The sequence below is a fragment of the Burkholderia sp. Ax-1719 genome (assembly GCF_011753055.1).
Classification (GTDB): Bacteria; Pseudomonadota; Gammaproteobacteria; order Burkholderiales; family Burkholderiaceae; genus Paraburkholderia.
The window spans coordinates 1-57,671 of record NZ_VWWJ01000018.1 but is presented as its reverse complement, the minus strand read 5'-3'; the positions used below and the strand labels follow the sequence as shown (position 1 = coordinate 57,671).

Genomic DNA, 57,671 nt, shown 5'->3' with positions numbered 1-57,671 from the left:
TGCTGCCTGTTCGTCGCGCCATGCGGTGTCCATCGACTTGACGAATTCGGTGTCGACGAGTCCCGGCGACACCGACAGCACGCGAATCTTCGGCGCGAGCGCACGCGCCAGCGACTTGGTGAGATTGTCGAGTGCGGCCTTCGACGCGCAATAGATCACGTTGCTGCCCATCGCCGTTTGCGCGGCAATCGATGAGATGTTGATCACGACCGCGCCGCCCGCGAGCGTGCTGTTGTCCAGCAGCGGACGCAGCGCGCGCACCATCGCGAACGGGCCGCGCACGTTGGTGGCCAGCACATCGTCGATGAGCGCATCGCTCATGCCGTCAAGGTCATCGTGGGCGACGAAGCGCGTCGTACCTGCACAATTCACGAGGATGTCGCAACGGCCGTAGTGCGTCGCCACGTCGTCGGCGAGGTGCGCCAGCGCGGCGCTGTCCGTGACGGGCGCGGCGAAGGCGCGATGGCCCGCGCCATCCAGTTGCGCAACGAGCGACTGCGCGGCATCGGCCGAACTGCGGTAACCGGCGACAACCGCACAACCGGCCTGCGCGAGCGTGCGGCAGATCTGCTCGCCGAGGCCCCCGGTCGCGCCGGTGACGAGGGCGACGGGACGCTCGCCCGTGTTGGTGGTGAACTTCGTCATGTCTATCTCTGAGGCGATTGAATTACGCGGCGTGGGTTGCCGAGCGATGCCAGTGCGCGAGCGGCAGGCCCGGCACCGGCGAGCGGAAGCTCGCAAGCGTGGTGCCGCCCAGGCTCCCCAGATACACCGTGCGCAGATCGGGGCCGCCGAATGTGAGGCTCGCCATCATCGGCGCGAGCGTGCCGCGGCATGCGCCCATCAGTTCAGGCGTGGTCGTGCCGTTGCGGTAATGCTCTTCGTAATGCGCGAAGGCTTCAGGATTGCCGTCGTCGAGCAGCGTGAGGATTTCGCCCTCGGGCGTGAGCGCGATGAGCTTTTCGTTGAGGATCAGCGTGATCCAGAGATTGCCGTGCGCGTCGAATGCGAAGCCGTCAGGAAAGCCGCCCAGATCGTGCGGGCCGTAAATCTGGCGATCGGTGAGCGAACCGTCGTCCTGCACACGCAGGCGCGAGATGCGGCGCGCGTTGGTTTCCACCACGTAGAGCCATTCCTCGTTGGCGTCGAGGCGAATCTCGTTGGTGCCGACAAACCCATCGGCCACGATGCGGATGCCGTTCTCGTCGATCAGGCCCACGTAGCCATCGGCGGTCTTTTCGTTGATGGAGCGCGTCCACGGCACCTGGCGCGTGGTGACGGTGAACCAGATGCGTCCGCGCGTATCCGTCAGCACGAAATTGGTCTTGCCGAGCGGCGCGTCGTCGATGCGGTCGTAGAGTGTGCGCGATGCGCCGTCACGCGTCATCAGTTCGATGGCATCGGTGCCAAAGTTGGCGATCACGATATTGCCGTCGCGGTCAAACGCTAGACCGTTCGGCAGCGTGCCGCCCATCACCAGTTGTTGCGCATCGCTCGACGCGGGCGTGTTCGCTTCTGGAGTTTGTTGCGCGATCAACGTTTGCGTGCCATCGGCGGCGATACGCATGACGCCGCCGCGCGCGTCAGCGGTCCAGAGCGTGCCGTCGGCTTCGGCGAGAATGCATTCGGGGCGCAGCAGATCGTGACCGACCATGCGGATTTCGTTACGGTCGACCTGCCAGCCATGCAGCGGATTATTCGATGTCGTCATGGTGTCTATGAAAGAAAGATCGGGTAAGGCATTCAGCGATCAGCGGCAAACGGCTCGAGCAATTCGATCAGATTGCCGCTCACGTCGCGAATAAAGGCGGTGGGATTGCCCTCGACCTTCAATTCGAAGGCGATATCCGCGCCTGCTTCGCGCAATGCGGCCACCGCTTCGCCCACGCTGGGCACTTCGAAACACATATGTTTGTTGCCGTGCGTGCGCAGATCGAGATTCGGCACGCGTCGATCGTCGGGCAGGGCGGCTGCGCCCGGCACTTCGAAAATCTCGATGCGGTACTGATCGCGCCGTACGAAGGCGATGCGCGCGGGAATCTTGTCGATATGCAACTGCTCCTCCAGCGCGAAGCCGAGCATGCGGCCATACCAGGCCACGGCGGCGTCGAGATCCGGCACGCTGATGCCGAAATGATGGGGTCGCAATGAAGGAAGCAGCGGCGGCTTGATAGACGGCGCGGTCTGCATGAGGCTTGTCTCCGGCTTGTTTGTGACGCCCGGCGGCCGTTATCGGCGGCACGATGCATCGTTCGTATGGCCCTACTGTAGAGGCAATCATTTTTCGAAACCATCAATTCCTAGTGGAAACACGCATTGATGGCATCGGATGGTCACGGGATAGTGAGGCCTCATGAGACTGGGTCACTTCGACATGAATCTGCTGGTGGCGCTCGACGCGCTGCTCGACACGCGCAGCGTCACGCGCGCCAGCGAGCGGCTGCATATCGGCGCATCGGCAACGAGCAGCGCGCTGGGCCGTTTGCGCGAATATTTCAACGATCCGCTGCTGATGCAGGTGGGGCGGCGCATGGAGCTGACGCCGCTGGGGCGCAGTCTGGCGCAGCCGGTACGCGAGATCCTGCTGCGCGTGCAGTCCACCGTGGTGGCGCGGCTGGAGTTCGATCCCGCGCAGGCGCGGCGCAACTTCGTGATCCGTGCTTCCGACTATCTGACCACGGTGCTGCTGATCGACGTGGTGCAGCGTCTGCAGCGCGAGGCGCCGGGCATCACGCTGCACATCGCCAACATGGCCGACGACGTGCCCGACCGGCTCGATCGCGGCGAAGTCGACCTGGTGATTTACCCGAGTGTGTCGGTGAATCCCAACCATCCTTCGCAGGCGCTGTTCGAGGAAACGTATAGCTGCGTGGTGTGGGAGGGCAACCCGCTGGTGGGCGAAACGCTCACGCTGGAGCAGTACGGCGAACTGGGGCATGTGGCCGCGACCTTTGGCGATAGCCGCAGCGCGAGTGTCGAAGGTTTCATCATGGCGAGCCGCGGCATCTCGCGCAATATCGAAGTCACCACCACAAATTTCAGCACCTTGCCGCAACTCGTGATCGGCACCACGCGGATTGCGACCGTGCTGACACGGCTCGCAACGATTTACGCGCATTTTCTGCCGCTACGCGTATTGCCCGTGCCAATCGACCTGCCGCCGCTAGTCGAAGTGATGCAGTGGCACGCGATCAACGATGGCGATCCCGCGCATATGTGGATTCGCCGCGTCTTGCTGGAGCAGGCGCAGGCCAGCGGGGCGTCGCCTGGCGCGGCGCTCATTCAACGCGCTTGAAGCCGCTTGAACCCTCACTAACGCGCCGGGCGACGACGCGATCGACGGCGAAGATGCGTTGATTTGACGAGATCAAATCGACCTGTCAACGCAATCTGATTGTGTCGTAACGTCGCCGCCGGAATCATTCGTCTCACACAAACAGGACGCTCGCGAATCAGTTCGATCTGGCGGGCGTCCATTCAAACAGAACGGAGACGACCCCATGCATGTGCAAAGCCACAGCCGCGAAGCTGCGCCCAAACGCGCACCCCAGCGCCGCGAGGCCAACTTCTTTCACGCCCTGATCCTGCTGAGCACCGTGATTTGCGGCACGCTCGCGCCGACCGTGATCGGCCCGGTGCTGCCCGCCATGCAGCAGCATTTCGCCAATGTGCCCGGCATCGAAACGCTGGTGCCGGTCGTGGTGACCATGCCGATGTTCGTGCTGGGCGCGCTGGCGATGGTGATCGGCGCGGTCAGCGACAGGATCGGTCGCAAGCGCGTGCTGGTGGGCGCGCTGGTGCTCTACGCGCTGGCCGGCACCGCGCCGCTTTATCTCGACTCGATTCAGGCGATTCTCGCCAGCCGCGCGCTGGTGGGGCTCGCCGAAGCCGCCGCGATGACCGTGAGCACGTCGTTCATCGGCGATCTTTTTACTGGCGCGCGGCGCGACCGTTATGCTGCACTGCAGGTGACGGTGGCGTCCACATCGGCGTTCATCTTCAACCTGATGGGCGGCATGCTGGGCGCTTATGGCTGGCGCGCGCCGTTCGTCGCGTATGCGCTGCCATTGCTGCTCGCACCGCTCGTGCAGATTTTCATCTGGGACAGCAAGGATTCGGGCGCAGCGCTGCGCGAAGCTCAGGCGCATACCGCCGACGAAACCGTATTCCGCCCCTGGCTGCTGGCGATGATCTGTCTCGCGGCTTTCGGTGTGGGTCTCGTATTCATGGTGGTGCCGGTGCATCTGTCGTTCATGCTCGTGCAACTGGGTGTGCATTCGACCAGCGAAATCGGTTTTGCGTATGCGATGAATAGCGTCGGCATCATTGCGGGTACGCTGGGCTTTGGCTGGTTTATCGCGAGCCGCAGCACGGTGCTGCAACAGTTTGTGCTGGGCACGCTCGTATGCGGCGCGGGTTTCGTGTGCATGGGCGGCGCGCACGACCAGACCATGCTCACGATTGGCGGCGCGATCAACGGCGTGGGTTGCGGTGTCGTGCTGCCTGCGCTGGTGAGTTGGGGATTGCGCTCGCTGCCGTTCTCGCGGCGCGGCTTCGGCACGGGCGCGTTCACGGCGGCGCAGTTCGTCGGCTACTTCTGCAGCCCGATCATCGTCATGGGCATGGTGATGCATGAAGGTTCGCGTTTCGCGGTGGTGCAGAACTGGGGGCTTGCGCTGTTCGTGCTGGCTGCTGTCTGCGTGGGCGGCTCGTTGCTGCGCGTGCGTCGTCTGAAGCTCGGCTAAGTCGATCGGGAGACGCCAGATGAAATCCGCTTTCAAGCCCGCGCTGCCCGTCGCTCGCGGCGAGCGCCTGCGCGGCAAGACCGCGCTCGTGACAGGCATTGGCAATGGCATCGGCAAGGGTTGCGCGATGCTGTTCGCGGCGCAGGGCGCGCGCGTCGTGGGCTGCGATATCGATGCCGAGGCCGCAGGGCGCACCGTCGAAGAAGCACGCGAGCGCGGCTGGCAGATCGACAGTCTGCATCCTTGCGACCTGACCGCGCGAGGTGAGGCGTCGCGCTTCGTCGAATTCGCCGTCGAGCGGCATGGTGGTATCGACGTGCTCGTCAACGCGGCGGCATTCGGCGCGTTCGCATGGATCGACGAGATGGACTACGAGACCCAATGGCGTAGAACGCTCACGGGCGAACTCGACATCGTGTTTCTGCTGTGTCAGGCCGCGTGGCCTGCGCTGCAGGTGCGTGGCGGCTCGATCATCAACTTCGCATCGGCCAATGCGACGCATGCGCTCGAAGGCTCACCGGCGCTTGCTCATTGCGCGGGCAAGGGCGGCGTGCTCGCCATGACGCGCCAGCTGGCGATGGAGGGCGGCCCGCACGGCATCCGCGCGAATACGATTTCGCCGGGACTTGTCGAAACCGAAGCCACGCGTCGTCATCTGAACGTGCAGCCTGAATTGATGGAGCGCGTGCTGTCCAAAATGATGACGCGGCGCGTAGGCCAGCCCGAGGATATCGCGTGGTGCGCGCTCTTCCTCGCCTCGGACGAAGCCGCCTGGATCACCGGCGCGGACTTCCCCATCGACGGCGGCTCGACGGCCTGGTAGCACAGCCGGCGCGCTTCGCCGGCACACTCTTTTACCCCACGTATTTCGCAACGCGCCCGTAGAGAGGCGCGGTGGGGATCGCTTTGCCTTAAAAATACTGGAGACGACAATAATGACGATTTATCGGTTTGGAATCCTTAATACTCAGAAAAAAATGAATCTGCGAATTTCGTCGATTGCATTGGCGACGATGATCGCAAGCGGCGCGGTCTATGCGCAGAGTGCGCCTGTGGGCGCTTCGGACGCAGTCGCAAACTCAGCGAAAAAGGCCGATAAAACGGTCGAAAAACGCGCTGCTACGCTGACGCTCGCAGCCAACGACGGCACCATCAAGCAGGCTTCCACTGATCGCCCTGCCGTGCAGCAGGGCATTCCGTCGACCGATCAACTGGGCGTTTCGCACATCGGCAATGCCACGCCGGAACCGCCCGAAAGCCCGCGCCAGGGCCCGCTCTCCGGCATCGGTGAAAAGCTCAATAACTGGGGCTTTACGCCGACGTTCAATCTCGTGCAGATGTATCTCGCCAACCCGAGCGTCGGCCAGCAGACCGGCAATCACGAAGCGCTCACCTTCATCGCCGTCGGCGGCGATTTCGATCTGCAAAAGATCGCGGGCTTCCCGGGCGCGACGATCCACTTCCAGCAACTGTTCGTGCCGTTCACGCATAACCTGGGGTGGGGCACGCAGGTGGGCGACGTGCTGGGCGGGCAGCCCGGCCCCTACGTGCCGAAGGTTTCGCACCTCGCGATGTTCACGTGGGAGCAAAAGGCGTTTCACGACAAGCTTGACGTCGAAGTCGGCAAGAGCAATCCGGGGCTGTATTTTGGGGCTCCCGTGTGCAACCAGGGCTTTGGTTGCCAGAGCGCGATCCTGCAGGACAACGCGGGCATGAATCCGCCGATCTACGTGAACTGGGGCGGCCGCGTGCGCTATAACTTCACGCCCGAATGGTCGGTGCAGGGCGGCATGTGGCGCTCGAATCCGGCGTTTCCGTTCACAAACGGCTGGGAATGGACCGACAGCGTGCCGGACAGCAATGTCTATCTGGCCAACGTGACGTACCGCACGACGTATCAGACCGATCCGTTCCCGAAGAGCTACGAACTGATGCTCTACTACAACACGCGCACGCAGACCGACCCGTTCACGCTGGGCACGCACAAGGGCACGTCGGGGATGTATTTTGGCGGGCGTCAGGTAATTTATCGTCCCGATGGCGGCAATTCCAGCGCGCCGGACCCGACCGCCGTTTCGCTATTCGCAACCGCGACGGCCAGCTTCGATTCGCACGCGACGACGGGCCTCGCCATGACCGGCAGCACCGGTGTGATCCTGGAAGCGCCGCTGCGCAGCCGCCCGCACGACAGCATTTCGCTCTCGTTCAACTGGGCGACGCTGACGCCGCACGAGCAGGAATATCTGAAGCAGGAGAATCTGGCGGCGGGCGGCACCGGCTATACGGTGGGTCGCACGCAATACGGGCTCAAACTCGACGCGAATATCGCGCTCACGCGCAGCATTATTCTGAGCCCGTATGTGATGCGGACGTGGAATACGAACACGTGGGGCAACGCTGCTTATGCGGGCACGCCGAGGAATGGCTTTGTCGCAGGCATTCTGGCCAGCGTGTTTTTCGACAAGATGCTGGGGCTGACGGATCACTGATCGGGCGGGTGGGGATGGGCGCGGGGTAGTTCTCGCGTCCACCTGTAAGGGGCCAAATCGATTCCGCAGCCCGGGACCATTGCATGCTAGGGAGAGTTCGCTCAACCCTGTTCGCAACGCGAGGCCCGTGCATGGCGACGATTGCCCTGATCGTGCTGACTGTAGTCGTCACGCTGATCACCGTACTGGTGATCGCCAACCTGACGAGCGGTGAAAAGAAGATCGAACACAAGATCGACCGGCTCTACGCCAGCGACGACCCGCAATTCACGCGCTCGATGGGCCTGCTGCTTGGGCCGCCGGTGGTCGACGGCAATCGCTTCGAGGTGCTAGTCAACGGTGACCGGATCTTTCCCGCCATGCTCGACGCGATTCGTGCGGCGCGGCACACCATAACCTTCGAAACGTTTATTTACTGGTCGGGCGGAATCGGCGAACGGTTTGCGCAGGCGCTCTCCGAGCAGGCACGCGCGGGCATTGCCGTCCACGTTCTGCTGGACTGGATCGGCTCCTCAAAAATGGATCCGCGCTATCTGCACCTGCTGCGCGAGGCGGGCGCGGAGGTGATCCAGTACCACAAGCCGCACTGGACCGGCCTTGGCAGGATGAACGACCGCACGCACCGCAAGCTGCTCGTGATCGACGGGCGCATCGGCTTTACGGGCGGCGTGGGCATTGCCGACGAATGGACCGGCGACGCGCAGGACGAGCAACATTGGCGCGATACCCATTTTCGCCTCGAAGGCCCGGCGGTCGGGCACATGCAGGCCGTGTTCATGGACAACTGGGTCAAGGCGACCGGCAACGTGCTGCACGGCCCACGGTATTTTCCGCAGCTCGCCGCCGCGGGCGACGGCTTCGCGCACATGTTCAGCAGCTCGCCGTCGGGCGGCAGCGACGACATGCAGCTGATGTACCTCATGGCCATCACCGCTGCGACGCATTCGATCCAGCTATCGAGCGCGTATTTCGTGCCGGACAAGCTGACCATCAACGCCATCGTCGAAGCCGCGAAGCGCGGCGTGGCCGTGCGCATCATCACGCCCGGCAAGCGTATCGATACCCATACGGTGCGCGAGGCCTCACGCGCGTGCTGGGGCGCGCTGCTCGAAGCCGGCGTGCAAATGTACGAATATCAGCCGACGATGTTCCACTGCAAGCTGATGGTGGTCGACGAATATATGGTGTCGGTGGGCTCGACCAATTTCGACAGCCGGTCGTTCAAGCTCAACGACGAAGCCAACCTGAATATCTACGACCGCGGCTTCGCACGGCAACAGACGGCGATTTTCGATGACGATATCCGCAATGCCAGACGTATCACGCTTGAGGCATGGCGTAACCGTCCGCTTCCTGAAAAGCTGCTAGAACGCACAGTCGCGTTGCTCGATTCGCAGCTTTAAAGGCGGGCGGCGCGGGCAGGGCGCGATTGCCCGGCGACAGAGTCCAGGAGCATCGGCCAAAGCGATGCTAGTATGTGCGCCGAATTTGCAACCTTGACGGACTCATGAGCCACGATTGCGCAGACCGCACCATCGCTGTGACCCCTGCATCGAACACACCTCGTTTTCTGTTGTTTCTGATCTGCCTGTTCGCCTCGGCCGGTCAGTTCGCCATTGACGTCTATGTTCCCGCGCTGCCTGCGATGGCGCATTACTTCTCCACCTCGTCGCAGGCGATCCAGTCGAGCGTTTCCGGCTATATGGCGGCCTACGCGCTAGGGCAACTGATCTTCGGGCCAATCGCCGACGCTTACGGGCGCAAGCGCGTGCTGGCAGGCGGCCTCGTCATCTACACGATTGGCTGCGTGCTGTCGCTGGCCGCGCCCAATATCGGCCTGTTCCTCGCGGCTCGCTGTCTGCAGGGTTTCGGTATTGCCACCACCAATCTGCTCGCCAAGGCCATCATCACGGATTCTTTCTCCGGTCAGGCGCTGATGCACGCGTTCACCTATATGTCGATCGCGTGGGGCCTTGCACCGATCGTCGCGCCGGTGATTGGCGCGCATCTGCAAACGTGGTTTGGCTGGCAGGCGTGCCTCGTGTTTCTGCTGGTCTGTTCGCTCGTGATGTGGACGGTGCTGTGGCGCTATCGCGAAACGCTGCGGCAGCCCGTTCATCTGGAACCGCGTACGCTCATGCGCAATGCGGGCAAAGTGCTGTCCAGCCCGGTGTTTCAAAGCTGCTTTCTGGCCCAGGGGCTGTGCTACAGCATCCTGCTGGTATTCAATATCGTCGGGCCGTTCATGGTGCAGAGCACCTTGCACAAGCCACCCACGTTTTTCGGCTATCTCGCGCTCGGCATCGGCATGATGTACTTCCTGGGCGGGCTGTCTAACCGTCTGCACGGCCCGCGCCTGCCGACGCCGGAGCAGCGCCTGCGGATTGGCACGCGCGTGATGGCAGCGTCGTCGATCACGATGCTGGTGCTCGCGCTGACGGTGGGTCTGCAGGTCTGGACGCTCGCGACGCCGGTGCTGGTGATGGGCTTCTGCGCCGGTGCGATGTATCCGACGCTGATGGCCAAGGGCAATTCGCTGTTTCCGCACATTGCCGGGCTGACCAGCGCCATTCTTGGCTGTGCGCTGTTGCTGGTGTCGTCGGCGATGATGGCGCTTGCCGGCTTCGTGTCCATCCAGTCGCTCACGCCGCTCGCGATATTTTTCGTGGTGCTCTCGCTGATCGTGGCGGCGATGGTGACCAAGCTGCTGCGCCATCTGGCGCTGATGGAAGCCGCCCGGCAGGCGGTTTGATCGAGGGGAGGTCGGCGGCACGCGAGTTGCGGGGGCTTTCGCAAAGCAGAGATGGCAATAGTCGGAGGAAACCGTGGCGAAAATGCAAAAGTGCCCCGAAGCGTGCGTTGACGAGTGCGCCGAAGTCGTCAGCGCGGTAGAAGACGCCCTGAATCCTTCGCTAGACAATCTTCCCGCTGGACTGCGCTACGTCGATGATTCGCGCGCGGGCTATACCCGCAAGCGGAGCCGGGGCGCTTTTGCGTACTTCGATACGCAAGGCAAGCGCATCAGCAGCGAACGGGACATTCACCGCATTAATTCACTGGCCATTCCACCGGCCTACACCGAGGTCTGGATCTGTCCCGATCCGCGCGGGCATCTCCAGGCGACCGGCCGCGATGCGCGCGGCCGCAAGCAATATCGCTATCACCCTGAGTGGCGCGCGACGCGTGACGCCGACAAGTACGAGCGGCTGCTGTCCTTCGGCGCGGTGTTGCCGAAGCTGCGCGCACGCGTCAAACGCGATCTTGCGCTCGACGGCATACCGCGCGACAAGGTGCTCGCCACCGTGGTGCGGCTGCTCGATACGACGCTGATACGGGTTGGCAGCGAGGAATATGCGCGCGAAAACCACTCGTATGGCCTGACGACGCTGCGCAAGCGACACGTGAAAGTGTCGGCTGGCACGCTGCGCTTTAAGTTTCGCGGCAAGAGCGGCATCGAGCATGATGTCGCCGTGAACGATGCGCGTATCGCGCGCATCATGAAGCGCTGCATGGATCTGCCGGGTCAGGATCTGTTTCAGTATCTCGATGCCGATGGCGCGCGCCATGTCGTTGGGTCGGCCGACGTCAACGCGTATTTGCGCGAGGCAACCGGCGCGGATTTCACGGCCAAGGACTATCGCACGTGGGCTGGGAGTGTGTTTGCGCTCGCGGCCTTGCGCAAGCTCGAATGGGCGACAGTGACCGAAGCGCGCAAACAGATCGTGGGGACCATCAAGGAAGTTTCGCAGCTGCTGCGAAATACGCCGGCGGTTTGCCGCAAGTGTTACGTGCATCCGGCGATCATCGACGCATTCGAGGCCGGTGAACTGGCGAATGCGATTTTCGGGGTGCGCCGACACGGTCTCAAGAATGGCGAGGCTTCGCTCGTGGTGTTTCTTGAGAAAGACGCCAAACGGCGTGCACGCGAAGCGCGTCGTGATCGCAAGGGCCTGCAATCTGGCGAGACGGAACTGACGAGGCTGTTGGTTCGCTCGGTTCGGACGGTTCGCTCACGCCGTAAGGCGGCTGATGCGCCTAATCGTCGTGTTGAGGCGATGGCGATTTGAGCGCAGCCGGGCTGTTCAGATCAAGCTGAAAGCGGACATTTGAACGTGGTCAAAAGCGGACGTTTTAACTTAGCCACTACAAACAAATGTCATGGCCAGATAGAGATGTCCGGTCTCCGCCTCAATAGAAATGTCCGGTTTTAACGAGATCTGCTTCTATCTTTCACCTGTTCGATCGTCACTCCGTGTTGAAGGATAGCGTTTGACGCAGCAGGGTGCCTGTGCCCATTCAGCGGGCCTTTGCAGACCGTCGGCCCGGTTTTGCGTCCGGCTTTGAACCTGTCTTTGCGGCCTGCGCCAGTTTCACAATCACCGCGTCCATGTCCGCCTGCGTGAACTCGCGCGTCGTCTTCGTGCCCGCTCGCCGCTTCGCGGCCCGCACGGGCTGGCCCTGGTTCGTGCGCGAGGGCGACCCCGACGCCCGCCTGTCATCGCGCTGCGCCTGCAGGGCCTGCGCGACCGCGAGTGCGTGCGCCAGGCGCTTGTGCTCGATTACCGCGCCCTGGTCCACCTCGGTGAGCCGGTCATACTCGCGGTACGGCAGGACCTGGCCATCGGCGCGGATCTCGATGCGCCCGTCCGGATACTCCCAGACCTCGATGTAGCGATGCACGCGTTTGCGGTTCTCCGGCGTGTCGTCGAGCAGGTACATCACGCGGTCGTACTGCACCGTCAGCGCCTTCGTGACGCGCCGCGTTTCGCGCCAGGTGAGCAGGGCGTCCAGATCCTCGTCCGGGCGCAGTGGCCGGTGCGCATCGAACGTGCTGCGCGGCGGCTTCGCAAACCGTGCGTTGTAGCGCTGCATAAAGGTGGGCGCATACGCATTCGCGTGCGCCAGGGTGCTGATGCCGCGCAGGCGGAGTTCCTTCACAAGCCGGTCCTGCAGCGTCAGGTGCGCGCGTTCCACCCGGCCCTTGGCCGGGCTGCTGTTGGCGCAGAACGTGTCGATGTTCAGCTCGTACATGGCGCGTCCGAAGTGCGTCACGCTGCGGCCCGTTTCGTGGGCCTTGACGCTGCGGAACACGCTTGCCTTGTCGCTATACAGCGCCACCGGCTTGCCGTGACGTTCCAGGTACGCCCGCGTGGCCTCGAAGTAGCTGAAGGTCGATTCGGTGGCCGTGAAGTGCAGGTGCATCAGGCGGCTCGTCGCGTCATCGACGTAGCCCAGCAGCGTGCAGGCCGGTGCGCGGTCCTCGAACCAGCGATGGTCGCTGCCGTCGATCTGGACCAGCTCGCCGAGGCACGCCCGGCGCGCCCGGGGCTGGTAGACCTTCGGCGGGCGCTGCGCGCGTGGAATCCACAGACCCGCATCGCGCATCCATCGACGTACGGTCTCCCGGGCCAGCTCAATCCCGTGGCACTCAGCGAGCTTCTCGCAGGCCAGCGTCGGCCCGAAATCGGCGTAACGCTCACGCACCAGCGCCATGGCCCGGGCCCGCAGATCGACGGGCAATTCCCGGTTACTCGGCTGTCCACGCCTGGTCGAGACCAGGCCGGCTGGCCCGCAAGCCTCATAGCGCCGACACAGCCGGCTGATCTGCCGTTCGCTGAGTTGCAGCCGCTCAGCCGCTTGAAAACAGCGCAGACGGCCGTCAACAACCGCCTCGATTACCTTGACCCGCTCAAGTTCGCGCATGCTTGCCGTGATCAGCTCACGTCCGTTCATGGTTCGCCCCTGGTCGACGCATCGCGCAAGCGTGCGCGTCAATCAGGGCAGGAATCGGACATTTCTAATGAGCCAGAACCGGACATTTCTAAAAAGCCGCAACACAAAAAACTTCGATAATTTATCTTATGTTAAATAATTACCGGAGTGCAAACCAGCGCCACCCACCACCAGCCTCACTCAAACGCCCACGCACTTTTCCCCGCCCGCGCGGCAGCGCGAGCGCGTTTGACGCGATACATCTGCTGATCCGCCTGATCCAGCGCCTGAGCCACCGTGAGAAACCGGACCGCCACGCCACCCGCCGGCGCGCCTGAGTAATTCAAGCTCACGCTCGGCAACACATAATCGCCCGCAGTCGCGCGAGACAAACGCTCTGCGATCGCTTCGGCCTGAACCGAAGCCTGCGCAAATTCATCCGATACCGATCCAGCAAACGCAAACCTGCCTCCGCCGATATACGCAAGCTGCCCGCTATCCGAAGCCGCCGCCAACAGCCGATCCGCACAAGCCTGCAAAAACTGATCGCCCACAGCGTGCCCGCGTTGATCGTTGAGCGCCTTGAAACCCTCCAGATCGACGATGCAAACCGCGACATACGATTGGTCGCTCGAAGAATTCGCCAGCATGCGGCCAAGCTCCTCGTGCATGGCGCGGCGGTTCGGCAAGCCGGTCATGTCGTCGATCAGCGCGCGGCGTGCGAGATGCTCGTTGGCCAGCGTCAATTGCTCGATCAGACGTTCGCGTTCGATATGCTCTGAAATCAGCTTGGCGAATACATTGAGCGCACTGCGCGCCCTTGAGCTGATTTCCAGACTTTCGCGGCTGATGCCGCAGATCGTGCCGATCACCGCGCCGTTTTCGGCGCAGACCGGCGCGCTCGCGTAGGTGCGAATCTCCAGATCGGCCGCGGCGCGCGAATCGCCCCATATTTCCTTGACGTTGCTGACGACGCGCCGCCCGCTCTCCAGACTGCGCTTGCACAAGGTGTCGAACCATTGCACCTGCAGGCCTTCGAGCACCTGCGCCCGTCCCTCGTTGCGCGAGTAAAGAACGGTCTGGACTTCGCGGCTGAAATCGATCGACGTCAGATAGGTCGATTCGAGTCCGGTGAGTATCCCGAGCATTTCGAGCAATGGGCGCACAAGGCCTTCCAGGTTCTGTGCGGCCACAACTTTCTGGGAAAGGCGCTCAAGCAATTCGTCCATATCGGAGACTCGAAGATGCAAGCGGCATAGATTGCCGGGATAGTGTGCGTCGCACAGTATCAGCTTTTTTCCCGGTAATCCACGCCCCTTTGCACGACCCGTGCGCCGCTCTTCAAGACGTTCCCAATCGATCCTCAAGCGCCCTGCTTTCTGAGCCTGCCCGGATCCTGAATCCGTGGACGCTTAACGGGCGTCGCTGGAGACAGGCGCGGTGCGCATCGTCGTCTCGCCGGGCGTGGTGGAAGCAGCCGTTTCGCTTCCGCCATCGACCTGCGAGAGATCGCGGCCACGCGTTTCAGGCAGCAGCATCGCCGCCGTCACGACGAGCAGATATGACGCACAGGCGCACAATCCCATCGCCGCGCCAAGCTCGACGCGTGCGCCGAGCACGCCCACCAGCGTCGGCATGATTGCGCCGACGGCCCGTCCCGCGTTGCCGCACAAGCCCTGTGCCGAGGCGCGGATACGCGTCGGGAACAGCTCCGCCAGGTAGGCTCCGGTGCCAGCCGCCGTACCGGATTGCAGCGTGCCCAGCACGAAACCGAGCAACAGCGTGACCGGCAACGTGATCGGCGTGAGTGTGTAGACGGCCACCGCCACGGCCTGCAGGCAGGCGATGACGATGAAAGTGCGGCGACGTCCGAAGCGGTCGGCCATCCAGCCATTGAGAAATGCACCCGCGAATGAGCCCAGAATGTTGATCGCCAGATAGCCGCCGACGTTGGTGATCGACAGGTGCAGCACGAGCTTCAGATAAGCCGGCAGCCACGTGATCATCACGTAGTTGCCGCCGTAGATGCCGAATGTGAGCAGGATCGCCTTGAACGTGGTGGCGCGCAGCGGGCGCTCGAACACGGCCCAGATGCTCGGGCGATCGGCGGCGGTTGCGGCGCGCGTTTGCGCGAATACCGGCGCTTCTTCGATGTAACGCCGGATCCACAGCACCAGCAGCGTCGGCAGCAGACCGATTGCGAACAGCACGCGCCACGCCAGCGCCGGTTCGAGCGTATTGAAAATGAGGGTGGAAAGCAGCACGGCCACGCCGTACCCAACGGCCCAGCCCGCCTGCAGCGAGCCGACCGCGCGGCCCCGTACCTGCGGGCGGATGGTCTCGCTGATGAGCACCGCGCCCACGGCCCACTCGCCGCCAAAGCCCAGGCCTTGCAGCCCGCGCGTGACCATCAGTTGCCAGAACGAATCCGTGAAGGCGGACAGCAGCGTGAACGCCGAAAACCACAGGATCGTGATTTGAAGAATGCGCACGCGTCCGTAGCGATCGGCCAGAATGCCCGCGATCCATCCGCCGATCGAGGCCATGATCAGCACCGTCGTGCCCAACAAGCCAGCTTCGCCGCGCGTCATGCCCCACAGGGCGATCAGCGTGGGAATCGCGAGCGCGTACATCTGCGTGTCCATCGCGTCGAGGCCCCAGCCGCTAAAACACGCCCAGTACGTCCGCTTTTCCGGCTTCGTCAGCTCGGTGTACCACTTGAACATGCGTTGTCTCCGTGAACCATGCCCTGTGCATAGGATTCAACGATACAAAAAACGCAGGTCGTGGCGACATCGAGGGTAAACGCGCGGCTTACGCCGAAGCCACCTTCGATACACAGCCGCATACGCGGGATTTCAGCCGTTTGGATGGGCCGAAGTCCCGCTGCGTATGGCTTCCAACGCCCTGCTCGATCTGTCGCGATAAACCGGACAGATCGCTTTCGCCATCCCACTCGATAAATAAAGTAGATGGCGAATGAACAAACTCGCAAGGCGCTGAGTTAGCGAGAGCGGCCCGTTGCAGCGGGGCCGCTCATCGGCATCAGAAGTCCGTCGTCACCGAGAACCACGCCGTGCGCGGTTCGGCTTGCGTCAGATAGCCGCCAAGCGCCGACGACCAGTACGAGCGGTTCGCCAGATTCGTGACCATCACATTGAAGCTGGTGTCGTGCTTCGCGATCTGCGTCTTGTAGCGCGCGCCGATGTCGAAACGCGTCCACGACGGCACTTTCTGCGTGTTCGCCGTGTTCAGGTATTGCGAGCTGGTCCAGATCGCGCGGCCCATCAGCGTGAGGCCGTTGACCTGCGGCACGTCGTATTCGAGGTTCGCGTTGAAGGTCCATGCCGGCACGCCAATCGGACGATTGCCCTCTTCCGTGCTGTCGCCGGTATCGACGAGTTTCGCGTTGATGTACGACACGCCGCCGATCAGGCGCAGGCCCTTGACCGGCTCGCCGTACATCGAGAATTCGACGCCACGGTGCTGCTGGATGCCATCGGTTTCGTAGATATTGGTGACGCTGTTGGTGTACGCCACCTGCTGCTTGATCTGATAGACCGCGAGCGCCGCGCCGTAGTGATTCGCGTCGTACTTCACGCCCGCTTCGTACTGCTTGGCGCGGAACGGTGACATCACCTGGCCGACGTTGGCCGTGCCGCTGGGCGCGATGCCGCCTTCGACCAGGCTTTCCGCGCGGTTTGCGTAGATCGACAGGTTCGGCTGCAGTTTGTAGACGACGCCGAAAATCGGCGTCGTCGCCGAGTCGTTGTAGTTCGAGCTCTGCACTTCCGTGCCGTAGCCGTAGCCGTTTTCGAGGATGTCCTGATGACGGGCGCCAATCGTAAACAGCAGCCGGTTCTGGAAGAAGCCGAGCGTATCGGACACCACAAAGCTGCGCATCAGGATCGAGGTCGTCAGGCCAGGATCCGAGAAGTTGCCGCCGCTATAGCTCGCCGACGGGAACGCAATCGCCGACGCGTTGTACAGGCTCGTCGGGAAATAGCCGGTCATGTCATAGGCGGCGTATTCGGCGATGCGGTTGATCTGCCAGCCCGCGTTGACCTGGTTCGAGACCGGGCCGAGGTCGAATTTGCCGCGCACGCCCACATTCGCCGAGATCGCGTTTTCCTTGAGCGTGTCGCCCATGCGATAGCCTTCCGACGAGCCGTTGTCGTAGTAGATCGACTCGTACTGGCCAAGCTCGGTCGTGTGGCGCGAGCCGATGCCTGCGTAAGCGGTCCAGTTCGGCGCAATGTCGTATTCGCCGCGCAGCATGCCGACCGTGTCTTCCTGCTTCGAGTACGTCCACGGCTGTGCAGCGTTGTAGCTTGCCGACGGCGTCGCCGGCATCTCGTCGCCCGTCACGAACACGCCCGAGCGGCCGCCCGTGATGTTGTTCTTCTGATAGAGGAAGTCGGCGTAGAGGCGCAGTTTGTCGCCGCGATAGTCGAGCGAAATTGCGGTCTGCTGCGAATGGCTGTCCTGGTTCTGCACGGCCGTGCTGCCGCCCACCACGGTCTGGTTCACGCGGATGCCGAACTGGTCGTTGTCGCCAAAGCGGCGGCCCACGTCCACGTGCGTGCCGAGTTCGCCCGAAGCGCTGCCTTCCACCGTCACGCGCGTAAGGGGCTTGTCGTCGGCCACTTTGGTCTGCACGTTGATCGTGCCGCCCACGCCCGAACCGCCCGGCGACGCGCCGTTCACGAAGGCGCTGGCGCCCTTGAAGATATCGACGCGCTCGATCGCGCCGGTGTCGACCATCTGGCGCGGCGTGAGGCCGTAGAAACCGTCGAGGCCCACGTCGTCGGAATAGACCTGGAAGCCGCGGATGATGAACGTCTGCGAGAAGTTGCCGTAGCCCAGCGCCGTGCGCACGGCCGGGTCATTGGCGACCACGTCGGCGATGGTCTGCGCCTGCTGGTCCTGAATCAGCTTCGAGGTGTAACTCGTCACCGAAAACGGCACGTCGATCATCTTCTGCTTGCCGAGCACGCCGATCTGCGCCCCACTCGCCACCTGACCGCCCGCGTAGGCCGGCGCGAGATCGCCCGGCAGCGTGTCGCGCGCCGCCTTGACGTTCACAGCAGGCAGCACCGACGACGATTTGGCGCTATCCGTGGTGCTGGCAGCGCCGGTATCGCTCGATGCGTCGGCGGCATACGCCTGCACGGACAGGCTCGCAAGCGCCAGCGCCGCGGCAGCGAGCGGCGCCAGGCGGAAGGCCTGCGCGGGTGAAGAGGTGGTTCGGTTCATTTATCGGTTTCCGCAGCGTAATGGCGGGTCTCGCGACCCAATATGCATCAAAGGCCGCGATCATATCGATAAATGCGAATGATTCCGATTGCAATTTACAGTTCAAAGGGGACCCTGCTAATCGTTGGTAAGGAATAGCAGCGAACCGGGCGCAGGACGTGAACAGCCGAACTTGGCGCTCAGCCTTGCGGGGTATGGCGCGGCGTCAATTTTTCGTTAAGGCGGAGCTGTAAGACCGCGTAAAAATTGACCTGTTGCACCGTTTTCACATCGCGTTTGCGCCCCGTTTTCGAAAGACGGCGCTCAGCTGGCGTGTGCCGCAATTTCCGCGTCGATGGCCTTACAGAGGGCCTTCACCGCGTCTTCCCATACGTTGCGGCGAGTCTGCCGGAACAGGCGCGCCTTCGCGTACCACGGGCTGTCTTCGCGATGCATTTGCCAGCGCCAGTCGGGCGTGAACGGCAACGCGATCCACACCGGTTTGCCGAGCGCGCCGGCCAGATGCGCAACCGCGGTATCGACGGCAATCACCAGATCGAGCTGCGCGATCAGCGCCGCCGTAGCCGAAAACGTCGTCAGGCGCGGCCCGGCGTCGATCAAGCGCCCGCGTTGCACGAGATCGTCGAAACTTGCGCGGTCGCGCTCGCGTAGATCTTTTTGCAGCGAAATGAAGCGCGCGTCGGCGCCGAACAGCGGCAAGAGTTCCGTGAGCGGCATCGAGCGATTGCGATCGTTCAAATGCGTGGTATTGCCCGACCAGACCACGCCCACGCGCAAGCGCCGCTTACCACCTGCTTCAACACCCTCCTCTACGCCGATCACATCGGACCACGTGGCGCGCGTGGCATCGTCGACGTGCAGATACGCCCCTGATGGTGCGAAATCCTCTTTGCGCAACGCGAGCGCGTGCGGCAGGCTCAACATCGGCAGGTGATAGTCGAACGCGGGGACTGGCGACGCTTTGCCGATCACGCTTGCTGCACCGGCCACGCCTTGCAGCAACTCCACCAGTTCGTCCTGCACCTGCACGATCACGTTCGCGCCTTGTCCATGCAGGCGTTCGACAAAACGCACGAACTGCACGGTGTCGCCGAACCCCTGCTCGGCGTGCACGAAGACGGTCTTGCCCGCGAGCGGCTGGCCCTTCCATTGCGTCGCGTCCGGCAAGCCATGCGACATGGTGCCGTCGCGCCAGCGCCATTCATATTCGCGCCAGCCATGCTCGAATTCGCCGAGCAGCAGATTGGTTTGTGCGCGATTCGTACGCGCGCCCGCGTCGTTGTTATCGATCGACAGGGCTTTTTTGAAGTGGCGCAACGCGTCGTCGAAGCGATGCAGGTCGCGTAAGGCAACGCCCAGATTCGTCCAGGCCGCGACGAAATCCGGCTTGAGTTCGATCGCACGCCGGTAAGCGTCGAGTTCTTCGTCGTAGCGACCCAACTGGCCGAGCAGCGTGCCGCGGTTGTAGTGCACCTCCGGCGCTTTCGGATTGCGGCGCGTGAGGCGCGCGAAATACTCGAGCGCGGCCTCGCCCTGCTCAAGTTGCACGAGCGACATGGCCGCGCCGTGCAGCGATGCGGCGTGATCGGGCACGAGCACGAGCAGCCGGTCATAGAGCGCGACGGCGTCAGCGTGACGTTGCGCGAGCTGGCAGATGCGCGCGGCATGCTGCAACTGGTCCGCAGTCGTGGCGGCAGGAAGCGCCGCGCGCCACGCAAATTCCGCCGCGCGCACGTAATCCGAGCGCGCCGACCAGACGAAGGACATCGCTTCCAGAGCGCCCGCGTGATCGGGCGTCGTTTGCAGGATCGATTGCAGAACCTGCCCGGCCGCGTCGAAACGGCCTGCGGTGAAGTGCTGTTGCGCTTGCGCGATCAGTGCGTCGTTAGCGTCGGTCATGTGAGCCAGGGCGTTCGCGCCCCAAACAAGGGTTGTGTTGTAGTGAGCAAGGATAGCGGCCCGGCTCGCAGATGAAAAATTCATCGGAACGGTCCGTATCGCCGAATAGAGGCAATTTTATCGCGTTATTAAGAAACCGCAATAAAAGGTAATTTTCAATTTCGAATATTTCTCTCAATTACCCGGCCCGCACACGAAATCGAGCGATTTATCCATCGCGACGGCCATCGTAACACCCCTTGTTTTACGGGATATTTCCACCACAAGAAGCGGATTCGTAATAAACAAGATTCAGAAAGGCAATTCGCATTGAGAATCGTCGTTCGAGAACCACATTCGCTAAAACACATTGCAATTATCGCGTTATGCTCCGCGCTCGCTCCCCAGGAGCGAATAACAAATCAATGGAGTAACGATGAAAAAACACACCCTTTCCGCCCTCGCCGTTGCAGCGGCCTCTTTCGCTGGCGCCGCACACGCACAGAGCACGGTCACGCTCTACGGCCTGATCGACGCAGGCGTCATGTACACCAGCAACCAGAGCGGCAGCTCGAACGTGCAGCAGACGAGCGGCGCGCTCAACGGCAGCCGTTGGGGCCTGCGCGGCAGCGAAGATCTGGGCGGCGGCCTCAAGACGATTTTCGTGCTCGAAAACGGCTTCAGCATTTCGAACGGCGCGGCCAAGCAAGGCAGCCGCATGTTCGGCCGTCAGGCGTTCGTCGGTCTGTCGAGCGACCAGGCGGGTACGGTCACTCTCGGTCGTCAGTACGACAGCGTGGTCGACAACCTGGGCGGTCTGGCGCTCAACGGCACGCAATACGGCGGCACGATCGCCTCGCACCCGTATGACAACGACAACCTCAACAACTCGTTCCGCGTAAGCAACTCGCTCAAGTATCAGAGCGTGAACTACGGCGGCCTCAAGTTCAACGCGCTGTATGGCTTCTCGAACGCGGCAGGCGGCTTCTCGAATAACCGCGCATACAGCGTGGGCGCAACCTACACGTTTGGCGGCCTGAAGGCCGGCGCAGGTTACCTGCAGCTGAACAACTCGGGTTCGACCATCAACAGCAGCGGCGCAGTCAGCGACGACTCCACCTTCACGGCTTCGCGTCAGCGCACGTATGGCGCGGGCCTGAACTACGCGTTCGGGGCAGCTAACGTCGGCTTCGTGTTCACGCAAACGCAGTTGAGCAACCTCACGGCGATCAACTCGTCGAACGCAGGCGCAACGACCTCGCTCACGGGCAACAGCGCGCGCTTCAGCAACTACGAAATCAATGCGCGTTACGCGTTCACGCCGGCGTTTACGCTGTCGGGCGCGTACACGTACACGGATGCGAGCCTCGAAGGCGTGAGCCCGAAGTACCACCAGTTCACGCTGCAAGCTGACTACGCGCTGTCCAAGCGCACCGACGTCTATGCCGAAGGCGCGTATCAGCGCGTCGTGGATGGCGAAGGCAAGATCCACGCGGACATCATGGGCGTGTCGGCATCGAATTCGAATTCGCAAGCCGTGGCGACCGTGGGTATCCGTCATCGCTTCTAAAGCGAATTTGCGGGATTCGCCTCCTATAGCGTGTTAATAGCGAGGCGAATTGACATAAAAAGGGCTGGTAGAGGCTTCGGCGTCTGCCAGCCTTTTTACTTTTTGACACGGTGATTGCGCGGCGATTGTTCAGCCTCCCCATCAACTCTTTTCGGAATTCGGGTCTTTTTGTTGGACAAATCCCTGCCTAGAATTCGATGCCTCGATCCACGTTCACTCCACGATTAAGGCCTTCATGCAAATCGATACCCCTACGGCTCCAGTGTCTCTAGACGGAACGCACACGTCCGCGAGTCAATGGCTCTCGGTCGTTGCGGTTGCGATCAGTGCATTCGCATTCGTGACCGCCGAGTTTCTGCCCGTCGGCCTGTTGCCGCAAATCGCGCACGATCTGGGCATCTCCACCGGCGTGGCGGGCCTGATGGTCACCACGCCCGGCGTCATGGCCGCGATTTCCGCGCCGATGCTCATCGTCAGCGCAGGCCGCATGGACCGGCGCTACGTGTTCCTGCTGCTCACCGCCGTCCTGCTGATCGCCAATATTCTGTGCGCCGTCGCGCCCAATCTGGCGCTCATGCTGACCGGCCGCGCCTTGCTGGGTGCGGCGCTCGGCGGCTTCTGGACGCTCGCTACGGCGGCCGCGCCGCGCCTCGTGCAGGGCAAGGACGCCGCGAAAGCCACCGCGACGATCCTCACCGGCGTGACCTTCGCCACGGTGATCGGCGTGCCGCTGGGAACCTTTATCGCGTCGTTTTCGTCGTGGCGGCTGGCTTTTGGCGCCACGGCGGGACTCGTCGCGCTGGCGCTGGTGGCGCAGGCTTTCCTCGTGCCGTCGCTGCCGTCCGCATCGGCCTTGCGCATGGCGGATTTCCGCAAGCTGCTGGGCCGTTCGCACACCCGCCTGAGCATGCTGATGGTCGCGCTGGTGTTCGGCGCGCATTTTTCGACCTATACCTACATCGCACCGCTGCTCGAACATGACTTCTCGTTGAACGCCATGACGCTGCTGCTGCTCGGCTTTGGCCTCATCGGCTTCTTTTCGAACGCGATCACCTCGACGGTGATTTCCGGGCACATCAAGAAGTCCGTCGCCACGATGGTCTTGCTGCTGCTGGCGGCCATGTCCTCGATGCTCCTGCTCGAACATTCGCCGATTGGCGAGACAGCCGGGATGCTGCTGTGGGGGATCGCGTTCGGCGCGCTGCCGCTGTGCTTCAGCGTCTGGATCCAGCGCGATACGGCGGATTTGCCCGAAGCCGGATCGGCCATGTTCGTCAGCGTGATTCAGGTGGCGATCGCCGTGGGCTCGGCGGTGGGCGGCACGATTGTCGATCGCGCAGGCGTACATGCCGATTTTCTTCTGGGGCTGGGGCTGGCCTTGCTGGGCCTTGTCACCCTGCAACGCCTGGCCGCCTCAACGCGGCCGGCCAAGGCGTCGAATCTCGATTGCGCCTGCGACCCATCGCTGGACTGACTGGACTGACGCCAATCGTTAGACCGGCGCGGCGAGCGAATTTCATTCCCGATGCGCCCTTCAATCTGACCAAAAACTCCTCCCTCTTCTCCCGAATTGCCTATCTTTGACTGAAGGACGTCATCAGGTATCGGGAGCATGCATATGTCGCAGGAATTGATCGTCGCAACGTTCGGGACGCTGGACGAAGCACAACGCGCCGCACGCGACTTCAAGAACTTCGAGACCGACGGCCAGGGCCTGAAGATCGAAAGCGGTGTCATGGTGCAGAAAGACGCATCGGGCACGCTGAAGGTGCTCGACGAATACAGCCGGCCGCATTGGGGCACGGTGATCGGCGCGGCCACGGGCGCGCTTATCGGCCTGCTGGGCGGGCCGGTCGGCGTGCTTGCGGGGCTGACCATCGGCGGCGGTATCGGGCTGGGCGCGCGCGAGATCGAAGCGCATCTGGACAGCAAGCTCACACGCACCATCGAAGGCGAGCTGAAGCCGGGCAGCTGGGCGCTCGTGCTCGAAACGCACGATCCGGCGCCCGCGCAGATCGACGAAATCGTTCACGGATACGGCGGCCAGGTATTTCGTCAGGCGCTGGCCTGGTGAGCCGGGCGGCACGCGGTACCCAATAAAATTCCAGGGGAGGAACGATCATGGCGCAACGAGCACAAGGATCGCAACAAGCGCATCCGGCGAACCCGGCGGGCCCTCAACGCCGGGGCTTTCTGCACAACCTCAAATGGATGTTCATTCTCTGGTGCGTGGGATTTGGCGCGACGGTGCTACTCACGCTCCCGTTTCACTTCCTGGTCGAGGCGATGATGCACAAGTAGGCCCGCCGCCGAGCGCCGCGTGCTTCGCCGCCGCGGCTTCAATTACGCGCTGCGCGTGCGGGTAGGTCTCGCCGGTTGTCGCCTGGTATTGCTTGAGCGCGTCCACCGCCTGTGCAAATGCGCTGCCGCCGATGCAGGCCTTCAACTCGCCCGCCTGTTCGAGCGCCGGATAGCGCGCCTGCGCCTCGCCGAGAAAACCCTCCATCGCCGCATGCAGATCGTCGTAATTCTGGGCCTGCTGGATGCCGTCGATACGCTGGTCCGTGTTCACGATTGCGCTCCTTGCCGGTTAGCCTGAATTCATTGAAGCACAGGAAAAGCGGCGCGGCGCTCAATCGGCGTTCAATCGACGCCTAATCGGCGTGAAATTGCGGCAGCACCTCGGCGGCCAGTTCGTCGAGGACTTCGCGCGCGGGCCGCTCGCCGCCCAGATTGAAGGTTACGTGATGCATGCCCGCTGCGCGCATCGCCTCCAGCACGCCGACGAGCGCGCGACGTCCCGTGCGATAGCCGAGCGGCACGGGCGTTGCCACTTCGTTCGCATCGTCGCTCAACTGCAGGCGCATGGCCGTGCCGAAGGCGCGGAATCCATCGGGCGCCGTGCGCGCCACTGCGGCGCGCCAGAGCGCATAACGTGCGCGTTGCGCCTCGGGTTCGCGGTGATAGGTCATCCAGCCGATCGCATGGCGCGCGATCCAGTCCACACTCTGGCCACCCGATCCAACCGCGAGCATCGGCACCGGCGCGGTCGGGCGCGGCAGCAGGAAGAATTCAGGCGCATCGTCCGACGCGACGTCCGGCACGATGCGCGAATCCGGCGCGAGCGCGGCAGCCAGCGTGTCCCAATGACGCCGATACAGCTCGCGGCGCGCTTCGCCATCCTGGCCAAACGCCGCGTATTCGGCGGGACGATCGCCGGACCCGACTCCGAGAATAAAGCGGCCCTGCGCCAGATGGCTCGCCGACACCGCGCCCTTGGCGATATGCAGCGGATGGCGCAGCGTCAGCACGATCGCGCCGCTGATGAGCGCGGCGCGCTGCGTGTGCATGGCGAGTGCGCCGAGCAGCACCCACGGATCGAGATGACCGACCGGATCGGGATAATCGGCGCTATTGAGCGGCACATCGCGCACCCAGAGCGCACGAAAGCCCAGCGCGTCGGCGTGGTGCGCGAGCGCGACCTGGTCGCGGAAATCGGCAATGTGGGTGTCGGCGCGCAGTACCGGCAGCGACAAGCCGATCGACAGTTGCGACGGCGCGAAGACGCGCGCGGCGATGGGGTTCGGGTGCTCGGTAGCGGCCATGAACGCGGTTCGGGAACAAACAGGCAGAGCGTGACGATAGCGCGTTTTGCGCAGCTTCGTGGTCAGCGCGCTTTGCCCTCACCGCGCGCACGGGCTTCGCGGCGCACCGATGGCATATCGAACGCAAGGCCGCTGCGCACGGCCTGGATGCGCGAATTGACGTTGAGCTTTTCGAAGATATTCTTGAGATGCCATTTGATGGTCTCGGGCGCGACGCGCAGCGCGCGGGCGATCTCCTTGTTCGACAGCCCGCGCGCCACGTAGTCCAGAATCTCCACTTCGCGCGCACTGAGATTGCTGGCGGCGAGGCTCGCGCCAGGCCGTAGCGACGCTTTTTGCCCGTCGTTGGGCGCGCCCGCAACATCGCTGGCGAACGCCGCCTTGAGTTCGTCGATGTACCACAGGCCCACGCCAGGAAATCGCGCCGGCGTTCGTGCTATCGCCGACAACAGCGTGGCAACGCGCTCTCCTTCGTCGATGAAGCTGCGCACGAGTCCGTGGCGTTGTCCGTAGGCAAGCGCATCCGCAAGCAAGGCGAGCGCCGCTTCGTCATCGCCTGCGGCATGCCACGCCAGCGCGCCGGGAACGGCCGCCTGCGCCGCGAACCAGGGCATGCCGCGCGCGGCCAGTTCGTGGTGGATCGTGCTGAAAGCGGCGGCGGCCTCCCTGGCGTGGCCATCGCTCAGTAGCAGACGTGCGCGTGCGGTTTCGGCAAACGACCACGTTCGATACCGCTACCCGCAGCGGGCGGCGGCTGTCTCTCGAAGTCCACGAGCGTACGCAGCGCCTCGCCGTGACGATGCGCCTGCGTGAGATGGCCCTCCATGAGCCCGATGCGCACTTGCGCCCCGACACAGGCGACCTGCAAACGCAGCCATTGCCGCCCCGCCGCGACGCGCTCCACGTCGCGCAACAGCGCATGAGCGCCGCTGAAATCGCCCGCGCGCACCCTCTCCATGGCCGCCGTCAAGGCAAAGCGCAGCATCGGCCCGAGCGAGCATGCCTGCAAGGCGCCGGGCAGACGCTCTCGTTGCAACTCACGCACGCGGCCAGAATCGCCCCACTCGTACCAGATCGCGCCGAGATATCCGGCCGGGAGCGCCGCCGCCGCACACAGGCGGCCCGCACGTTCCTCGGCGATGTGCAGCGCACCTTCGAAGGTGCTGGAAGCATCGTGCAGCCGTCCCGCGATGAATTCCCCGAGCCCGCTCATGCTGCGCCGGTAGACGTTCGAATAGAGCGGTTCGTGTCCGGCAGCCTGGTCGCGTGCGCGCAGCCGCAGCACTTCTTCGAGGCCGTTCGCGTAGCTGAGCCCAAAGATCAGCGTGGTCTGCCCGATCTGCTCGACCCACGAACCCACGGATGGCTGCGCGTCGAGCACCTGGCGGCCAAGCCTTAGCGATTCGGCGCTCTCGTCGGCCAGTCCCGCGACCAGCGAGCGCACCGCGAGCACTTCGATCTCCGCTCCAGCGTCGATAGTGAGCGTGCCGTTGCCGATATCCGCTTCCATGCGTTCGAGCGCGCGGCGCGCCGCGACGATCTGCAGCGACAAGGCCAGGGCCCACGCGTGAGCCAGGCGCAAGCGCACGCGGCCTTCGAACGCGGCATCCGGCAGTCGCGCGATCCAGTTGAGTACGGTGCGCACGTCGCTCGCGGCGATCAATTCCATTGCGCAGGACTCGACCCAGTCGGCCGCTTGCGCGACCTCACCCGCCGCGAGCGCGTGACGCACGGCTTCCGGCCACAGGCCCGCCGCGCCCAGCCAGCGCGCCGCCGCACGATGCAGTTCAGGCACGCTTTCGGGTTTGCGCACCAGCAACTCGTCACGCAGATAGTGCGAGAACAGCGCGTGATAGCGGAACCACGGCGACTCACCGTCGAGCGTCTTGACGAAGAGATTGTGCGCGCTCAGCCACTCCAGCATGGCATGGGCGTCGTCGCGGCCCGTGAGCGCGTTACAGAGCGCGGGTGTCATGCGTTCGAGCACCGCCGTCGCGAGCAGGAACTCGCGCACCGGTTGCGGCAGCGCGTGCATGACGTTCTCATTCAGATAGGCGGCGATGCCGCCGCGCGCCTGGGCAACGCGGCGCACCACCTGGCTGGCGTCCACGTCGTCGCGCAACGCCAGCGCCGCCAGTTGCAGGCCCGAAACCCAGCCTTCAGTGGCGCCGACCAGTGCTTCGAGGTCTGCGGCCGCCAGTTCCTTGCCGGCCACGCGCCGCACGAATTCAGCAGCTTCGGGCCGCGTGAAGCGTAGCGAATCGGCGTCTAGCCAGACCAGTTGATCGCGCGAGGCAAAGTAACTGAGCGGCAGCGCGGGCGTCGAACGACAGCCCAGTACCAGATGCAGATGGTCGGGCGCGTAGCGCAGCAGACTGAAGAGCGCCTCGTGAATCGCCGGCGCTTCGAGGCGGTCCACATCGTCGAGAAACAGAAACAGCGGCGTGCCGCTGGCAGCCAGTTCGTTGAGCAGTTCCGCGAAGGCAAGGTGGATCGGCAGCACCGCGCGCTCGCGCAACTGCTGCTGGGCGCGTGCGCCCACGCCGCCGCTGGCTTCCATCACGGCGGCGATCACATAGGCGGCGAAGATGGAGGGCTCGTCGTCCTCGTCGTCGAAACTGACCCACGCGGCCTGTGCGCCTTGCGCAAGCAAGGCCTCGCGCCATTCGGCCAGCAAGGTGGATTTGCCGTAGCCTGCCGGCGCGCAGACCACCGTGAGCTTGCGGTCGCGGCCCGCGCGCAGGCGTTCGAGCGGCGCGGCGCGAGCGACGTGCTCGCGCGCATGCGCGGGCGCCAGCTTGGTGTGGATCAGCGCAGCGGCAGCACCGGCAGCCGTTTCTGCGGGCGCGTCGCGTCGGCGTCTGTCGGGACGGGGATTCATCGGCGCGGTTGGCTCCTCAGCGGCAGCACGTTCACACTCGGTTTGGCGCGAACGAGTTGCGCGATCTCCTGCTCCTCGTTGCATAGCGCGGGCCCGAGTGTCGCGCGCAAATGCTCGACGAAAGTGCGAATGCGCGCATCGACATAGACACGCGACACATACACCGCATAGACATTGAGCGCCTGCAGCCGGTAGTCGGGCAACACGCGCACCAGCGTGCCCGCACGCAGATCGTCGATCACCGAGTATATGGCGAGCGACCCGATGCCGCTGCCCGCACGCAAGGCGACGGCCAGCGCCTCGGGTTCGTTGAGCTGTAGCGCGGGTTCGCCCAGCGCATGCACCGATTCCCCGTCCGGCCCTTGCAGCCGCCATTCGTGCGCGGGCACAGCGGGCGTGTCGAGTCCCACGCAGGCGTGTTGCGCCAGGTCGGCGGGCGTGCGCGGCACGCCATGGCGCGCGAGCCAGGCCGGCGAGGCCACCAGCACGCTGTAACTCATGCCGATAGGCTGCGCGATATACCCCGAGTCGGGCAAGGACGCGGCGCTCAACACGGAGACGTCATAGCCCTCTTCGACCAGATTGGGCAGGCGCTGGGAAAGCGTCAACTCGATCCCGACATCGGCGTAACGCTCCCGGTACGCGACGACCGAAGCCGTCACGTGGCGCTGCCCCAGACCGGGCATCGCATGGACGTGCAGACGGCCATAGGGTCGAACGAGCGCGTTGCGCGCCTCGGCGTTGGCTTCGTCGACATCGCCGAGGATCGGCCGCACGCGTTCGAAGTAACGCCGACCGCTTTCAGTCAGCGCGAGATGGCGCGTCGTGCGCTGCAGCAGCCGCGTTTCCAGATAGCTTTCGAGCTGGGAGATCGCGCGGGACACCATGCCCGTGGAAGTATCCATGCGCCTCGCGGCGGCGGTGAAACTGCCGGCCTCCACGACGCGCACGAATGTACGCATGTTTTCGAGCATGTCCATCATGATCTGCGGGTTGTGCGAGGCGGCGTGCCACCATCGGAGACCCGATTATCGGCGCGGAGCACGCGCCCGATCAGCCCCCCGCGTGGGGGGCTTTCGCTTCGCCGCGCTCTGCTGATAGCGTTCGCGCAACGCGCGCTTGTTGATCTTGCCAACGCTGGTGCGCTCAAGACTCTCCACGATCAGCAGCCGTTCCGGCACCGCGAAGCGCGAGATCAGGCCGCGCTCGGCCACCCGCTTGACGTGCGCCTGCAACTGCTCGGGCGTCACGCCTTCGTGCCCCGGCGCGAGCACCACCAGCGCAAGCGGGCGCTCGCCCCAGCGCGCATCCTGCACGCCGATCACTGCCGCTTCGCGCACGCCTGGGTGAGTCGAAAGGAGGTTTTCCAGTTCCAGCGACGAAATCCATTCGCCGCCCGTCTTGATGACGTCCTTGATGCGGTCGGTGATCTGCAGTTGTCCCTCGGCGTCGATCACACCAATGTCGTTCGTATGCAGATAGCCGCCCGCCCAGAGCGCGGCGCTCGCCTGCGCGTCGCCCAGATAGCCCTGCGTGGCCCACGGCGCGCGTATCACCACCTCGCCTGCAGACTTGCCGTCGCGCGGCACGTCGCGCATGTGTTCGTCGACGATGCGCAGGTCCACGAGCGGCAACGGCGTGCCCGCGCGCGTGCGCACGCCGATATCGCTGGCAGCGCCCGGCTCTGCGGCTGCGCCGCGCGCCTGGGCGAGCGTGAGGAGCGGGCAGGTTTCGGACATGCCGTAGCCCGTGTACACGTCGATCCCGCGGGCAAGCGCGGCGCGCGTGAGCCCCTCCGGGAGCGGCGAACCGCCCACGATCACCTTCCAGCGCGACAGATCAACCGCTGCGGCAGCCGGGCTGGAGAGAATCATATCGAGCAGTGTCGGCACGCAATGCGAGAAGGTGACCGCTTCGCGCTCGATCAGACGCAGCAGGCTTTCGGGCGCGTAGCGGCCGGGGTAGACCTGCTTGAGCCCCATCGCCGTGGCGAAATAAGGCATGCCCCAGGCGTGCACATGGAACATCGGCGTGATCGGCATATAGACATCTTCACGATGCACGCGGCCCTGTTCTCGCGCGCTGCCGAGTGCGGCCATGCCCGCGAGGGTATGCAGCACGAGCTGCCGATGACTGAACGACACGCCTTTGGGCAAGCCCGTGGTGCCCGTGGTGTAGAACGTGGTCGCGCGCGTGTGTTCGTCGAAATCGGCAAAGGCGAAGTCTGGGCAACTGGCGTTGATCAGCGCCTCGTACTCGCCATGAAAGCCCGCCGAATGCCGCGAATCCTCGACATCGTCGCCAATCAGAATAAAGGTGCGCACCGTCGTGAGACGCGCACGCAGACTCTCCAGCACCGGCAGGAAGTCCCGATGCACGAGCAGCACGCTAGCCTGCGCGTGATTGAGCGTGTAGAGGAGCTGCTCGGGCGAGAGCCGCACATTCGCGGTCATCAGCACCGCGCCCATCATCGGCACGGCGAAATAGCATTCGAGGTAGCGATGGCTGTCCCAGTCCATCACGGCCACGGTGTCGCCCGCGTTCACTCCTGCGCCGGCGAGCGCGCTCGCCAGCTGGCCAAGTCGATGCCGGAAACCCCAGTACGTATAGCGGACCTCGTCGCCATAGACGATCTGCTGCTCGGGACAGGTCGCGAGCGTCGTGTGCAGCAATTGCTTGATGAGCAGCGGATAGGCATACGCTGCGTCGGCTTGATCGGTGGTATCTCCTGGTGCATTGCCTGATTTTTCTTTAGTCATGCCAATCTCTTCGATAGACGTTCGCGAATCGGATTCGACAGCCTAGCGAAGCGTAGGCGTGCTTTCAGCCCCCTGGTTGGGGGGGGCGGTTGCAACGCGATGGCACGCACATTCGCACGCCGCGAGCAACGATGATTTCCCTTTCACGTCGTATTCGGCGCAACTCGCCGCCCTACAATCGGCCTGCCTCGACGCATGGCGGGTTGCACATCTACCGCAATGCCTGCGGCTTCCCGCGCCTTGCGTCGCAACCTGTTTTGAGGATGTTCCGATGTCGCAATCACCGACCGTCAATCGACGTGTAGTCCTTCATTCGCGTCCGCTGGGCGCACCCACACACGATAATTTTCGTCTGCATGAAAGCGCGGTTCCGGCACCCGCCGATGGCGAAGTGCTGTTGCGCACGCTCTGGCTCTCGCTCGATCCCTACATGCGCACCCGCATGAACCATACGGCCTCCTACGCACCGTCCGTTGCACTCGGCGATCCGATGGTGGGCGCAACGGTGAGCCGGGTAGTCGATTCGAAACATGCGCAGTTCAAGCCGGGCAATCTGGTGCTCGCGCACGCGGGCTGGCAGGATTACGCGCTGGCGCCGGGCGCAACGCTCACTGCGCTCGATGGCATCGCCGAGCCGTCGCACGCGTTGAGCGTACTGGGCATGACCGGCTTCACGGCGTATTGGGGCCTGCTGAAAATCGGCGACCCGCAGCCCGGCGAAACGGTGGTGGTCGCCTCCGCGAGTGGCGCCGTGGGCGCGGTCGTGGGACAGATCGCGAAGCTCAAGGGCGCGCGCGTGGTGGGCATTGCCGGCGACGCCGACAAATGCCGCTACGTCACGCAGCAACTGGGCTTCGATGTGTGCCTGGACCGCCGCGCCCCCGACTTCGCCGCGCAACTGGCGCAAGCCTGCCCGGCCGGCATCGACGTCTACTTCGAAAACGTGGGCGGCGCCGTGTTCGAAGCGGTGCAGCCATTGCTCAATGTGGGCGCGCGCATTCCGCTGTGTGGACTGATTTCGCAATACAACGCCGACGGCGCGCCGCCGACACCCGACATGCTGCCCGGCTTCCTGCAAATGCTGCTGTTCAAGCGTATCCGTATGCAAGGCTTCATCATCGGCGACCATTACGCGAGCGGCTTCGACGAATTCCAGCGCGACATGCGCAGCTGGATCGCCCAGGGCCTGGTCAAGCTGCAGGAAGATATCGTCGATGGCCTGGAGCGCGCGCCCGAAGCGTTTCTTGGCCTGCTGGCGGGCCGCAACTTCGGCAAGGTGGTCGTGCGCGTCGCGCACGATTAAACCGCCTCAACGCGCACGACATGTCGCCCCCCGTTCGGGGGGCTTTGTACGCGGCCTGCGATTTCCTACCATGTTCTCTGTGGATCGCGCCGCGCCCATCACCGGCGCGCACCGCCACACCGTCGCTGCGAATTTCCCCTGCATGCCGCCCGGGTTCGACCCATTGCCTTCGACTTCCCGAACAAGGAGATTTCATGACTGCCGCCCAACAGGCGTCCGATCGCGCGCCCTCGCCCGATCACGCCGAGCACAATGCATTTTTCCCCTCGCCGTATTCGCTCTCGCAATACACCGCGTCGAAAACCGATTTCGACGGCACGACCTCGCCGAACCCCTATACAGAGGGCAAATGGAAGGTCCTGATGATCGCCACCGATGAGCGCTACATTCTCACGACGAATGGCAAGTTCTTCTCGACGGGCAATCATCCGGTTGAAATGCTGCTGCCAATTCATCACATGGATCAGGCCGGTTTCGAAGTCGATATCGCCACGCTCTCGGGCAATCCGGCCAAGCTTGAACTCTGGGCGATGCCGAACGAAGACGAAGCCGTGCTGGGCACGTATCGCAAGTATCTGCCGAAGCTCAAGCAGCCGCTCAAACTCTCCGATGTGCTGGAAAAAAGCCTGGGCAAGGACTCGCCGTACATCGCGGTATTCGTGCCGGGCGGCCATGGCGTGCTCGCGGGGATTCCGCACAGCAAGGAGGTCAAGCAGGTGCTCAAATGGGCGATGGATCACGACAAGTACATCGTGACGCTCTGCCACGGGCCGGCCTGCCTGCTCGCGGCCGCCGTGGATGAAGACCCCGCAGACTTTCCGTTCAAAGGTTACGAAATCTGCGTCTTTCCCGATTCGCTCGATACGGGCGCAAATCAGGAGATCGGCTACATGCCGGGACTGCTGCCCTGGCTGGTTGGCGAAAGCCTCGAAAAACTCGGCGTGAAAGTACTGAACCGGGGCATCGACGGCCGCTGCCATACCGATCGCAAGCTCATCACCGGCGATAGTCCGCTTGCCTCGCACAATCTGGGCAAGCTCGCGGCGGCGGCGCTCTTGAAGGAAGTGGGTCTGTAAGCGCGGCATCTTGCAGCGATCGCGCCCGCCACCGTCCTGCTGGCGGGCGCGATCGCTTTGCGCTTACTGTTGCGAGGACTGCTGCGCGGCGCGCGTCGTCAGCACGATCTTGCCGATGTGCGTGCCCGAATCCATCAACGTGTGCGCATCGCGTGCATGCTCCAGCGCGAACTCGCGATAGATCATTGGCTTCACGCTGCCACTGCGAATATGCGGCCAGATGTGCGTTTCGAGTTCGTGAATGATCTCCGCCTTCTCCTCATGCGTGCGCGAGCGCAACGTCGAGCCGATATGCGTGAGCCGCTTCGTGAGCATCGGGAACAGATCGACCTGCGTGGCCGGCCCCTTGATAACGCCGATCTGCACGATGCGCCCGTTGATCGCCGCCGCCGCGAAATTGCGGGCAACGTAATCGCCCGCGATGATATCGACGATCACATCGGCGCCCTTGCCTTCAGTGAAGGCCAGCGTTTCCGCAACGAAATCCGCGTGACGATAGTCGATCGCCAGGTCGGCGCCCAATGCGAGGCTCGCCTCGCGCTGCTCGTCCGAACCGACCGTCGTGATGATGCGGCCAGCGCCCAATGCCTTCGCGAACATCGTGGCGGCCGTACCGATGCCTGACGCGCCGCCGTGGATCAGCACGGTTTCGCCTTTGAGGAGCTTGCCGCGCTGGAACACATTGAGCCAGACCGTCATGAAGGTCTCCGGCATCGCGGCGGCTTCCACAAGGCTCAGCCCTTCGGGAATGAAGAGCGTATTCGACTCATGCGCCGTGGCGTACTCGGCGTAGCCGCCGCCCGGAATCAGCGCGCAGACGCGGTCGCCCACGACGAAACGCGTGACGCCTGTACCCAGCGCGACGACTTCACCCGCTATTTCAAGGCCCGGAAGATCGGACGCGCCCGGCGGCGGATCGTACAGCCCCTTGCGCTGAAACACATCGGGACCGTTGACGCCCGCGGCATGAATGCGGATCAGAACCTCGCCGGTACCCGGCGCCGGCACCGCGCGTACCGTGGGCACCAGCACTTCCGGACCGCCCGGCTGCGTAATCTCGACCGCCGACATGGCCGGCGGAATGGTGTGTGCTGCATTCGACATCGATTCATCCTCGTAAGCTCGATCGAGGGGCGTGGGGAACCGGAAGGTTTCGTTGGACTGCACGCCTCGGATCTGCAGACGAGTATAGTTTTCAGGGTCTTGCGAGCCACGCAGCAAATTGCCTGCGCGCTGATGCAAAATTGCATCAGCATTGGAAGGAGTATTCATGAACTGGGACGACGCCCGCATCTTCCTCGCGATCCACCGCGAAGGCACGCTGCGCGCAGCCGCACGCGTGCTCAATTTCGATCAGGCAACAGTGGGACGGCGGCTCGCGACGCTCGAGCAGAATTTGTCCGCGGCGTTGTTCGTGCGCACCTCGCAGGGCTACGTGCTGGCGCCCGCAGGCCAGCTTGCCTTGCAACCCGCCGAAGCGATGGAGCGCGCCGCTCACGATCTGGCGCGGCAAACGCAGGGGCTCGACAAGCGGCTCGCCGGTGAGGTCAAGGTAACGACGACCGACGCGCTGGCGCTCGAATTCGTGATTCCCGCCATGGAAAGGCTGCATAAGAAGCACCCGGATGTCAGCGTGCGCTTGAGCACCTCGACGCAGTTGCGCAACCTCGCCAAACGCGAAGCGGATATCGCGGTCAGAACGGTGCGTCCGCGCAATCCCGGACTCGTCGCGCGCCAGCTTGCGAGTTGGGAAATGGGGCTGTTTGCGTCGCAGGCGTACCTCGATCGTATGGGGTTGCCCGAACAGGGCAATGCCTTATCGGGACACGATCTCGTGGTTTATCAGCCTTATATTGAAGCGGCCCGCGTGCCGGCGCTCGCCGGCGAGCCGCTGCACGGCGGGCGCATTGTCGCCCGCTTCGATTCGAATCTGAGCGTACGCGCGGCCATCAAGGCCGGCATCGGGCTGGGCGAAATACCTGCGAACATGGGCGAACGGGACGGCCTGATACGCGTCTGGCCGTCATGCAAACGCGCAACGCCCTATGAAATCTGGCTCGTCACGCACGAGGATTTGCGCCGCACCGCGCGCATTCGCGCGACCATCGACGAGATCGTGAAAGCCTTTCAGGGGCGGCCCTGATCGCACGTGGTGAAGGTGCGAGTTTTAAACGCTGCCGGCTTTCTCGACCACGAGAATACGCGCCTCACCGAGCGGATGCGCAACGTGTTCGGTGCCGACCGAGGCATAAAACACATCGCCCGTTTCGAGCACGGTGGAGTGTTCCAGGCCAGCCTCGCGATAACGCATCTCCACGCGCCCGTCGAGCACCGCGAAAACTTCTTCGCCGTCGTTCACGTGCCATTTATACGGCTGGTCGGTCCAGTGCAGGCGCGTGGTGATGCCGCCCATATCGGCGATGTCGAGTGCGCCCCAGGCGCGCTCGGCGGTAAACGTCTTGCTGCGGATGATTTTCATGGCGAACGGTGGCAAATCGGGATCGGGCGGAATGGGCGCCTATGGCTTAGCGCAAGCCGCTATTGTCGATCCACGATCTGCCGCACGTCCAGCCCGCGACTATGCCCTTGCGTCAATCAAGGCCTTTCCAGCATCGCCATCGCCCGCACGATTACCAGCAGCACCGAAAGGCTCACGCCGCTCGTCGCCCGCAGCTCCGTGAGTAGATGCGCGTAGCGCTCCAGCGCCGCTTCGTGCTGGCCGCACCACTCGTCCACCAGCGTTTGCGGGTCCGCGCTCGCGGGGGCGTCGGCCAGCACGCTCATCGTCAGCGCGCGTTTCAGGCGGCCGATTTCCGCAAGCGCTGCGGCGCGCGCCATGGTGTCCCAATGCGTCGGCGTGGGTAGCGCGGCGGCGCGCTCGCTGATCCAGCCGTAGTTCAGGCGCGTGCCCAGCGCGAAATAGACCGCGGCCACCCATTCGAGCGGGCGCTCGCAGGCCGCCGCCACATCGGCGATATCGAGCAACGCGACCGACAATTCGCCGCTCGCCACCCGCACCGCCAATGCGCTCTCCACGCCCGCGTTCACGAGTGCCGCCTGACGCGCGGCCAGCGCTTCGAGATCGCTGGCCGGCAGCAGCGTCGGCAACTGCGGCGCGAGCCGTTGCGCCGCGTCGCGGCAGCGTGCGATGAGCGCATTGACGCCCACAGCGTCTACCGCGCCCGTTTGCAAATGACGCAGGAACCAGAGCGCCGCGCGTTCGAGCAGCCGCGCTACGTCGACGAACATGCTCGCCTGCACGTCGTCGGGCACGCGGTTGTCGAGCGCGTCGATGTCGCGCCAGATTGCGTCGAGGTCGAACACATCGCGCGCCATGATGCATGCGCGCACGATCTCGCCAGGACGCGCGTCGGTCTCTTCCATCAGCCGGTGCACGAAAGCGCAGCCCACGCGATTCACCAGTGCATTGGTTAGATGCGTGGCAAGAATCTCTCGACGCAGCGGATGGCGCTGCATCGGCGCGCTGAATCGCTCCTGCAGCGGCACCGGAAAATAGTCGATCAACAGTGCAGCGACCAGCGGATCTTCAGGCACGTCAGAATCGAGCAGCGCGTCGTAGAGCCACATCTTGCTATAGGCAAGCAACACGGCACGCTCGGGCGAAGTCAGGCCGAGCTTCGCGGCCTGACGTTCGGCCACCTGTTCGTCGGTGGGGAGGAATTCGATCACGCGATTCAGGCGGCCCACGCGTTCGAGCCAGCGCATCAGGCGCGTTTCGGCATCGAGCAATTCGGCGCTATAACGGCCAGCGATCGAGAGCGCCTGGGTCTGATAGTAGTTGTCGCGCAGCACCAGCAGGCCGACTTCGTCGGTCATTTCCGCAAGCAGCGTGTTGCGCTGTTTGGTGGTCATCTCGCCATCGGCCACGACGAGTCCTAGCAGGATCTTGATATTAACTTCATGATCCGAACAATCTACACCGGCTGAATTATCGATGGCATCCGTATTGATGCGTCCGCCGTTTTGCGCGAATTCGATACGGCCATATTGCGTGACGCCCAGGTTGCCGCCCTCGCCCACCACCTTGCAGCGCAGGTCCGCGCCGTTCACACGCACGGCGTCATTGGCGCGGTCGCCCACTTGCGCATTGGTTTCGTGCGCCGCTTTCACATAGGTGCCGATGCCGCCGTTATAGAGCAGATCGACAGGCGCCTGGAGAATAGCGCGAATCAATTCGCTGGGCGTGAGCGCCGCCGCCTCGATGCCGAGTACGGTCTGCACAGCGGGCGAAAGCGGAATTGTTTTGACCGTGCGCGCGAATATGCCGCCGCCCGACGAAATCGCAGCGGGATCGTAATCGGCCCAGCTCGAACGGTCGAGCCCGAACAGGCGGCTGCGTTCCGCGAAGCTCACGGCCGTATCGGGATTCGGATCGAGGAAGATATGCCGATGATCGAACGCGGCCACCAGTTTGATATGCGGCGAGAGCAACATGCCGTTGCCGAACACATCGCCCGACATATCGCCCACGCCCGCCACGGTGAAGTCGCTCGCCTGGGTGTCCACGCCCATTTCGCGGAAGTGGCGCTTGACCGATTCCCACGCGCCGCGCGCCGTGATGGCCATTTTCTTGTGGTCGTAGCCCACCGAGCCGCCCGATGCGAATGCATCGTCGAGCCAGAACCCGTACTCCTGCGAAATGGCGTTCGCGTAATCGGAGAAGGTGGCCGTGCCTTTGTCTGCCGCGACCACGAGATAGGGGTCGTCGGGATCGTGTCGCACGACGTCGGGCGGCGGCACGATCACATTGCCTTCGAGATTGTCCGTGAGGTCGAGCAGCCCGCGTAGAAAGGTCTGATAGCACGCGATGCCTTCGCGCATCCACGCCTCGCGATCCGTGATCGGCGGCGGATTCTTCACGACAAAACCGCCCTTCGATCCCACCGGGACGATGACGACGTTTTTCACCATCTGCGCTTTCATGAGGCCGAGCACTTCGGTGCGGAAGTCTTCGCGCCGGTCGGACCAGCGCAAGCCGCCACGCGCGACACGTCCGCCGCGCAGATGCACGCCTTCCACACGCGGCGAATACACCCAGATCTCGAACATCGGCTTGGGTTCGGGGAGGCCAGGGACTTTCGAGGGATCGAACTTGAACGACAGCGCGGGCAGCGGCGCGCCTTCGGCATCGCGGCGGAAATAGTTGGTGCGCTGGGTGGCATTGATGACGCCGAGAAACTGCCGCAGGATGCGGTCTTCGTCCAGATTGGGCACCTGGTCGAGCGCCGCCTCGATGGCCTTGAGTGCGAGTTCCATGCGCGCCGTACGCGAGGCCGTCACCACGGTGCCGTCGCCCGCGCGCGGATCGAAGCGGATCAGGAAGAGTTCGACCAGTTGCCGGGCGATGGCCGGATTGCCGGTGAGCGCGCGTTCAATATAGGCGTCGCTGAAGGTCGACCCCACCTGGCGCAGATACTTCGCATAGGCGCGCAGGATCGTGACTTCGCGTGCGCCCAGATAGGCGCGCAGCACGAGGCGGTTGAAATCGTCGTTTTCGATGCGCGCGGTCCAGACCGCTTCGAATGCGTCTTCGAACAGGTCTTTCACGCGCTCGATATCGAATTCGGCGTCATCGGCCAGTTCCAGGCCGAAATCATGCACCCACGCGGGTTCGCAGCCGGGTACCTGAATCACATACGGCCGCTCTTCGTCCACGCGCACGCCCAGATGCTCCAGCATCGGCAGGCTGCGTGAAAGCGCGATGGCGTCGCCCGCGCAATAGACCTTGAAGCGGAACGCGCGCGGGCCCGCTTCGATAGGCCGATACAGATTCATGGCGATACGCCTCGTGCCCTGCACGCGCTCGATCAACTCGATATCGCGCACTGCCGTGCGTGCGGGATAGTCGTCGCGATAGCCAGCGGGGAATGAGTCGGCGTAACGGTGCAACAGGCGTGTGCCCTGCTCTTCGCCAAATGCGTCGAGCAGCGCGTCGGCGAGATCGTCCTGCCAGCGACGCGTGACCTGCACGAGCCGCGCTTCCAGTTCGCGCGTATCGACTTCGGGCATCTCACCCGACTTGATATGCACGACGAAATGAATGCGTGCGAGCGTGGATTCGGAAAGCAGCGGCGTGAATTCAACCGATTCGCCGTTAAAAGCCTCACTCAGCAACTGGGCGATCTTGCGGCGCAAATCCGTGTTGTACTTGTCGCGCGCCACATAGACGAGGCAGGAAACGAAGCGGCCAAAGCGGTCGCGCCGCACGAACAGGCGCGTGCGCTGATGCTCCTGCAAACGCAGTACGCCAAGCGCGATATCGTAAAGCTCGTCTTCGCTCGCCTGGAACAGTTCGTCGCGCGGCCAGGTTTCCAGCACGGTCACGAGGGATTTACCCAGATGGCCCTTCGGCAGAAAGCCCGCACGGCGCACGATATTCGCGCATTTACGGCGCACGATGGGGATCTCGGTGATCGAGTCCATATAGACGGTCGAGGTGTAGAGCCCCACGAAACGGCGCTCGCCGACCACGCTCCCGTCTGGCCCGACGAGTTTGATGCCCACATAGTCGAGATAACCCGGGCGATGCACGGTTGCGCGCGAATTCGCCTTGGTCAGAAAGATGGGCCATGCGCCCAGGATGATTTCATTGGCGGCGGCCGGCAGCGGCGTGACGTCGGGAATGCCGGGCGTGCGCAGGGATTCCCGCAGGATGCCGAGTCCCGATCCTTCCACGCCGCGCAGGCCAAAGCCGCCTTCGTGGTCGACCAGCGCATAGTCGCGCTGGCCGAGGAAGGTGAAATGATCGGAAACCATCCATTCGAGGAAGGCGCGCGATTCGATATCTTCCGCACTTCGCTCGCGCGCCTTCATGGCCTTGATGGTCTCGCGCGCCACTTCGACGATCTTCTGCCAGTCCTCCACCGAGGCGCGCACGTCGCCCAGCACCCTGGCGATATCGTGGCGCAGCTCTTCGAGCTTTGCTGCGTCGCCACATCGATCGATTTCGAAATGGATGAACGAGGCCAGTTGCGATTGCCCGTCGTCGGCGCCTGCGCCGCCTACGTCAACGCGCGTTATCGCGCCGTCCTGACCGCGCCAGATGCGAAAGACCGGGTGCATCGCCGAATGCAGCGCGAGCCCGAGCTTGTTGACCGCCATCGACACGGAATCGACCAGAAACGGCATGTCGTCGTTGACGATCTCGATGACGGTGTGGTCCGAATGCCAGCCGTGCTGTTCGAGGATCGGGTTATAGACCCGCATGCGTTCGGTGCCGGGCACGAAGCGCTGGGCGGTCTGCCAGTGCGCCATCGCCGCGCCGTAGAGGTCGGCGATGGCGCGGCTGCGCAGGTCTTCGGCATCGACGAAATCGTAATAGTGACGCAGGAATGGTTCGACGATCTGGAAGGTCGATTCGGGCAATCGCGCGCGCGCGAATTCCACGAGATCGGAGAGCAGATGGGCGACGAATTCCTCGTTCCTCGCTTGCATGGCGGGCTCCTGGGCGGATGGCCATCGACTGCGATCGGCAGGGAGTTCATTATGCACCGCCACAGTGATCGAACGATGACTGCGTGCGCAGGGGTTTTCGCCAGACGGTATTAACCCGCATGCGGCATCCGTACAACGTCGGCCTGGCCGCATGGCTAACGGCGATGAGAGGCCGCCAGGCCTTCTGCTAGAATCGATCGCACTGTAACGATAGCGTTACCAGATATCGCCTTGGTCGCGCTGCACACTCTTTCATCAAAGTTCGTCGCATGACCAAGCAAAATCCCACCCTGGCGGATGTTGCCGAGCGCGCCCGCGTTTCGCAGATGACGGCTTCGCGCGCGCTCAACGGACGTTCCGGTGTCTCGCGCGAAACCCGTGACGAAGTGCTGCGTATCGCCGCCGATATCGGCTATGTCGTCAATCGCACGGCGCAGAAGCTCTCGGGCGGTCGTAACGGTATCGTCGGCATCATGACGCCCACGCTCGATACGCAGTTCTCCAGCGAGCTGATTCTGGGCGCGAGCCGCGCCGCGCGTGCGGCCGGTTGCGAAGTGCTGGTCTACACCGTCTCGGACGACAGCCACTCGCACGAAGAACTCATCAAGCTGGTGCGTCAGTTCTCTGACGGCCTGCTGGTGATCCTGCCGCGCGAGACCATGAATCTCGACGCGCTCGCGGCCGCGCGTGTGCCCGTGGTGGTGATCGATCAACGCGGGACGCTCAACCGCTTTCCCTCGGTTTCGGTCGATAACTATGGCGGCGCCTGCATGGCCGTCGAACATCTGATCGCGCTCGGTCATACACGCATTGCGTTCCTTGGCAGCGACGAAGCGATCGAGGGCGTGCGCGACCGTCAACGCGGCTACCACGACACCCTGGCGCGCCACGGTCTGCCGCGCGATTCCGCGCTGGTGGCAAGCAGCGATGCCGCGCAGACGACGGTGTTCGAACTGGCCTCTGGTCTGCTGAAATTGCCCGAGCCGCCCACGGCGATTTTCGCGGCCAACGACCATAGCGCCTTCGGTGCGATCGCGGCGGTGCGCGAAGCGGGCCTGCGCGTGCCCGACGATATCTCCGTCGTCGGCTTCGACGATATCCCGATGGCCGGGCAGTTCCATCCCGCGCTAACGACCGTGCGTCAGCCGTTTCAGCAGATGTCGAGTTCCGCTGTGAATACGTTGCTCGCGCAGATCGCCGGCAACGACGCGCTCTCGCAACGCACCACCTTCCCCGCCGAACTGGTTGTTCGTCAGAGCACGACACACGCGCCGCAACCGGCTCTGCGCGCCGACGAATCCGGCACTCGCAAGGCCAGTCGCACGCGCGCGAAGGTTTAGACAGGATAGCGAATCAAATTGGCATGACGCCTACCAGATGGTGTCGATATGCGTGAGCGTGCGCACGCGCGAATCGGGCGTCACGAGCGGTACGCCTAACGTACGCGCGGTCGAGGCAACGATGCGCTGCTGCTGCGGCAATTGCGGTGACAGTGTGGTGGCGCGCACCGCAATGGCCGTATCCACAGGCACCATGCGCACACCTTCCAGCGACGCCAGCGTGGCGAGCCAGCGCCGCGTGTCCATCGACAGCGCGAGCCGGCCATTCTCAACGAACTGGGCGACCTCCAGCACGCTGATGGTCGAGATCAGGACTTCGGATTCTTCCAGCGCGGATTCGATCACGTTGCGCGCGGGCTCGCTCAGCGCTTGATCGCCGCGCAGCCAGTAGACCAGCGCGCAGGTGTCGAGGGCGACCATCGTCAGGCGTTATTCCGTCGCGTTGCAGCGGTCCGTGGCGGCGCGATGCTCTTCTGCGCCTTCGATATCGCAATGCACGATGGAGGCGCGCAGCGAATCCAGCGGGCTCTTGCGTTTCGCGCGATACGGCCGGACTTCGATAGTCGGTTGCCCGCGATCGGTCACCACCACACTTTCGCCAAGAAGTTCGACCTGGCGGAATAGTTCGCAGGCCTTGGCCTTGAACACCGCCTTGGATACACGCTTTTCCATTGAAGGCTCTCCACCTTGCTGGCGCGCTTAATTATGGTTGCCTCGGCACGATACGTCGCACGCCATAAACGTTATCGCTAACGTACGCAAGATAGCATGCTCTCGCGGCGCCATTCAAGCTCGGCCCAACCGGGGTATTCCCGATGCGCGCAAACATCAGCAGGTGCGGGAAAAAGGGACGCCGGCGCGTCAGGGTTGGAGGAGAACGACCACGCCGGCGCGGCGCGGGCCAATGCTGGCCGCGCCTGTCCATGGGGACTTTCCGCTGCATCCGTGCTGCCCGAATCAGAACAGATGCATCACGCCCGCAAACACGCCGAACTGGCCCTGACCGTAGTTGGGATTGCCGTTCGCCGACGATCCGGTCGCGGGATCGTAGTCGTTGTTGCCATACGAGCCGTTGCCAAGATTGATGTTCGAAGTCGAGCTGTTATGCACGTAGCCCGCTTCCGTGTAAAGGAAGGTGCGCTTGGACAGGTTGTAGGTGCCGCCTAGCGTGTAGAGCGTGGCGTTACCGTTACCGTGATTGGCGTTGGCGTGGAAAACCGCTGCCGTAATGGCGGCGGCAGCGTTGATCTGCCACGCCGCGCCGACCCACTCGTGATCCACCGCCGTGGGCGCGGAAACGCCATCCGGTTGCGAGGCATCGGTAACGCCCACGCTCGCGTTGGTGGCGTTCGGCGCGCCCAGATGCTGGTATCCCGCGTAGAACTTGACCGGGCCGAACACGAGCGTGCCGCCCGCGAGGATCGAGCGCGAATGCTGGTAGACATCGTTAAAGGTGCCGTCCGCACCGCGCACTTCGTCGTAGATCACGCGGAAGTCACCCAGGCCGTACGAGTAGACTGCCTCGATGCCGTCCGTACGTCCCTGGCCCGTGGGTGTGGCCGCCGCATTCCATCGGGTGTTGTTGGTCAACGCGTATTGGCCGCGCATCTGGAAGCCGTTCCAGCTGGGTGTCTGGTATTCGAAGCCGTTCGCGGCGCTCGCCCAGTTGCGTCCGCGTACCAGCGTCGCGATGGCGTAGCGCTGCATCAGTTGCGGATCGGCGCCCCAACTGTCCTGCGAGATCTCGCCCGCGCCCAGATTGCCCATCTTGAAGGTACCGTAGCGGTCATTGTCGAATCCCACGATGGCATGACGGCCGAACAGGCCGCCCGCGGACTGGCCATTCTGAGTGTTCAACTGCCCTTCCAGCTTGAAGATAGCCTTGGTGCCCGCGCCGAGATCTTCCGCGCCTTCAAGTCCAAACCACGAGCAGCCCCAGTCGCCGCTTTCCGCGCTGACCGCATGCTTGTTGCCCGGCAAACCGGTTTCGTACTGGATGCCGTTGTCGATACGTCCGTAGAGCGTCACCTGGCTCTGCGCCTGGGCAGCGGATGAGGCTGTCGCCAGCACTGCAAGACCAATAAGCGTCCTTTTCATCAGGTATCCTATATTTTTTCGTCTGTCTCCAAACCACGTCCCGGCTTTGTGGGGCTTGCCGGTGCAGCGACCTGAAATGCCAGCGGCACTTCGGGAGCCGATTATAGAAACGCCTTTGCGGGTTTTGGCGCGTGCACCGGCCAGGGAAAATGCGCCCTGTCTCTAACGTTGTTTCCACCCGAAAGTTGCGGTAGCGCTAACGTTGTGACTACCTGAGATGGTCAAATCTGCGTGACACCCAGGTGCTTGTGTATGGTGTGAGGCAAATCCAGGCGTCAGCGATCGTATTCCGCCCATGTCTGGCAACCCGACCGTCCAGGCGGTCGGTCAATCGAGCCGACTGGCGGTTAGCACGTGTGTCGCGTGTACGCGACGCGTCAAGCGAAGCTGACGCGGGCCTGAAACCCGCCCTGAAATCTGCTTCTCAGGCACGCAATCTGCGCGAGGCATGCTATGACTTTTAATACGCCCATCGAAAACATCAGGCGAAACGGACCAAACCGACGAAAAGGAAACTCCGGGATGGAAGAGGATCTCCAGTTGCCCCAACCCGGCCGCACCGCGATCTGGCTCGGGCTGGCCGGTGTGCCGCTGATCTGGCTGCTACACCTTGCGCTGTGCGTGACGCTCATCTCCAATGCCTGCGACGATTTCCAGCGCAGCGGGACGCTGACCTGGCCCCAGGTGGAAAGAATCGTGGATGGCGCTTCGTTGGTTGCGTTGGTGGCATCGACGGTTATCGCTGTGGCGGCGGGCCGCGCGTGGCGGATCATCGCGACGCAGGTGCCGGGCAAACGCGATCCCGCCCGCTTTATCGCCTGGTGCGGTGCGACGGCGGCGGTCGCCTTTACCGTTGGCCTCGCCTTCTCTTCCTGTGTGCTGATCGTCGTGCCGATCGACCGGCTTTGCGCCACTTTCCACTGACTTCGCAAGCACATTGTCTTCGGCCCCCGCGATGAAGGGGTCGAATCTTGTTTACACGAAGATTTCGATTTGCCATGCGAAGTGACTGCATCTCGCCCAATTGACTTGTTTGCTTGCCACGTAAAGTCATAGGCGTCAGGAGGCCCATAGCGAGCGCTTCCTGGTTTCAGGGAGAGAGCAGTGAAATCAATTAGTTATCCGATCTATCTGGCGCTGGGCGCCTTGCTGGCGAGCGTAACCATTGGGCACGCCCAGGCGCAGGAAGTGTATGTCACGAGCGGCACGCTGGGCGCGGGCCTGGGCGGCGCGCTCAATCTGAGCCCGCATTTCGGCGTGCATGCCGATGCTGAAGGTTTCGGCCTGAGTCACACCGTCACCGTGGACGACAACCGTTATGACGGGCGTCTCACGCTCGCGCAAGGCGGCACGTATCTGGACGTGTTTCCCTTCGCATCGAGCGCGTTCCGCCTCACGGCCGGTGCGCTGTTCAACGGCGATTCGCTGAGTGCGAAACTCCAGCCCAACGCGCAAGGCAACTACACCATCGGTGGCACGACCGTGCCAGCGCTTGGCCCCTCGCCGTCCGCGAAGGTGACGCTGCCGCATGTGATGCCGTATATCGGCATCGGCTATGGTCACAAGAAACCTGCGCTGGGTCTGGGCGTGTCGTTCGATCTGGGCGTGGCGTATGGCCGTCCGCGCGTGGACTACAGCGTGCCGTCGGTGTACGACCCGTTCGTCACGGATCAGAATATCCTCGACGAAGAGCAGAAGTTCAGCGACAAGGTGACCCGCTACCACTGGTATCCGGTGGCGCAGGTCGCCCTGACTTATCGCTTTTAAGCGGCGAAACAGTGGGTTCAGCGCTTTCTGAACACGTCGATTGACGAGAGCGCGCGGCCCTGGAAGTCAAACAGGGTGTTGTTGTCCCACTGGTCGCCCGCGCCCACCTTCCAGCCGACATTGGGGGTGGGGATCCACTCAGGCTCCCACCAGAACACGCCCTTGCCGCGACCGTTGGGGATGCCTTTCACCACGTTCGTGAGCGCGGCGAAGAATTGTGCCTGCCCTTCGGGCGTGGGCGGAAAATTGAGCGTGCCGGTGTTGGTCATGGAGTTGGGTTCGGAGTCGCCGTCGCTCGTGGTCCACGGGTAGGCAGTCTCCACCACGATGATGTCCTTGCCGTAACGCGCGGACAGATCGTTGGCATTGTTCTGCAGATCGTCGAGCGAGCCCTGCCACTGCGGGTAATACGAAAGCCCGATCAGGTCGAACTCCACCCCGCGCTGCACGGCGCTATCGAACCACCAGCGGCTCTTGGCGTTGTCGCCGCCGCTGTCGATATGCAGCATGTGCCTGATGTGCGGATCGACGGTTTTCACCGCGTCGTGCGCGGTCTTGAGCAGCGTCGCAAGGTTGTCCCACTGATCGTATTTGCCGAGCGGCCAGAGCATCCCGCCCGTGATTTCGTTGCCGGTTTGCACCCATTCCGGACGCACGCCCTCTTCGCGCAGCATACGCAATACGCCTGTCGTGTAGTCGTGCAGCAGTTCGCTGGTTTGCGCGAGATCCTTGCCTGCCCACGCATGGGGCGGATATTGTTTGCCGGGATCGGCCCACCAGTCGCTGTAGTGAAAGTCGATCAGCACGCGCAGCCCGAGTTCGGCGGCACGGCGCGCAAGCACGCGTACATGCTTCGCATTGTTGTAGCCCGCCGCGACGCTTTGATTGGCCGGAAAATAATCAGGATTGCCAGGGTCATTCCAGACCTTGATACGGATGGCATCCAGTCCGTGCCGCTTGAAGATGCGCAGGCAGTCTTCGGCCCTGCCGTGGTCATAGAACTTCGCGCCGTTCGCTTCCAGTTCCAGCAGCGTCGATAGATCCGCGCCCAGCGTCAGGCGCTCGCCGCTGCCGCGTGCATCGCTTGTCAATGTCGAAGCCGCAAACCCCGGAGCCGCACCCGATGCGAGCGCGGTGCAGGCCAGCCAGGACAGCATCTCTCTTCTTTTCATCTGTGCTCCTCCATCTTATCCGGCGAGCCGCATGAGCGCGGCCCGCAACGCTTGTAGTCGGTCTTATCGTGGATCTATTGCGGATCGCGCCAGGCGCACACGTCGCCGGTGCCCAGCGAAGCCTCGCCCAGCACGAACTGTGCATTGGCGGGCGCGGGCGCTATTGCCCGCGCGTCGCCAAAGTTGAAGGCGAACGTCAGGCCGCCGCGTCGCGCGAGGCGCAGGCCTTCAGGCAAGGTCTGCAAAGCAAGGCCCGCTGCGCGCGCGGCATCGGCCAGCACGGTGCGATGCAGATCGTGCGTGAGCCATGCAGCCACGTAACGCACGCGGCCATTCGAGAGCAATGCGGGCCAGCCGTCGGCGAATTCGGCTTCTACGCGGGTGTGCTGGTTAGCGCGAACATGCTCGCGCCAATGCAGAGCCGTACCGTGCACGTCGCCGACGCGCAATGGCGGGGCAAGCGTGGGCCGCAGCGATTCGACTTCGAGCACCTGGACCGGCAACACGCGCTGCAACGGACCCGGCGGCAGCGTGCCGGGAATCGCGAAATCGCTCGTCTTGGAGCCGCTGCGCGGGCCGAAGACCCATTGCGCGTCGCTGCGCTCGATCTGGTCGACGAATGCATCGTCGATCACAGCCAGCGACGGCACGAGCACGAGCCGATACCCAGCGAGATCCGCGTGCCGCGAGACGATATCGACGTCCAGCCCTTGCTCGCGCAAGGCCCGGTAATATTCGAACGCCAGCGCCTGATAGTCGAAGCCCGCACCGTGACGCTGGATCTCGAACATCCATTGCGTCTCGTAATCGAATACCAACGCTGCTTGCGCACGCACAGGCGCAGCCAGCGTTCGCAGCACCTCGCTCTGCGCGATTTCCTGCGCCGCGCGCGCCACTTCCTTGCCACCCGGTGATAGCTCGTTGTTCGGCAGATTCAGTCCCGAATGCATCTGTTCCTGCGCATAGGGACACTGTCGCCAGCGGAAGTACGAGACCAGTTCCGCGCCATGCGCAAAGGCCTCATACGCCCACAGTCGCACCATGCCCGGAGCGGGAACCGGATTCCACGGCGCCCAGTTCACCGGCCCCGCCTGCTGTTCCATCACCCAGAAGCGTCCCGCGCCGATGGCGCGATAGCGGTCGTGATCGAAGGCCGACACATCGGGATGCGCTGTGCGCGCATAGCGCGCCTTGTCCGCTTCGGGCAAGCCGATGACTTCGGTGCGGGCAATCGGATAGCTGTCCCACGTGGCGACATCGATGGCCTTATCGGCCGCGAAACGGTAGTGATCGAAAGTCGTGAAAAAACCCATGAAGTTGTGCAGCACATCGACGCCCGGCGCGTGACGGCGCAGCACGTCGGCCTGCTCGCGATGGAAGCTCGCCACTTCGTCCGACATGTAGCGGCGAAAATCCAGCAGATGCGAGGGATTGGCATCGGTGGGCGTGAGCATTGGCAGGCCGATCGATTCGAACGCCGGATACTCCATGCTCCAGAACACGTTGCCCCATGCGGTGTTGAGCGATTCAATGCTGCCGTAGCGCTGTTGCAGCCATGCCTGGAAGCGCCGTTGCGCCGCGGGCGAATAACTGGGCACGGTATCGTGACAACCGAGTTCGTTATCGGTCTGCCACGCAACCACAGCCGGATGTCGCCCATAGCGCTGCGCCATCGCCTCGGTAATCCGTACGCATTCCTGACGATAGGTTTCGCTGGCGATATCGTAATGGCGGCGCGAACCATAATTCCAGCGCGTGCCGTCCGCGCGCACCGGCAGCATGTCGGGATCGCGCTCAACCAGCCATTTCGGCGGCGAAGCCGTCGGCGTGCCGAGAACGAGTTTCAGCCCTTGCGCGGCGAGCGTTTCGATGGCGTCGTCGAGCCATGTCCAGTCGTATTCACCCGCCCGCGGCTCCATACGGCTCCAGGCGAATTCGGCGATGCGGACGTGCGAGATGCCTAGCTCGGCCATGCGGCGCGCGTCGTCGGCCCACATCGTGCGCGGCCATTGTTCGGGGTAGTAGCAGACACCGATTTGCATGAGTGAAAACCCGGTTCGAATAGTGTGATCAGGCGGTAGACAAGAAAAGGGACCTTCGGCATTTGCAATGCCGGACAGGAGGTCAGCCCTTGCTGGCGCCGAAGGTCAGTCCCGCGACAAAGTGTTTCTGCATGGCGAAGAACATCAGCACGGAAGGCAGCGCCGCGAGCACCGACCCCGCCGCCACCAGATTCCATGCGGTGGTCCACTGGCCCTTGAGGGCGGCGACGCCCACGGTGATGGGCGCAGCGTCGTCGCCTTGCGTGAGGCACAAGGCCCAGAAGTAGTCGTTCCAGACGAAGGTGAAGACCAGAATGCCGAGCGCCGCGAGCGCTGGCCGCACCAGCGGCATGACAATGCGCCAGTAGATAGTCCATTCGCTTGCGCCTTCCACGCGCGCCGCTTCGATCAGTTCGAACGGCAACTGCTTGATGAAATTGCGCAGGAACAGCGTGCAAAAGCCAGTCTGGAACGAGACGTGGAAAATGATGAGTGCCCATACCGTGTTGTAGAGTCCAACGCGCAAGGCCATATCGCGCACCGGAATCATGAGAATCTGGATCGGTACGAAATTGCCCGCGACAAAGGCGAATAGCACGGCGGTATTGCCGCGAAAGCGATAGGTCGAGAGCGCGAAGCCCGCCATTGACGCCAGCACGATCGCACCGATCACTGACGGCACCGTAATCAGCACGCTATTGGCGAAGTAATGGAGCATGGGCGTCTGCGTGAGCGCTGCGCCGTAGTTCTCCAGCAGCGCAAAATGCTTCGGCCAGCCCCAGTAATCGCCCTGCTGCAATTCGTCTGTCGAGCGGATCGAAGTAATGAGCACGGCAAGCATTGGCAGCAACCAGATAACGAGCGCAATGGGCAGCGAGATCTTGTAGAGCGTGCGATTCGCCGGTTTCCAGCGTTCGACGGGAAGCGGATACATGTGCGAAAACTCCCTTGTTTCAGCGTTCTTCGCGCAGCATGCGGCGCAGATGGAACACGATGTAGACGAGCATGATGGCGAACAGCACGACGGCAATCGAGGCTGAATAGCCTTCGCGGTAATACTTGATCGCCTGGTCGTACATGTAGTATGCGAGGACGGTGGAGCTATCGAACGGGCCGCCGCCGCTCATCACCGCAATCAGATCGAAGCTGCGTAGCGCGCCAATCACGGTCAGCACGATCGCCATGAAGGTGACGGGCCGCAGCTGCGGCAGGATCACGTGCCAGAAAAGCTTGATGCCCTTCGCGCCTTCCATACGCGCGGCTTCGACAATTTCGGAGTTGATCGACGTGAGACCCGTGAGATAAAGCACCATGCAGAACGGCGTCTGCGGCCACAGTGCGGCGAAGATGATGCCAAGCGTGACGAGTTTCGGGTCGCCCAGCACTGGCACGCCATGCCCCAGAATCAGGCGCAGCAGGCCAAAGGTGGGATCGTAGAACCACGAGAACACCAACCCGACCACCACGCCCGAAAGCACGAACGGCGCAAAAAACAGCGATTTGACGATGCGGATGCCGCCCACGCGCTGATTCAGATACAGCGCGAACATCAGGCCAACTGGCGGTGCAAGCAGGAACAGCACGAGCCACAACAGGTTGTTCTTGAGCGCGGTATAGAAGGTGTCGGTCTGGAACAACTCGACATAGTTCGCGAAGCCGACAAAGGTCTTCGGCGTCATGCCGTCCCAGTTGTAGAAGCTCAGCGCGATGCTGTTGACGATCGGATAGAGCACGCAGAGCGTAAACAGCGCGCAGCCGGGCAGCAGGAACCAGAGCGCCGCGCGGTTCTGCTTGCTGCGCACCGTCGATTTGCGCTGCGGGCGCGCCGCACCAAGCGGGCGCGCGACAGTATCGGACATGATGAAGTCTCGCCTGATCGTTTAATTCGTTCAATTAATTCGGATTGCGAATTACATAAAGCACTTGTGCTGCGTTGAGCGTCGGCAGATTGCACTGCCGGCGCTCAAATCAAACGGACTTACTTGTGGTAGATGCGCTGACGCGTCGTTTCAAGGCGCGCGAGCAGCGCGTCGATCTGCGACGGATCGCTATAGAACTGCTGCATCGCTTTCATGCCTTCGTCGGCCATTTCCTTCTGCATGTCGCGGTCGTAGAACTGCGCAATGCCGCCGCGGGTGTTCGCCAGCGTCTGGAAGCCGACCTTAGAGATCGCGTCCTCCGGTTCGGCGGCCTTGTTGTTCGACGGCAACTGTCCCCAGCCGCGCGCGAGATCGGCATTGATCTGCGGCGTTTCCATAAAGGCCAGCAGGCGGCGCGCATCGGTTTTGTTCTTCGCCTTCGCGGGAATCAGCAGCACGTTGACGGGGCCGTCTTCGGCGGTCGGCACGTTGGCGTCGATCACCGGGAAGCGGAAGAAACCCACGTCCTGCCTCATCGTCGCCGGGAAGCTGGCCGAGAAGAACGTGCCCATCAGCATCATCGCGGCCTTGCCATTCACCAGCACCGGTGCGATCGAATCGACGTCATAGGACAGCGCGTTGTCCATGAAGTAGTGGTTGTCGATCAGCGTCTTCCAGGCGGTGAACACCTTCTTCACGCGCGGATCGGTATAAGGGATTTCGCCCGCCATCAATTGCTGGTGGAAGGCATTGCCATTGATGCGCAGGTCGAGATAATCGAACCACGCGGCCAGCGTCCAGCTGTCGCGCGCCGCCACGGCGATCGGTTGCACGCCGCTAGCCTTGAGCTTCTTGCAGGCGTCAAGGAATTCGTCCCAGGTTTTCGGCTCGGCTTTTACGCCTGCTTTCTGAAACAGATCCTTGCGATAGAAAAAGCCGTAGGCGTCGTAGCCCAGCGGGGCGGCGTACTGTTTGCCCTTGTACGTAGACGCTTCTTTCACCGAGGCATATTGCTCGTTCCAGCCGTTCTTCGCCCAGTCGCCCGACAGGTCTTCCAGCAGGCCACGCTGCGCGTAGTACGCCATGCGTTCGCCGTCGTGCCATGAGACCACATCGGGCGGATCGGTCGCGAGCCAGCCGCTCATCTGCACCTTGTAGGCTTCTTCGGTCACATAGGAGACCTTGAGATCGACATCCGGATTGGCCTTCTTGAACTTGTCGAAGGCGTCCTGCCACGTCGCGCGCTGGTTGCCGCGCGCCGAAACGTTGACCGTTAGCGTGCCGGCATCGGCCGCGCCGCTGGCGAGCGTGGCGGCTACGAGCGCCACGGCGGCGGTGGCGCGCGCCAATGTGCCGAAACGGGGAAAGCGATAAGCGAACATCAGGTGTCTCCTTGGTTTGCCTTGCCTTGGTGAATGACCCGCTCTGGCGGCGGGGTAATACAGATTCACAGTCTGGTTGCTTCAGACCAGCGCCACGGCAGCGAGAGCCGGTGACGCCAGACGCCGCCGCGCAACGCCTGCCTCATCGAATAGATGGCACGCATCGGCAGGCACGCGCACACGCAGACGCTCGCCCACGCCCACGGGCGTGTCGCCGGGCGCTTTCGCGACCAGCGTGCCCGCCGCGTGATCGGCGTGCAGATAGCTGTGCTCGCCCAGACGTTCTGCGAGCACGGTCACGCAGGCAATCGACTGATCGTCGCCGTCCAGACGCAGATGCTCCGGCCGCACGCCCAGCGTTACGTGCTGGCCGCGTTGGAGGCCGCGGCCGTCGACGCTGGCGAGTAGCGTTTCTCCGCCGTTGAGCGTCACGCGAACGCCGCCCTCCTCGACCCCGTCCACCTGGGCATCGAAAAAGTTCATGCGCGGCGAGCCGATAAAACCCGCCACGAAGCGCGATTTTGGATGGTGATACAGCTCCAGCGGCGCCCCGCTCTGCGCAACGCTGCCGTGCTTTTCCATTTCCGCGCCCGCGTGCAGGAGCACGATGCGATCGGCCAGCGTCATCGCTTCGACCTGATCGTGTGTGACGTAGACCACGCTGGCGTTCTCGAAGCGCTGATGCAGACGCGCAATCTCCACCCGCGTGTGGCTGCGCAGCGCGGCATCGAGATTGGAAAGGGGTTCGTCGAACAGAAACACGCCAGGCTCGCGCACGATCGCGCGGCCAATGGCGACGCGCTGGCGCTGGCCGCCCGACAGCGCCTTCGGATGACGGTCGAGCAGCGCTTCGAGTTGCAGGCTGCGCGCGGCGTCGCGCACGCGGCGCTCGACTTCGGCCTTCGGCACCTTGGCGATCTTCAGGCCAAACGCCATGTTCTCGAACACGGTCATGTGCGGGAACAGCGCGTAGCTCTGAAACACCATTGCCACGCCGCGCTCGGCGGCAGGCACGTCGTTGACCACGCGATTGCCGATGCGCAGTTCGCCGCCGCTCAGTTCTTCCAGACCGGCGATCATGCGCAGCAGCGTGGATTTTCCGCAGCCCGACGGGCCCAGGAACACGCAGAATTCGTGATGGCCGATGTCGAGATCGACGCGCCGGATCACCGGCGGGTGGTCGCCGTACTGCTTGCCGACGTTCGACAACTGGATCGTTGCCATGGATTTGTCTCCTCCGTTTTCGCCGCGCCTTGACTGATTCCTCAGATTTAAGCGCTTAAATTCTACGCGATAAATTTAGCCGGGGGGCTTGTGCGACGGCCATTTAACCGCTTAAATTTCTGGGCGGCACAACCGCGTGCAAATCGCGTCCCGGCTTGGTGTGGGTGAAAATTATCAAATCCTCGCCAAGCTTTGCAACATTTGAATCGCGTTCCCTGAATGTGGGAAATGCCACGAAATACCCGCTAAACCCCCGGGTAAACGCTAGAAACAGCGTCAACAAAAAGGCAGGACATGGTCACCTTGTCAGAAGTCGCGCGGCATGCGCGCGTTACCGCCGCCACCGTTTCCAACGTGCTGCGCAACCGCGAGAAAGTCCGCCCGGAGACGGCGGAACGCGTGCTTCAGGCCATCGCCGAACTGGGCTATCGGCCCAACCTGAATGCGCGCGCGCTGGCGCAAGGCAGATCGTCGACGCTCGCGCTGATGCTCTCGAATATCGCCAACCCGTTCTATCCCGAGTTCGTGCTGGCCGCCGAGCGCGCGGCGCGCAAGTCCGGCCATTTCCTGATGGTCTGCAACACCGACGACGACGCGCAGATTGGCCGCGCCTATCTCAACCAGATCGCGGGCACCTTCGCGGACGGCGTGCTGGTGATGAACACCGACATCGCCATGAACGAGCTTTGTATCTCGGCGATGCATAACGGGCCGATCCTGCTGGCGATGTGGGAGCACCCTGAAAAGCCGCCCGCGCTGCCTTGCGTGGCAGTGGATTTCGCGCGCGCGGGCGCGCTGGCAGCGCAGCATCTGCTCGAACTGGGGCATCGCAAGATCGGCATGCTGATCGGCGATGGTTGTGGTGGATTGCAGGACGCGCGTTCGGACGGTTTTCGCGCAGCGCTGGCGGCGGGCGGCGTGGCGCGCGCTGCGGCCGAAATGCAGGTGCGCGATTCGATCGATGCAGGCCATGAGGCATGTGTGGCGCTGATGAAAAAACACCCTGAATTAACCGCGATTTTCGCGTCGAACGACCTGCTGGCCATCGGCGCGATTCAGGCTTTGATCGGCATGGGACGCGCGGTGCCGGGCGAAGTGTCGGTGATTGGCATCACCGATATTGCGCTCGCGCACCAGGTGCGCCCCGCCCTCACCACCGTGGCGATCCAGACCGCCGCCGTAGCGGAGTTGTCGATCAGCCGCCTGATTCAATTGATCGAGGCGCCCGTGCAAGAGCCTTCCATGGCGATCGGGCCGCCGCCGGAGTTGGTGGTGCGAGATTCCACCGGGCCATGCAAGACGCGCGCCTCTCGTTGAGCGCGCAACGATCTAGGTCACGCGCCAGCGTATGAGCAGCGCAAACACAGCCACAATCGCACAGAAAATCGCCAGCCAGGAAAGCAGATTGGCGCTTGCCACAAGGGTCGCCTGCGTTTCCACCATCGTTGCCATGCGCATCATCTCGGGCATTGGCGGCATGCCGCCCAGGTCGAACATCGTGATGCGGTCAACGAGACGGGAGCGCGCAATGGCCTCCCCATATTGCAGCCAGAGGCTCGCCGCGCCTGTACCGGCGGCGGTCGCGATCTGGCGCACGATGTTCTTGAATGCGTAGGCATGCTGAAAATCGTCTTCCGTGAAGTCGACGAAGGTCATGCCCGCCACTTGCGCCATCACGAACGGTACCGTCAAACCCTGCAAAAACAACGCGGGCAGAATCACGTCCATGGAAACATCGGTGAGTGTGCGCAGCGACAACATCAACAGCGCGGCCGCAAACATCACGTAGCCCAGCGCGATATAGCGGCGTCGGCCAAATACTTTCGGCGCGACGACGGAAAAGCACATCATCGCCAGCAGGCTCAGCAGGGAGGCCCATGTGAGCACTTCTCCCGTCACCTGAAAACCGAAGCCAAAGCCACTCTGCAATAGCGTGGGAATCAGGTAATTCCACAGACCGTTGAGAAAGTAATAAATGGCGTAAAACAGCAGCCCGACGAGATAACTGCGCCCAAGCAGCGCTTGCGGATCGAGCCAGAGATGGCGGTCGCGATGCCGCCGCGCGAAGGCCGCGCCGATCAGCAGAAAACCGGCTATTGGCGTGAGCGCCACCGAGGGCGAACTGGTGAGTTCGTAGAAGCGCAGGTCGCCCAGGCCGTGCATGAGCACCATTGCGCCCAGCCCGAACAGGATCACCACCCACCAGTCCATCGGATCGATGTCCATTTCCCAGAGATCGCCCGGCGGCGTCACGCGGCTCGGATAAGTGAGCACGACCAGCACCAGCACGGCCAGCGCCAGCACGACCTGGATCACGAACACCATCTGCCACGCGGCGCTTTCCACCAATACGGCCGCAAGCCAGGGCGTAGCTGCGGACAGCCCGAACGAGCCGATATTGAAGCCGATAAAGAGCGGCGCACGTTCGTCGCGCGCCGATACCAGTTGAATCAGGATGCGCGCGGCAGCGAACAGGCCGCCCGCGCCAAAGCCTTGCACCGCGCGCGCAAACGTCAGTTCGAGCGGCGTATCGCAGAGCGCGCACAGCAGCGAGCCGATGGCCGCGACGATCAATCCAACGATGGTGTAAGAGCGATAGCTCGTGTGCCGCGCGATGCGGCCGAGCATGAGGTTGGCGACCGTCGCCATGGCGGCGTACGAGGTCATGCTCCAGAGGAAGTCTTCGGGCGAGGCATGCACGCCGCCGCGAATATGCGTGCCCGCGATCCCCATCATCGACGAAGCGACGAAGTCCACGCCGGTCGCGCCGCCCAGCGCGACGGTAAAGAAGAACACGCGCAATGGCGAAAAATGCGGCAGCGCGCGCAGCCTCATCGTGACGCTCCGCGCGTGGTCTGCACGTAAGGCTTCGGTAGGGCGGCGTTGCTGGGCATCACGCGTTCTCCCCTTTGCCGTCGTGGCGGCGTGCAAATCAGTGTAGCAAAGCGCGTGTGACGCTTCGCCTTACTTCTGCCCTGCTCGCGCGGTGTTCAAACTGCGTTTCAGAACCGCGCTTTAAGACCGCGCTTCAGAACCGCGCTTCAAAACCGATCAATCATGCCGAACTGCACACCGCGCACCGACGCGCCCGGCCACGACGGCGTCAGCCCCGTCACGTTCACGCCCTTGAGCGTGAATTCGCCCTGGCCGCGATTGCGCAGCCAGCCCGCGCTTGCGTACAGCAAGACCCGCTTGCTCAGGTCGTATTCGCAGGCGGCGCTGAACTGGTCGGCGTTATCGTCGCCGCCCGAGCGGTCGCGCAGATACGTATAGCCCAGCGACGCGCGAAAGCGCGTATTCACCGCATATCGCGCCGATACCGAGACGCCGTCGTTGTGATAGCGCGGCGTGCCGCCATCGCCGTTGAAGAACGACAGGAAACCCGTGACCGGACCGTACACATAGGAGACGCCGCCCAGGTTGGCGCGCAGCGCGCCGTCGCCGTGCGTCTGCTGATGCGCGTAGGAGATGCGGAACGGGCCATTGCGATACGCGAAGGTTTCGATATTGCCGGCGATGCCGTTGCCGTCGCCATCGGTCGAATCGCGCAGCGAGGCCATCAATGTGGTCGAAAAGCCGTGAAATTCCGGCGAGAGATACGTAATCGCATTGCTCTCGTAAGGCGTGATCTTCGAGAGATTGTCCAGACCGGAGGCGATGGTGCCCGCGCCGAACGCATCCAGGCCGCCCTTGAACGGAATGTAGATGGGCGAATACTGGCGGCCCATACGCAGCGTGCCGTACGGCGTGCCCAGACCGACCCACGCCTGGCGGTTGAAGATGGTGTTGCTCACGGCCATCGTGCCGTTGCCGGAGCTGAAGCCATTCTCCAGATCGAACAGGATCTTCAGGCCGTTGCCAATGTCTTCAGCGCCGCGCAGGCCGATGCGCGAGCCGCGATACGCGCCCGAGTCCATGCGCGCGACGTAGCCCGCGCCGGGATTGGTGATTTCGATGCTGGTATCGATCGCGCCATAGAGCGTGACCGAACTCTGCGCGTGCGCGCCGATGGCATGGGCGGCCAGCGCGGTCAGCGCCACGCGCGAGGCAGCGCGGCCG

Annotated in this window: 45 protein-coding genes (1 of these 45 running past the window's edge); 17 read left to right on the top strand and 28 right to left on the bottom strand. The window is 63.3% G+C overall.

Going from position 1 to position 57,671, the window contains the following annotated elements; translation table 11 throughout:
• The 3 genes in view from F3J17_RS25030 to F3J17_RS25020 are tightly spaced (at most 32 nt apart) and all read right to left on the bottom strand, a layout consistent with a single transcriptional unit that may run on beyond the window.
• Nucleotides 1-645: the 5' portion of an SDR family oxidoreductase gene (locus tag F3J17_RS25030; protein WP_167065384.1), read on the bottom strand. The gene continues 126 nt to the left of window position 1, outside the view; only the first 645 of its 771 coding nucleotides appear in the window; it begins with the start codon at nucleotides 643-645; its stop codon lies beyond the left edge, outside the window.
• Between the two features lie 22 nt (nucleotides 646-667).
• Nucleotides 668-1,711, bottom strand: coding sequence for an SMP-30/gluconolactonase/LRE family protein (locus F3J17_RS25025; protein ID WP_167065381.1), 1,044 nt, complete (start codon nucleotides 1,709-1,711; stop codon nucleotides 668-670).
• 32 nt (nucleotides 1,712-1,743) lie between these two features.
• A complete protein-coding gene (locus F3J17_RS25020) occupies nucleotides 1,744-2,190 on the bottom strand; it encodes a VOC family protein (protein ID WP_167065378.1) in 447 nt (148 codons plus the stop codon).
• 163 nt (nucleotides 2,191-2,353) lie between these two features.
• Here F3J17_RS25020 and F3J17_RS25015 point away from each other — a divergent pair, with 163 nt between their 5' ends.
• The 7 genes from F3J17_RS25015 (at nucleotide 2,354) to F3J17_RS24985 (ending at nucleotide 11,301) form a co-directional block, all read left to right on the top strand.
• On the top strand, nucleotides 2,354-3,295 hold the full coding sequence (locus F3J17_RS25015) for a LysR family transcriptional regulator (RefSeq protein ID WP_167065376.1): 942 nt from the start codon (nucleotides 2,354-2,356) through the stop codon (nucleotides 3,293-3,295).
• 205 nt (nucleotides 3,296-3,500) lie between these two features.
• On the top strand, nucleotides 3,501-4,745 hold the full coding sequence (locus F3J17_RS25010; RefSeq protein WP_167065373.1) for an MFS transporter: 1,245 nt from the start codon (nucleotides 3,501-3,503) through the stop codon (nucleotides 4,743-4,745).
• Nucleotides 4,746-4,764: 19 nt separating this feature from the next.
• Nucleotides 4,765-5,568, top strand: coding sequence for an SDR family NAD(P)-dependent oxidoreductase (locus F3J17_RS25005; protein ID WP_167065370.1), 804 nt, complete (start codon nucleotides 4,765-4,767; stop codon nucleotides 5,566-5,568).
• Nucleotides 5,569-5,722: 154 nt separating this feature from the next.
• Entirely contained in the window at nucleotides 5,723-7,234 is a 1,512-nt protein-coding gene (locus F3J17_RS25000; protein ID WP_167065367.1) for a carbohydrate porin, read from the top strand.
• A gap of 131 nt (nucleotides 7,235-7,365) precedes the next feature.
• Nucleotides 7,366-8,637: a cardiolipin synthase gene (gene cls, locus F3J17_RS24995; RefSeq protein WP_167065364.1), complete on the top strand. Its 1,272-nt coding sequence runs from the start codon at nucleotides 7,366-7,368 to the stop codon at nucleotides 8,635-8,637.
• 104 nt (nucleotides 8,638-8,741) lie between these two features.
• On the top strand, nucleotides 8,742-9,986 hold the full coding sequence (locus tag F3J17_RS24990; protein WP_167065361.1) for a multidrug effflux MFS transporter: 1,245 nt from the start codon (nucleotides 8,742-8,744) through the stop codon (nucleotides 9,984-9,986).
• A gap of 82 nt (nucleotides 9,987-10,068) precedes the next feature.
• Nucleotides 10,069-11,301, top strand: coding sequence for a DNA topoisomerase IB (locus tag F3J17_RS24985; RefSeq protein WP_167065627.1), 1,233 nt, complete (start codon nucleotides 10,069-10,071; stop codon nucleotides 11,299-11,301).
• Between the two features lie 229 nt (nucleotides 11,302-11,530).
• Here the strand turns inward: F3J17_RS24985 and F3J17_RS24980 are convergent, their stop codons facing one another.
• The 5 genes from F3J17_RS24980 to F3J17_RS24960 form a co-directional block, all read right to left on the bottom strand.
• Nucleotides 11,531-12,967 carry an ISNCY family transposase gene (locus tag F3J17_RS24980; RefSeq protein WP_167065358.1) on the bottom strand — a complete coding sequence of 479 codons (1,437 nt, stop codon included), beginning with the start codon at nucleotides 12,965-12,967 and terminating at the stop codon, nucleotides 11,531-11,533.
• A 176-nt stretch (nucleotides 12,968-13,143) separates the two neighbouring features.
• Nucleotides 13,144-14,175, bottom strand: coding sequence for a GGDEF domain-containing protein (locus F3J17_RS24975; protein WP_167065355.1), 1,032 nt, complete (start codon nucleotides 14,173-14,175; stop codon nucleotides 13,144-13,146).
• A 183-nt stretch (nucleotides 14,176-14,358) separates the two neighbouring features.
• Nucleotides 14,359-15,672, bottom strand: a complete 1,314-nt coding sequence (locus F3J17_RS24970; RefSeq protein WP_167065338.1) for an MFS transporter — start codon at nucleotides 15,670-15,672, stop codon at nucleotides 14,359-14,361.
• A gap of 319 nt (nucleotides 15,673-15,991) precedes the next feature.
• Nucleotides 15,992-18,202, bottom strand: coding sequence for a TonB-dependent siderophore receptor (locus tag F3J17_RS24965; protein WP_167065335.1), 2,211 nt, complete (start codon nucleotides 18,200-18,202; stop codon nucleotides 15,992-15,994).
• 303 nt (nucleotides 18,203-18,505) lie between these two features.
• Nucleotides 18,506-20,101, bottom strand: a complete 1,596-nt coding sequence (locus F3J17_RS24960; protein ID WP_167065332.1) for a tetratricopeptide repeat protein — start codon at nucleotides 20,099-20,101, stop codon at nucleotides 18,506-18,508.
• 415 nt (nucleotides 20,102-20,516) lie between these two features.
• On the opposite strand from F3J17_RS24960, the gene F3J17_RS24955 reads away from it, so the two are divergent.
• From F3J17_RS24955 to F3J17_RS24945, 3 genes are all read left to right on the top strand, one after another.
• Nucleotides 20,517-21,650, top strand: a complete 1,134-nt coding sequence (locus F3J17_RS24955) for a porin (protein ID WP_167065329.1) — start codon at nucleotides 20,517-20,519, stop codon at nucleotides 21,648-21,650.
• Between the two features lie 235 nt (nucleotides 21,651-21,885).
• Nucleotides 21,886-23,124 (top strand): MFS transporter, encoded by a 1,239-nt coding sequence (locus F3J17_RS24950; RefSeq protein ID WP_167065326.1) that lies wholly within the window; start codon nucleotides 21,886-21,888, stop codon nucleotides 23,122-23,124.
• A 144-nt stretch (nucleotides 23,125-23,268) separates the two neighbouring features.
• Nucleotides 23,269-23,724 (top strand): DUF1269 domain-containing protein, encoded by a 456-nt coding sequence (locus F3J17_RS24945; protein WP_167065323.1) that lies wholly within the window; start codon nucleotides 23,269-23,271, stop codon nucleotides 23,722-23,724.
• Nucleotides 23,725-23,904: 180 nt separating this feature from the next.
• Here F3J17_RS24945 and F3J17_RS24940 read toward each other — a convergent pair whose 3' ends face one another.
• From F3J17_RS24940 to F3J17_RS24920, 6 genes are all read right to left on the bottom strand, one after another.
• A complete protein-coding gene (locus F3J17_RS24940; RefSeq protein ID WP_167065321.1) occupies nucleotides 23,905-24,222 on the bottom strand; it encodes a hypothetical protein in 318 nt (105 codons plus the stop codon).
• Nucleotides 24,223-24,304: 82 nt separating this feature from the next.
• The gene (locus tag F3J17_RS24935; protein ID WP_167065318.1) at nucleotides 24,305-25,255 is read right to left on the bottom strand and encodes a TIGR03571 family LLM class oxidoreductase; all 951 of its coding nucleotides are present in this window, start codon (nucleotides 25,253-25,255) and stop codon (nucleotides 24,305-24,307) included.
• Nucleotides 25,256-25,317: 62 nt separating this feature from the next.
• A complete protein-coding gene (locus tag F3J17_RS36350) occupies nucleotides 25,318-25,896 on the bottom strand; it encodes a helix-turn-helix transcriptional regulator (RefSeq protein WP_345891249.1) in 579 nt (192 codons plus the stop codon).
• A 41-nt stretch (nucleotides 25,897-25,937) separates the two neighbouring features.
• On the bottom strand, nucleotides 25,938-28,136 hold the full coding sequence (locus F3J17_RS24930; protein WP_240161156.1) for an AAA family ATPase: 2,199 nt from the start codon (nucleotides 28,134-28,136) through the stop codon (nucleotides 25,938-25,940).
• Nucleotides 28,133-29,116, bottom strand: coding sequence for a LysR family transcriptional regulator (locus tag F3J17_RS24925; protein WP_167065315.1), 984 nt, complete (start codon nucleotides 29,114-29,116; stop codon nucleotides 28,133-28,135). The genes F3J17_RS24930 and F3J17_RS24925 overlap by 4 nt, the downstream gene beginning before the upstream one ends.
• A 48-nt stretch (nucleotides 29,117-29,164) precedes the next feature.
• Nucleotides 29,165-30,895 (bottom strand): fatty acid--CoA ligase, encoded by a 1,731-nt coding sequence (locus F3J17_RS24920; protein WP_167065312.1) that lies wholly within the window; start codon nucleotides 30,893-30,895, stop codon nucleotides 29,165-29,167.
• Between the two features lie 271 nt (nucleotides 30,896-31,166).
• On the opposite strand from F3J17_RS24920, the gene F3J17_RS24915 reads away from it, so the two are divergent.
• Together F3J17_RS24915 and hchA are read left to right on the top strand one after the other, a co-directional pair.
• Nucleotides 31,167-32,198 (top strand): NADP-dependent oxidoreductase, encoded by a 1,032-nt coding sequence (locus F3J17_RS24915; RefSeq protein ID WP_167065309.1) that lies wholly within the window; start codon nucleotides 31,167-31,169, stop codon nucleotides 32,196-32,198.
• Between the two features lie 194 nt (nucleotides 32,199-32,392).
• Entirely contained in the window at nucleotides 32,393-33,274 is an 882-nt protein-coding gene (hchA, locus tag F3J17_RS24910) for a glyoxalase III HchA (protein ID WP_167065306.1), read from the top strand.
• 63 nt (nucleotides 33,275-33,337) lie between these two features.
• Here the strand turns inward: hchA and F3J17_RS24905 are convergent, their stop codons facing one another.
• Nucleotides 33,338-34,378, bottom strand: a complete 1,041-nt coding sequence (locus F3J17_RS24905) for an NAD(P)H-quinone oxidoreductase (protein WP_240161155.1) — start codon at nucleotides 34,376-34,378, stop codon at nucleotides 33,338-33,340.
• A gap of 166 nt (nucleotides 34,379-34,544) precedes the next feature.
• On the opposite strand from F3J17_RS24905, the gene F3J17_RS24900 reads away from it, so the two are divergent.
• Entirely contained in the window at nucleotides 34,545-35,417 is an 873-nt protein-coding gene (locus F3J17_RS24900) for a LysR family transcriptional regulator (RefSeq protein ID WP_167065303.1), read from the top strand.
• Nucleotides 35,418-35,441: 24 nt separating this feature from the next.
• Here F3J17_RS24900 and F3J17_RS24895 read toward each other — a convergent pair whose 3' ends face one another.
• The gene (locus F3J17_RS24895; protein WP_167065300.1) at nucleotides 35,442-35,753 is read right to left on the bottom strand and encodes a cupin domain-containing protein; all 312 of its coding nucleotides are present in this window, start codon (nucleotides 35,751-35,753) and stop codon (nucleotides 35,442-35,444) included.
• 116 nt (nucleotides 35,754-35,869) lie between these two features.
• Nucleotides 35,870-40,729: an NAD-glutamate dehydrogenase gene (locus F3J17_RS24890; protein ID WP_167065296.1), complete on the bottom strand. Its 4,860-nt coding sequence runs from the start codon at nucleotides 40,727-40,729 to the stop codon at nucleotides 35,870-35,872.
• A 269-nt stretch (nucleotides 40,730-40,998) separates the two neighbouring features.
• Here F3J17_RS24890 and F3J17_RS24885 point away from each other — a divergent pair, with 269 nt between their 5' ends.
• Nucleotides 40,999-42,069 (top strand): LacI family DNA-binding transcriptional regulator, encoded by a 1,071-nt coding sequence (locus F3J17_RS24885; RefSeq protein WP_167065293.1) that lies wholly within the window; start codon nucleotides 40,999-41,001, stop codon nucleotides 42,067-42,069.
• Nucleotides 42,070-42,099: 30 nt separating this feature from the next.
• Here the strand turns inward: F3J17_RS24885 and F3J17_RS24880 are convergent, their stop codons facing one another.
• The 3 genes from F3J17_RS24880 to F3J17_RS24870 all read right to left on the bottom strand — a co-directional run bounded on the left by F3J17_RS24880 (nucleotide 42,100) and on the right by F3J17_RS24870 (nucleotide 44,166).
• A complete protein-coding gene (locus F3J17_RS24880) occupies nucleotides 42,100-42,489 on the bottom strand; it encodes a type II toxin-antitoxin system VapC family toxin (RefSeq protein WP_167065290.1) in 390 nt (129 codons plus the stop codon).
• A 9-nt stretch (nucleotides 42,490-42,498) separates the two neighbouring features.
• On the bottom strand, nucleotides 42,499-42,741 hold the full coding sequence (locus F3J17_RS24875; protein ID WP_167065287.1) for a type II toxin-antitoxin system Phd/YefM family antitoxin: 243 nt from the start codon (nucleotides 42,739-42,741) through the stop codon (nucleotides 42,499-42,501).
• Nucleotides 42,742-43,026: 285 nt separating this feature from the next.
• Nucleotides 43,027-44,166: a porin gene (locus F3J17_RS24870; protein WP_167065284.1), complete on the bottom strand. Its 1,140-nt coding sequence runs from the start codon at nucleotides 44,164-44,166 to the stop codon at nucleotides 43,027-43,029.
• A gap of 453 nt (nucleotides 44,167-44,619) precedes the next feature.
• Here F3J17_RS24870 and F3J17_RS24865 point away from each other — a divergent pair, with 453 nt between their 5' ends.
• Together F3J17_RS24865 and F3J17_RS24860 are read left to right on the top strand one after the other, a co-directional pair.
• On the top strand, nucleotides 44,620-45,090 hold the full coding sequence (locus F3J17_RS24865; protein ID WP_205194948.1) for a hypothetical protein: 471 nt from the start codon (nucleotides 44,620-44,622) through the stop codon (nucleotides 45,088-45,090).
• A 180-nt stretch (nucleotides 45,091-45,270) separates the two neighbouring features.
• Complete coding sequence (locus F3J17_RS24860; protein ID WP_345891246.1) at nucleotides 45,271-45,933, top strand: hypothetical protein; 663 nt, start codon at nucleotides 45,271-45,273, stop codon at nucleotides 45,931-45,933.
• A gap of 17 nt (nucleotides 45,934-45,950) precedes the next feature.
• Here the strand turns inward: F3J17_RS24860 and F3J17_RS24855 are convergent, their stop codons facing one another.
• The 6 genes from F3J17_RS24855 to ugpC form a co-directional block, all read right to left on the bottom strand.
• On the bottom strand, nucleotides 45,951-47,105 hold the full coding sequence (locus F3J17_RS24855; RefSeq protein WP_167065278.1) for an arabinogalactan endo-1,4-beta-galactosidase: 1,155 nt from the start codon (nucleotides 47,103-47,105) through the stop codon (nucleotides 45,951-45,953).
• A 74-nt stretch (nucleotides 47,106-47,179) separates the two neighbouring features.
• Nucleotides 47,180-49,147, bottom strand: a complete 1,968-nt coding sequence (locus F3J17_RS24850) for a beta-galactosidase (protein ID WP_167065275.1) — start codon at nucleotides 49,145-49,147, stop codon at nucleotides 47,180-47,182.
• Between the two features lie 82 nt (nucleotides 49,148-49,229).
• The gene (locus F3J17_RS24845) at nucleotides 49,230-50,081 is read right to left on the bottom strand and encodes a carbohydrate ABC transporter permease (protein WP_167065272.1); all 852 of its coding nucleotides are present in this window, start codon (nucleotides 50,079-50,081) and stop codon (nucleotides 49,230-49,232) included.
• A 19-nt stretch (nucleotides 50,082-50,100) separates the two neighbouring features.
• Entirely contained in the window at nucleotides 50,101-51,006 is a 906-nt protein-coding gene (locus tag F3J17_RS24840; RefSeq protein WP_167065269.1) for a sugar ABC transporter permease, read from the bottom strand.
• A 119-nt stretch (nucleotides 51,007-51,125) separates the two neighbouring features.
• A complete protein-coding gene (locus tag F3J17_RS24835) occupies nucleotides 51,126-52,388 on the bottom strand; it encodes an ABC transporter substrate-binding protein (protein WP_167065266.1) in 1,263 nt (420 codons plus the stop codon).
• 81 nt (nucleotides 52,389-52,469) lie between these two features.
• Nucleotides 52,470-53,612 (bottom strand): sn-glycerol-3-phosphate ABC transporter ATP-binding protein UgpC, encoded by a 1,143-nt coding sequence (gene ugpC / locus F3J17_RS24830; RefSeq protein WP_167065263.1) that lies wholly within the window; start codon nucleotides 53,610-53,612, stop codon nucleotides 52,470-52,472.
• A 294-nt stretch (nucleotides 53,613-53,906) separates the two neighbouring features.
• Here ugpC and F3J17_RS24825 point away from each other — a divergent pair, with 294 nt between their 5' ends.
• A complete protein-coding gene (locus tag F3J17_RS24825; RefSeq protein ID WP_167065260.1) occupies nucleotides 53,907-54,929 on the top strand; it encodes a LacI family DNA-binding transcriptional regulator in 1,023 nt (340 codons plus the stop codon).
• 12 nt (nucleotides 54,930-54,941) lie between these two features.
• Here the strand turns inward: F3J17_RS24825 and F3J17_RS24820 are convergent, their stop codons facing one another.
• Together F3J17_RS24820 and F3J17_RS24815 are read right to left on the bottom strand one after the other, a co-directional pair.
• On the bottom strand, nucleotides 54,942-56,447 hold the full coding sequence (locus tag F3J17_RS24820; RefSeq protein ID WP_167065257.1) for an MFS transporter: 1,506 nt from the start codon (nucleotides 56,445-56,447) through the stop codon (nucleotides 54,942-54,944).
• A gap of 206 nt (nucleotides 56,448-56,653) precedes the next feature.
• Entirely contained in the window at nucleotides 56,654-57,652 is a 999-nt protein-coding gene (locus F3J17_RS24815; RefSeq protein ID WP_167065618.1) for a porin, read from the bottom strand.
• Nucleotides 57,653-57,671: the final 19 nt, after the last annotated feature.

Bases quoted from the DNA above. Each gene is read 5' to 3' on its own strand.
- F3J17_RS25025 (WP_167065381.1), bottom strand. From the start codon at position 1,711: ATGACGACATCGAATAATCCGCTGCATGGCTGGCAGGTCGACCGTAAC.
- F3J17_RS25020 (WP_167065378.1), bottom strand. From the start codon at position 2,190: ATGCAGACCGCGCCGTCTATCAAGCCGCCGCTGCTTCCTTCATTGCGA.
- F3J17_RS25015 (WP_167065376.1), top strand. From the start codon at position 2,354: ATGAGACTGGGTCACTTCGACATGAATCTGCTGGTGGCGCTCGACGCG.
- F3J17_RS25010 (WP_167065373.1), top strand. From the start codon at position 3,501: ATGCATGTGCAAAGCCACAGCCGCGAAGCTGCGCCCAAACGCGCACCC.
- F3J17_RS25005 (WP_167065370.1), top strand. From the start codon at position 4,765: ATGAAATCCGCTTTCAAGCCCGCGCTGCCCGTCGCTCGCGGCGAGCGC.
- F3J17_RS25000 (WP_167065367.1), top strand. From the start codon at position 5,723: ATGAATCTGCGAATTTCGTCGATTGCATTGGCGACGATGATCGCAAGC.
- cls (WP_167065364.1), top strand. From the start codon at position 7,366: ATGGCGACGATTGCCCTGATCGTGCTGACTGTAGTCGTCACGCTGATC.
- F3J17_RS24990 (WP_167065361.1), top strand. From the start codon at position 8,742: ATGAGCCACGATTGCGCAGACCGCACCATCGCTGTGACCCCTGCATCG.
- F3J17_RS24985 (WP_167065627.1), top strand. From the start codon at position 10,069: ATGCAAAAGTGCCCCGAAGCGTGCGTTGACGAGTGCGCCGAAGTCGTC.
- F3J17_RS24980 (WP_167065358.1), bottom strand. From the start codon at position 12,967: ATGAACGGACGTGAGCTGATCACGGCAAGCATGCGCGAACTTGAGCGG.
- F3J17_RS24975 (WP_167065355.1), bottom strand. From the start codon at position 14,175: ATGGACGAATTGCTTGAGCGCCTTTCCCAGAAAGTTGTGGCCGCACAG.
- F3J17_RS24970 (WP_167065338.1), bottom strand. From the start codon at position 15,672: ATGTTCAAGTGGTACACCGAGCTGACGAAGCCGGAAAAGCGGACGTAC.
- F3J17_RS24965 (WP_167065335.1), bottom strand. From the start codon at position 18,202: ATGAACCGAACCACCTCTTCACCCGCGCAGGCCTTCCGCCTGGCGCCG.
- F3J17_RS24960 (WP_167065332.1), bottom strand. From the start codon at position 20,101: ATGACCGACGCTAACGACGCACTGATCGCGCAAGCGCAACAGCACTTC.
- F3J17_RS24955 (WP_167065329.1), top strand. From the start codon at position 20,517: ATGAAAAAACACACCCTTTCCGCCCTCGCCGTTGCAGCGGCCTCTTTC.
- F3J17_RS24950 (WP_167065326.1), top strand. From the start codon at position 21,886: ATGCAAATCGATACCCCTACGGCTCCAGTGTCTCTAGACGGAACGCAC.
- F3J17_RS24945 (WP_167065323.1), top strand. From the start codon at position 23,269: ATGTCGCAGGAATTGATCGTCGCAACGTTCGGGACGCTGGACGAAGCA.
- F3J17_RS24935 (WP_167065318.1), bottom strand. From the start codon at position 25,255: ATGGCCGCTACCGAGCACCCGAACCCCATCGCCGCGCGCGTCTTCGCG.
- F3J17_RS24930 (WP_240161156.1), bottom strand. From the start codon at position 28,136: ATGAATCCCCGTCCCGACAGACGCCGACGCGACGCGCCCGCAGAAACG.
- F3J17_RS24925 (WP_167065315.1), bottom strand. From the start codon at position 29,116: ATGGACATGCTCGAAAACATGCGTACATTCGTGCGCGTCGTGGAGGCC.
- F3J17_RS24920 (WP_167065312.1), bottom strand. From the start codon at position 30,895: ATGACTAAAGAAAAATCAGGCAATGCACCAGGAGATACCACCGATCAA.
- F3J17_RS24915 (WP_167065309.1), top strand. From the start codon at position 31,167: ATGTCGCAATCACCGACCGTCAATCGACGTGTAGTCCTTCATTCGCGT.
- hchA (WP_167065306.1), top strand. From the start codon at position 32,393: ATGACTGCCGCCCAACAGGCGTCCGATCGCGCGCCCTCGCCCGATCAC.
- F3J17_RS24905 (WP_240161155.1), bottom strand. From the start codon at position 34,378: ATGTCGAATGCAGCACACACCATTCCGCCGGCCATGTCGGCGGTCGAG.
- F3J17_RS24900 (WP_167065303.1), top strand. From the start codon at position 34,545: ATGAACTGGGACGACGCCCGCATCTTCCTCGCGATCCACCGCGAAGGC.
- F3J17_RS24895 (WP_167065300.1), bottom strand. From the start codon at position 35,753: ATGAAAATCATCCGCAGCAAGACGTTTACCGCCGAGCGCGCCTGGGGC.
- F3J17_RS24890 (WP_167065296.1), bottom strand. From the start codon at position 40,729: ATGCAAGCGAGGAACGAGGAATTCGTCGCCCATCTGCTCTCCGATCTC.
- F3J17_RS24885 (WP_167065293.1), top strand. From the start codon at position 40,999: ATGACCAAGCAAAATCCCACCCTGGCGGATGTTGCCGAGCGCGCCCGC.
- F3J17_RS24880 (WP_167065290.1), bottom strand. From the start codon at position 42,489: ATGGTCGCCCTCGACACCTGCGCGCTGGTCTACTGGCTGCGCGGCGAT.
- F3J17_RS24875 (WP_167065287.1), bottom strand. From the start codon at position 42,741: ATGGAAAAGCGTGTATCCAAGGCGGTGTTCAAGGCCAAGGCCTGCGAA.
- F3J17_RS24870 (WP_167065284.1), bottom strand. From the start codon at position 44,166: ATGAAAAGGACGCTTATTGGTCTTGCAGTGCTGGCGACAGCCTCATCC.
- F3J17_RS24865 (WP_205194948.1), top strand. From the start codon at position 44,620: ATGACTTTTAATACGCCCATCGAAAACATCAGGCGAAACGGACCAAAC.
- F3J17_RS24855 (WP_167065278.1), bottom strand. From the start codon at position 47,105: ATGAAAAGAAGAGAGATGCTGTCCTGGCTGGCCTGCACCGCGCTCGCA.
- F3J17_RS24850 (WP_167065275.1), bottom strand. From the start codon at position 49,147: ATGCAAATCGGTGTCTGCTACTACCCCGAACAATGGCCGCGCACGATG.
- F3J17_RS24845 (WP_167065272.1), bottom strand. From the start codon at position 50,081: ATGTATCCGCTTCCCGTCGAACGCTGGAAACCGGCGAATCGCACGCTC.
- F3J17_RS24840 (WP_167065269.1), bottom strand. From the start codon at position 51,006: ATGTCCGATACTGTCGCGCGCCCGCTTGGTGCGGCGCGCCCGCAGCGC.
- F3J17_RS24835 (WP_167065266.1), bottom strand. From the start codon at position 52,388: ATGTTCGCTTATCGCTTTCCCCGTTTCGGCACATTGGCGCGCGCCACC.
- ugpC (WP_167065263.1), bottom strand. From the start codon at position 53,612: ATGGCAACGATCCAGTTGTCGAACGTCGGCAAGCAGTACGGCGACCAC.
- F3J17_RS24825 (WP_167065260.1), top strand. From the start codon at position 53,907: ATGGTCACCTTGTCAGAAGTCGCGCGGCATGCGCGCGTTACCGCCGCC.
- F3J17_RS24820 (WP_167065257.1), bottom strand. From the start codon at position 56,447: ATGAGGCTGCGCGCGCTGCCGCATTTTTCGCCATTGCGCGTGTTCTTC.